At 65.9% G+C, this 54677-nt stretch carries 58 protein-coding genes (2 of these 58 only partly in view); 29 read left to right on the forward strand and 29 right to left on the reverse strand.

All coding sequences use genetic code 11. From position 1 onward, the window contains the following. Window positions 1-470 carry the 3' portion of a DNA polymerase III subunit alpha gene (gene dnaE, locus DK847_RS10575; RefSeq protein ID WP_111198447.1) on the forward strand. 2965 nt of this gene lie to the left of the window's left edge, so 470 of the gene's 3435 nt are visible here — the last part of the coding sequence; the start codon falls outside the window, past its left edge; its stop codon occupies window positions 468-470. A 63-nt stretch (window positions 471-533) separates the two neighbouring features. Here the strand turns inward: dnaE and DK847_RS10580 are convergent, their stop codons facing one another. Next, on the reverse strand, window positions 534-1541 hold the full coding sequence (locus DK847_RS10580) for a hypothetical protein (RefSeq protein WP_193548192.1): 1008 nt from the start codon (window positions 1539-1541) through the stop codon (window positions 534-536). A 168-nt stretch (window positions 1542-1709) separates the two neighbouring features. Between DK847_RS10580 and DK847_RS10585 the strand changes: the two genes are divergently transcribed. The 3 genes from DK847_RS10585 to DK847_RS10595 are packed head-to-tail and all read left to right on the forward strand — an operon-like array spanning window position 1710 to window position 4563. Beyond that, window positions 1710-2549, forward strand: a complete 840-nt coding sequence (locus tag DK847_RS10585; RefSeq protein ID WP_111198451.1) for a segregation and condensation protein A — start codon at window positions 1710-1712, stop codon at window positions 2547-2549. Between the two features lie 33 nt (window positions 2550-2582). Continuing rightward, window positions 2583-3491, forward strand: a complete 909-nt coding sequence (gene scpB, locus DK847_RS10590) for an SMC-Scp complex subunit ScpB (protein ID WP_425358689.1) — start codon at window positions 2583-2585, stop codon at window positions 3489-3491. Between the two features lie 31 nt (window positions 3492-3522). Beyond that, the gene (locus tag DK847_RS10595; protein WP_111198453.1) at window positions 3523-4563 is read left to right on the forward strand and encodes a YihY/virulence factor BrkB family protein; all 1041 of its coding nucleotides are present in this window, start codon (window positions 3523-3525) and stop codon (window positions 4561-4563) included. Here DK847_RS10595 and DK847_RS10600 read toward each other — a convergent pair whose 3' ends face one another. From DK847_RS10600 to DK847_RS10630, 6 genes are all read right to left on the reverse strand, one after another. Beyond that, window positions 4564-4749: a helix-turn-helix domain-containing protein gene (locus DK847_RS10600; RefSeq protein ID WP_111198455.1), complete on the reverse strand. Its 186-nt coding sequence runs from the start codon at window positions 4747-4749 to the stop codon at window positions 4564-4566. It lies immediately after the preceding gene. A gap of 70 nt (window positions 4750-4819) precedes the next feature. Then, window positions 4820-5107 (reverse strand): hypothetical protein, encoded by a 288-nt coding sequence (locus tag DK847_RS10605; protein WP_111198457.1) that lies wholly within the window; start codon window positions 5105-5107, stop codon window positions 4820-4822. A gap of 11 nt (window positions 5108-5118) precedes the next feature. Continuing rightward, window positions 5119-6600, reverse strand: a complete 1482-nt coding sequence (locus tag DK847_RS10610) for an aldehyde dehydrogenase (RefSeq protein ID WP_111198459.1) — start codon at window positions 6598-6600, stop codon at window positions 5119-5121. A gap of 105 nt (window positions 6601-6705) precedes the next feature. Next, on the reverse strand, window positions 6706-6873 hold the full coding sequence (gene rpmG, locus DK847_RS10615; RefSeq protein ID WP_111198460.1) for a 50S ribosomal protein L33: 168 nt from the start codon (window positions 6871-6873) through the stop codon (window positions 6706-6708). A gap of 54 nt (window positions 6874-6927) precedes the next feature. Then, window positions 6928-7626 carry an NUDIX hydrolase gene (locus DK847_RS20605; RefSeq protein WP_161957228.1) on the reverse strand — a complete coding sequence of 233 codons (699 nt, stop codon included), beginning with the start codon at window positions 7624-7626 and terminating at the stop codon, window positions 6928-6930. Continuing rightward, a complete protein-coding gene (locus DK847_RS10630; protein ID WP_342634755.1) occupies window positions 7623-7991 on the reverse strand; it encodes a DUF983 domain-containing protein in 369 nt (122 codons plus the stop codon). The genes DK847_RS20605 and DK847_RS10630 overlap by 4 nt, the downstream gene beginning before the upstream one ends. 300 nt (window positions 7992-8291) lie before the next feature. Here DK847_RS10630 and DK847_RS10635 point away from each other — a divergent pair, with 300 nt between their 5' ends. Genes DK847_RS10635 through DK847_RS10645 form a run of 3 tightly spaced genes read left to right on the forward strand, consistent with a single transcriptional unit; the run spans window position 8292 to window position 11392 of the window. Then, the gene (locus DK847_RS10635) at window positions 8292-8831 is read left to right on the forward strand and encodes a TRAP transporter small permease subunit (RefSeq protein WP_111198467.1); all 540 of its coding nucleotides are present in this window, start codon (window positions 8292-8294) and stop codon (window positions 8829-8831) included. Between the two features lie 15 nt (window positions 8832-8846). Then, a complete protein-coding gene (locus tag DK847_RS10640; protein ID WP_111198468.1) occupies window positions 8847-10259 on the forward strand; it encodes a TRAP transporter large permease in 1413 nt (470 codons plus the stop codon). Window positions 10260-10300: 41 nt separating this feature from the next. Beyond that, window positions 10301-11392, forward strand: a complete 1092-nt coding sequence (locus DK847_RS10645) for a TRAP transporter substrate-binding protein (protein ID WP_111198670.1) — start codon at window positions 10301-10303, stop codon at window positions 11390-11392. 84 nt (window positions 11393-11476) lie between these two features. Here DK847_RS10645 and rnr read toward each other — a convergent pair whose 3' ends face one another. Continuing rightward, window positions 11477-13750, reverse strand: a complete 2274-nt coding sequence (gene rnr, locus DK847_RS10650; protein WP_111198470.1) for a ribonuclease R — start codon at window positions 13748-13750, stop codon at window positions 11477-11479. Window positions 13751-13865: 115 nt separating this feature from the next. Here rnr and DK847_RS10655 point away from each other — a divergent pair, with 115 nt between their 5' ends. From DK847_RS10655 to DK847_RS10665, 3 genes are all read left to right on the forward strand, one after another. Beyond that, window positions 13866-14510: a DUF47 domain-containing protein gene (locus DK847_RS10655; RefSeq protein WP_111198472.1), complete on the forward strand. Its 645-nt coding sequence runs from the start codon at window positions 13866-13868 to the stop codon at window positions 14508-14510. Window positions 14511-14515: 5 nt separating this feature from the next. Next, on the forward strand, window positions 14516-15508 hold the full coding sequence (locus DK847_RS10660) for an inorganic phosphate transporter (protein WP_111198473.1): 993 nt from the start codon (window positions 14516-14518) through the stop codon (window positions 15506-15508). Window positions 15509-15603: 95 nt separating this feature from the next. After that, window positions 15604-16017, forward strand: a complete 414-nt coding sequence (locus DK847_RS10665; protein WP_245414585.1) for an NUDIX hydrolase — start codon at window positions 15604-15606, stop codon at window positions 16015-16017. 132 nt (window positions 16018-16149) lie between these two features. Here the strand turns inward: DK847_RS10665 and topA are convergent, their stop codons facing one another. Next, window positions 16150-18831 (reverse strand): type I DNA topoisomerase, encoded by a 2682-nt coding sequence (gene topA / locus DK847_RS10670; RefSeq protein ID WP_111198476.1) that lies wholly within the window; start codon window positions 18829-18831, stop codon window positions 16150-16152. 165 nt (window positions 18832-18996) lie between these two features. On the opposite strand from topA, the gene DK847_RS10675 reads away from it, so the two are divergent. Next, window positions 18997-19308 carry a hypothetical protein gene (locus DK847_RS10675; protein ID WP_111198478.1) on the forward strand — a complete coding sequence of 104 codons (312 nt, stop codon included), beginning with the start codon at window positions 18997-18999 and terminating at the stop codon, window positions 19306-19308. A gap of 3 nt (window positions 19309-19311) precedes the next feature. On the opposite strand, the gene DK847_RS10680 is transcribed toward DK847_RS10675, so the two are convergent. Beyond that, window positions 19312-20703 carry a cation diffusion facilitator family transporter gene (locus DK847_RS10680; RefSeq protein WP_111198480.1) on the reverse strand — a complete coding sequence of 464 codons (1392 nt, stop codon included), beginning with the start codon at window positions 20701-20703 and terminating at the stop codon, window positions 19312-19314. A gap of 117 nt (window positions 20704-20820) precedes the next feature. Here DK847_RS10680 and DK847_RS10685 point away from each other — a divergent pair, with 117 nt between their 5' ends. After that, entirely contained in the window at window positions 20821-22020 is a 1200-nt protein-coding gene (locus tag DK847_RS10685) for an MFS transporter (RefSeq protein WP_161957229.1), read from the forward strand. Here the strand turns inward: DK847_RS10685 and DK847_RS10690 are convergent. Beyond that, window positions 21953-22909 carry a DMT family transporter gene (locus DK847_RS10690; RefSeq protein ID WP_111198484.1) on the reverse strand — a complete coding sequence of 319 codons (957 nt, stop codon included), beginning with the start codon at window positions 22907-22909 and terminating at the stop codon, window positions 21953-21955. The two genes, DK847_RS10685 and DK847_RS10690, sit on opposite strands and share 68 nt — an antisense overlap. 60 nt (window positions 22910-22969) lie before the next feature. Between DK847_RS10690 and DK847_RS10695 the strand changes: the two genes are divergently transcribed. Both DK847_RS10695 and DK847_RS10700 read left to right on the forward strand, forming a co-directional pair. Then, a complete protein-coding gene (locus DK847_RS10695; protein WP_111198486.1) occupies window positions 22970-23374 on the forward strand; it encodes a rhodanese-like domain-containing protein in 405 nt (134 codons plus the stop codon). Between the two features lie 5 nt (window positions 23375-23379). Continuing rightward, window positions 23380-24027: a glutathione S-transferase family protein gene (locus DK847_RS10700; protein ID WP_111198671.1), complete on the forward strand. Its 648-nt coding sequence runs from the start codon at window positions 23380-23382 to the stop codon at window positions 24025-24027. On the opposite strand, the gene DK847_RS10705 is transcribed toward DK847_RS10700, so the two are convergent. From DK847_RS10705 to DK847_RS10735, 7 genes are all read right to left on the reverse strand, one after another. After that, entirely contained in the window at window positions 24028-24810 is a 783-nt protein-coding gene (locus DK847_RS10705; RefSeq protein WP_111198488.1) for a sulfite exporter TauE/SafE family protein, read from the reverse strand. It abuts the gene before it with no gap. Between the two features lie 47 nt (window positions 24811-24857). Next, window positions 24858-25601, reverse strand: coding sequence for a L,D-transpeptidase (locus DK847_RS10710; RefSeq protein WP_245414586.1), 744 nt, complete (start codon window positions 25599-25601; stop codon window positions 24858-24860). 82 nt (window positions 25602-25683) lie between these two features. Then, window positions 25684-26394, reverse strand: coding sequence for a phosphoadenylyl-sulfate reductase (locus DK847_RS10715; RefSeq protein WP_111198490.1), 711 nt, complete (start codon window positions 26392-26394; stop codon window positions 25684-25686). A gap of 8 nt (window positions 26395-26402) precedes the next feature. Next, window positions 26403-26933 carry a DUF934 domain-containing protein gene (locus DK847_RS10720; RefSeq protein WP_111198491.1) on the reverse strand — a complete coding sequence of 177 codons (531 nt, stop codon included), beginning with the start codon at window positions 26931-26933 and terminating at the stop codon, window positions 26403-26405. Continuing rightward, window positions 26920-28575, reverse strand: a complete 1656-nt coding sequence (locus DK847_RS10725) for a nitrite/sulfite reductase (protein WP_111198493.1) — start codon at window positions 28573-28575, stop codon at window positions 26920-26922. Before DK847_RS10725 ends, DK847_RS10720 begins: the two co-directional genes overlap by 14 nt. Before the next feature lie 5 nt (window positions 28576-28580). Continuing rightward, entirely contained in the window at window positions 28581-28922 is a 342-nt protein-coding gene (locus DK847_RS10730; protein ID WP_111198495.1) for a DUF2849 domain-containing protein, read from the reverse strand. After that, window positions 28919-29938 (reverse strand): NAD(P)-dependent oxidoreductase, encoded by a 1020-nt coding sequence (locus DK847_RS10735; RefSeq protein WP_111198497.1) that lies wholly within the window; start codon window positions 29936-29938, stop codon window positions 28919-28921. The genes DK847_RS10730 and DK847_RS10735 overlap by 4 nt, the downstream gene beginning before the upstream one ends. 184 nt (window positions 29939-30122) lie before the next feature. Between DK847_RS10735 and DK847_RS10740 the strand changes: the two genes are divergently transcribed. Both DK847_RS10740 and DK847_RS10745 read left to right on the forward strand, forming a co-directional pair. Further along, on the forward strand, window positions 30123-30746 hold the full coding sequence (locus DK847_RS10740; RefSeq protein WP_111198498.1) for a helix-turn-helix domain-containing protein: 624 nt from the start codon (window positions 30123-30125) through the stop codon (window positions 30744-30746). 19 nt (window positions 30747-30765) lie between these two features. Further along, a complete protein-coding gene (locus tag DK847_RS10745) occupies window positions 30766-31461 on the forward strand; it encodes a gamma-glutamylcyclotransferase (protein WP_161957230.1) in 696 nt (231 codons plus the stop codon). Here the strand turns inward: DK847_RS10745 and dprA are convergent. The 6 genes from dprA to ruvX form a co-directional block, all read right to left on the reverse strand. Continuing rightward, window positions 31450-32550, reverse strand: coding sequence for a DNA-processing protein DprA (gene dprA, locus DK847_RS10750; RefSeq protein ID WP_111198502.1), 1101 nt, complete (start codon window positions 32548-32550; stop codon window positions 31450-31452). The two genes, DK847_RS10745 and dprA, sit on opposite strands and share 12 nt — an antisense overlap. Before the next feature lie 11 nt (window positions 32551-32561). Next, window positions 32562-33167: a glycerol-3-phosphate 1-O-acyltransferase PlsY gene (gene plsY / locus DK847_RS10755; RefSeq protein ID WP_111198504.1), complete on the reverse strand. Its 606-nt coding sequence runs from the start codon at window positions 33165-33167 to the stop codon at window positions 32562-32564. A gap of 23 nt (window positions 33168-33190) precedes the next feature. Next, the gene (gene pyrC, locus DK847_RS10760; protein WP_111198505.1) at window positions 33191-34498 is read right to left on the reverse strand and encodes a dihydroorotase; all 1308 of its coding nucleotides are present in this window, start codon (window positions 34496-34498) and stop codon (window positions 33191-33193) included. After that, the gene (locus DK847_RS10765) at window positions 34495-35454 is read right to left on the reverse strand and encodes an aspartate carbamoyltransferase catalytic subunit (RefSeq protein ID WP_111198507.1); all 960 of its coding nucleotides are present in this window, start codon (window positions 35452-35454) and stop codon (window positions 34495-34497) included. The genes pyrC and DK847_RS10765 overlap by 4 nt, the downstream gene beginning before the upstream one ends. A 68-nt stretch (window positions 35455-35522) precedes the next feature. Then, a complete protein-coding gene (locus DK847_RS10770) occupies window positions 35523-36458 on the reverse strand; it encodes an AEC family transporter (protein WP_111198509.1) in 936 nt (311 codons plus the stop codon). Next, window positions 36455-36919 (reverse strand): Holliday junction resolvase RuvX, encoded by a 465-nt coding sequence (gene ruvX / locus DK847_RS10775; protein ID WP_111198510.1) that lies wholly within the window; start codon window positions 36917-36919, stop codon window positions 36455-36457. Before ruvX ends, DK847_RS10770 begins: the two co-directional genes overlap by 4 nt. A 275-nt stretch (window positions 36920-37194) precedes the next feature. Between ruvX and DK847_RS10780 the strand changes: the two genes are divergently transcribed. The 4 genes from DK847_RS10780 to gatA all read left to right on the forward strand — a co-directional run bounded on the left by DK847_RS10780 (window position 37195) and on the right by gatA (window position 40492). After that, the gene (locus DK847_RS10780) at window positions 37195-37902 is read left to right on the forward strand and encodes a metal-dependent hydrolase (RefSeq protein ID WP_111198512.1); all 708 of its coding nucleotides are present in this window, start codon (window positions 37195-37197) and stop codon (window positions 37900-37902) included. Next, the gene (locus DK847_RS10785; RefSeq protein ID WP_111198513.1) at window positions 37902-38597 is read left to right on the forward strand and encodes a GNAT family N-acetyltransferase; all 696 of its coding nucleotides are present in this window, start codon (window positions 37902-37904) and stop codon (window positions 38595-38597) included. Before DK847_RS10780 ends, DK847_RS10785 begins: the two co-directional genes overlap by 1 nt. Before the next feature lie 44 nt (window positions 38598-38641). Further along, entirely contained in the window at window positions 38642-38929 is a 288-nt protein-coding gene (gene gatC / locus DK847_RS10790) for an Asp-tRNA(Asn)/Glu-tRNA(Gln) amidotransferase subunit GatC (protein WP_111198514.1), read from the forward strand. A gap of 96 nt (window positions 38930-39025) precedes the next feature. After that, a complete protein-coding gene (gene gatA, locus DK847_RS10795; protein WP_111198515.1) occupies window positions 39026-40492 on the forward strand; it encodes an Asp-tRNA(Asn)/Glu-tRNA(Gln) amidotransferase subunit GatA in 1467 nt (488 codons plus the stop codon). Between the two features lie 132 nt (window positions 40493-40624). Here the strand turns inward: gatA and DK847_RS10800 are convergent, their stop codons facing one another. Then, window positions 40625-41284, reverse strand: coding sequence for a peroxiredoxin (locus DK847_RS10800; RefSeq protein WP_111198516.1), 660 nt, complete (start codon window positions 41282-41284; stop codon window positions 40625-40627). Between the two features lie 153 nt (window positions 41285-41437). Here DK847_RS10800 and DK847_RS10805 point away from each other — a divergent pair, with 153 nt between their 5' ends. Together DK847_RS10805 and DK847_RS10810 are read left to right on the forward strand one after the other, a co-directional pair. Further along, window positions 41438-41842 (forward strand): hypothetical protein, encoded by a 405-nt coding sequence (locus tag DK847_RS10805; RefSeq protein WP_111198517.1) that lies wholly within the window; start codon window positions 41438-41440, stop codon window positions 41840-41842. 103 nt (window positions 41843-41945) lie between these two features. Next, a complete protein-coding gene (locus tag DK847_RS10810; protein ID WP_161957231.1) occupies window positions 41946-44300 on the forward strand; it encodes a hypothetical protein in 2355 nt (784 codons plus the stop codon). Window positions 44301-44304: 4 nt separating this feature from the next. On the opposite strand, the gene DK847_RS10815 is transcribed toward DK847_RS10810, so the two are convergent. Both DK847_RS10815 and DK847_RS10820 read right to left on the reverse strand, forming a co-directional pair. After that, the gene (locus DK847_RS10815; protein WP_111198519.1) at window positions 44305-44928 is read right to left on the reverse strand and encodes a methyltransferase family protein; all 624 of its coding nucleotides are present in this window, start codon (window positions 44926-44928) and stop codon (window positions 44305-44307) included. 8 nt (window positions 44929-44936) lie between these two features. Continuing rightward, complete coding sequence (locus tag DK847_RS10820; protein WP_111198520.1) at window positions 44937-47396, reverse strand: GcvT family protein; 2460 nt, start codon at window positions 47394-47396, stop codon at window positions 44937-44939. Between the two features lie 209 nt (window positions 47397-47605). Between DK847_RS10820 and DK847_RS10825 the strand changes: the two genes are divergently transcribed. The 4 genes from DK847_RS10825 to DK847_RS10840 all read left to right on the forward strand — a co-directional run bounded on the left by DK847_RS10825 (window position 47606) and on the right by DK847_RS10840 (window position 50707). Then, entirely contained in the window at window positions 47606-47911 is a 306-nt protein-coding gene (locus tag DK847_RS10825) for an antibiotic biosynthesis monooxygenase family protein (protein ID WP_111198521.1), read from the forward strand. A gap of 82 nt (window positions 47912-47993) precedes the next feature. Continuing rightward, window positions 47994-48395, forward strand: a complete 402-nt coding sequence (locus DK847_RS10830; RefSeq protein WP_111198522.1) for a rhodanese-like domain-containing protein — start codon at window positions 47994-47996, stop codon at window positions 48393-48395. Between the two features lie 13 nt (window positions 48396-48408). Next, entirely contained in the window at window positions 48409-49602 is a 1194-nt protein-coding gene (gene metZ / locus DK847_RS10835) for an O-succinylhomoserine sulfhydrylase (protein WP_111198523.1), read from the forward strand. An 85-nt stretch (window positions 49603-49687) separates the two neighbouring features. Further along, window positions 49688-50707 carry an alpha/beta hydrolase gene (locus tag DK847_RS10840; RefSeq protein ID WP_111198524.1) on the forward strand — a complete coding sequence of 340 codons (1020 nt, stop codon included), beginning with the start codon at window positions 49688-49690 and terminating at the stop codon, window positions 50705-50707. Here the strand turns inward: DK847_RS10840 and DK847_RS10845 are convergent. After that, on the reverse strand, window positions 50700-51881 hold the full coding sequence (locus DK847_RS10845) for an MFS transporter (RefSeq protein WP_161957232.1): 1182 nt from the start codon (window positions 51879-51881) through the stop codon (window positions 50700-50702). The genes DK847_RS10840 and DK847_RS10845 overlap by 8 nt on opposite strands. Window positions 51882-51891: 10 nt before the next feature. Beyond that, window positions 51892-52308, reverse strand: a complete 417-nt coding sequence (locus DK847_RS20610) for an Rrf2 family transcriptional regulator (RefSeq protein WP_161957233.1) — start codon at window positions 52306-52308, stop codon at window positions 51892-51894. 383 nt (window positions 52309-52691) lie between these two features. Here DK847_RS20610 and DK847_RS10855 point away from each other — a divergent pair, with 383 nt between their 5' ends. The 3 genes from DK847_RS10855 to DK847_RS10865 all read left to right on the forward strand — a co-directional run. Then, window positions 52692-52994: an FtsB family cell division protein gene (locus tag DK847_RS10855; protein ID WP_111198527.1), complete on the forward strand. Its 303-nt coding sequence runs from the start codon at window positions 52692-52694 to the stop codon at window positions 52992-52994. 104 nt (window positions 52995-53098) lie between these two features. Further along, on the forward strand, window positions 53099-54145 hold the full coding sequence (gene pdhA / locus DK847_RS10860; RefSeq protein WP_111198528.1) for a pyruvate dehydrogenase (acetyl-transferring) E1 component subunit alpha: 1047 nt from the start codon (window positions 53099-53101) through the stop codon (window positions 54143-54145). 13 nt (window positions 54146-54158) lie between these two features. Beyond that, window positions 54159-54677 carry the start of a pyruvate dehydrogenase complex E1 component subunit beta gene (locus tag DK847_RS10865; RefSeq protein ID WP_111198529.1) on the forward strand. It continues 831 nt past the right edge of the window, so 519 of the gene's 1350 nt are visible here — the first part of the coding sequence; the start codon lies at window positions 54159-54161; its stop codon lies off the right edge, out of view.

Here is a 54677-nt window from a genome sequence, read left to right on the forward strand (position 1 = left end):
CGAAGCTGGCAGGAACCATCACGCACCGGCAGGAGCGCCGCTCCAAGTCCGGCAACAAGTTCGCCTTCGTCGGCTTCTCCGATCCGACCGGCCAGTTCGAGACCATCTGCTTCTCCGACACGCTCGCCGCCTGCCGCGACCTGTTGGAACCCGGCAACGCCGTCATCGCCCGCGTCGAGGCCGACGTCGAGGGCGAGGAGGTGAAGCTCCGCCTCCAGGGGGTCGAGATGCTCGACAAGGCCGCCGCGCAAATGGTCACCGGCCTCGAGATCTTCGTGCGCGATGCCAAGCCCCTCGAGTCCATCGCCGCCCGCCTGACCAACGGCGGCCGGGCGCCCGTCCGCCTCGTCATGCTCATGGAGCAGGGCCGGGAGGTCCATGTCTCGCTCGGCAACAAGTTCACGGTCACTCCCCAGATCAAGGGCGCCATCAAGGCCATCGCCGGGGTGGTGGACGTGCAGGATTTCTGAGGGGCCTGGCTCCCCCTCACGCCGTCATCCCGGCGAAGCCCGGGGTCCAGCGTCTTCAGCAGCCTAGGCCGCGGGAGCAGAATTTGCTGCCCGCGAAGCAACTGTGCGCTGACTCCTTGCCAAATCGTCCATATTCCTGAGCCAGAGGCAAATAGCGAAGAAACCCAAGATGACGTAGAAGGGAACAAGCGCCAGCCTGACTGCGTCCCAACCCGAACAGGAACAGTGCCAAAGGTCCCAAACGCTCTGCAAAAAAACTGGAACCGCCAATACGCCAATCAGCACGCAGGCTTTTCTGTACCAGGCGGGTTCGGGATGTCTTCGACCCCGCAGGAATCGATCCTTCGGAAGTTCGCCCCTGACAATCAACAGCCAGGCGATCCATACCAGGAAAGAATTGTCATCCGGCGGCTTTACGGTGACACCCGTTCCGCTCATGAAAAGGAAAAGCGCGGTCAGGAGATATCCAACACGGATCGACCCGTCACCGTGGGTGAATGACCACATGGCCGCCCTGAATAAACCGTTCGGCAATCCCATCATCGCCATTCTATGCCGCGCCCGAGCAACGACCTTGACGATTTCCCAAAGAACCGACGCCACGAGGGCCAGAACCATAACGGCCAGTAGGTTTGTCCAAACGAAGCTGAACTGATCGAAATGGCTGATCAGCAGCCAGAGCACCGGCACAACGAGCGAGAGGCCGGCAATACAGAGCGCCATCCGCAGCACCCATCGCCGGACCGCATCCTGCTCGTCATTGACCGCTCGCCAGACCTCCTGGCCTTTCCTGTCAAACCGGCCAGCATCCATCGCCTTTCCGCCTTGCAACAACAATGGTAAGACAAATAGGCGTGAAACACAATCATAAGTCGTGGCATGAAGCCGCCGCTTCCATAAGCCGTCATCCCGGCCGCTTGAGATGCGACAGGTGCCCCGGCACGGCCATGGCGGAGCACACGCGGCGATAGACGCGTTCGGTGCAGCCCCGATGGTCACCTTGTCGAGCAGGTGCCACAGTGTGGCGAGGAGCTCCGCCACATCCGCGCCTCCGAGGACGTCGTTCGACATCCTGCCGCCCAAAGTGACATCGTGGACGTGCAGGACCATTAACCCGCCGCCCCGGGCCGCCCGTTTCCGGTATCCCACTGGTGAATCTGGGGATAAGTTGTGTCCCGGGGGCGAATCACCCACCATCCCTTGGTATCAGGGTGGTGACGAGACGAGGATGATTCCGGCGTGACCAGTCAGGACGAGACCCAGCAGGACCCCGTGGCCGCCCCCGAGGGCTGGCCGGACGGGGCCGCGCCCCTTCGCAGCGAGCCGGTGGCGGAGGCCTCGGACGGCACGCTGATCGTCGACGTAGGCGGTTTCGAAGGCCCGCTCGACCTCTTGCTCGAGCTGGCGCGGCAGCACAAGGTCGACCTCAAGCACATCTCCATCCTGAAGCTGGCCGAACAATACCTCGACTTCATCGAGAAGGCGCGCCGCCTGCAGCTGGAGATCGCGGCGGATTACCTGGTGATGGCGGCGTGGCTGGCCTACCTCAAGTCGCGCCTGCTGATCCCCGCTCCTCCCGGCTCGGAGGAGCAGGAGCCCGCCGACCTTGCAGCCCGGCTCGCCTTCCGACTGCAGCGGCTTCAGGCCATGCGCACGGCCTCGGAGAACCTGATGAAGCGCAGCGTGCTGGGCCGCGACGTGTTCGCGCGCGGCGCGCCGGAGCCCATCGTGGTCGACACCAAGCGGCAATATGCCGACAACCTCATCGACCTGCTCAAGGCCTATGCCGACCGGCGCAAGCGCAAGATGGCGCACCAGATCTATGTGCCCAAGCGCCACCCCACCTGGTCGATCAAGGAGGCCCGCAACGCGCTCGAACGCATGGTGGGCGTGATGGACGACTGGGGCACCTTCGACATCTGGCTGGCGCAATACATGGCCGAGCCCGGCATGCGCCGCTCGGTGACGGCCTCGAGTTTCACCGCAAGCCTGGAGCTTGCGCGCGAAGGCCTGCTGGAACTGAGGCAGGAGGGGCCCTTCCGCCCCATCTATCTCAGGCGGCGGGCGAGTGCGGCCTGAGGGCCGCGTCAGTGAAGTGACGGAGTAGATGACATGACCATGCAAAGCCAGGCCGCAGCGATCGAAGCCGCCGTCGAGGACGACGAGGCGATCGCCCATGACGAGCCGGTCGACGCCAGCGCCGCGCCGGATGAGCCGGGCGAGGAGGAGGTCGTGGCCATCGTCACCGAAGAGGTGACGGAGATCGAAGTGGTCATCGAAGACGCCGTGGAGGAGGAGCCCGTGGGCGAGGCGGGTGACCAGCCCTCGGCCACCGTGATGCGCCACCCGCGGGCCGACCGCAACCAGCACCTGCGCATCGTCGAGGCCATCCTGTTCGCCACTGCCGAGCCGGTCGATGTGGCCCACCTCAAGGGCTACCTGCCGGAGGGCACCGACGTGGCGGGCCTGCTCGCCGATCTTCAGGCGAATTACGCCAATCGCGGCGTGAACCTCGTCGAGGTGGCCGGCAAGTGGCTGTTCCGCACCTCGGATGATCTCTCCTACCTGCTGCGCCGCGAGAAGGTGGAGGAGCGCAAGCTCTCCAAGGCCGCGATGGAGACGCTCGCCATCATCGCCTATCACCAGCCCGTCACGCGTGCCGAGATCGAGGACATCCGCGGCGTCGCCATCTCCAAGGGCACGCTCGACCAGCTGCTCGAGATCGGCTGGGTGAGGATGCGTGGCCGCCGCAAGACGCCGGGCCGGCCGGTGACCTATGGCACCACCGATCATTTCCTCAGCCACTTCGGCCTCAACGAGGTCTCTGACCTTCCGGGCCTGCAGGAGCTGAAGGGGGCAGGGCTTCTCGACGCCAACCTGCCGCCCGGCTTCGACATCCCGATGCCGCGCAGCAGCGACGACCTGCTGCCCGACGAGGAGCCGCTGGACGGAACCGAGACGGACCAGCTGCCACTCGAGATGCACCTGCCGGAAGTGCCGGAGGAACCGGGGACGGAGTAAGCGCCCCCGGCCTTCGGGAACCCGCCCCGGCATGGCGCGTTCGGCTGGCATGAGCCTGGCCCCGCGCGCGTGTTCCACCACACTCGCTTCGATCGCCTCGGCCCTTCTCGTGGGGGCCGGCGCAAGGGCGCTGCGGCGCGCGCTGGGCCCCCGAACCGGCCGGCCGCTGCCGCGCAGGGCGTCAACCCGGGAACAGGCCCGCCCGAAACAGGCGGCGGGCTGGTGGGAGATGCTCAAGCGTACCTATGCGGAGGTGAACAAGGACCGGGTGCAGGCGGTGGCGGGGGGCGTCACCTTCTACGGCCTCCTGTCGCTGTTCCCGGCAATCACGGTGCTGGTTTCGCTCTATGGGCTCATCGCCGATCCCCAGTCCATTTCGCTGCACCTCGCGGCGCTGGGTACCATCGTGCCCGAGGGCGGGCTCACCATCATCGGCGAGCATGTGACGCGCCTCACCGGGGCCGACCAGTCGAAGCTGGGCATTGCCGCCATGATCGGGCTGCTCGTGGCGCTGTGGAGCGCCAACGCCGCCATGAAGGCGATGATGGAAGCGCTCAACATTGCCCATGACACGGAGGAAAGGCGGGGCTTCGTGGTCCTGAACCTCGTGTCGCTGGGCTTCACGCTGGGTGCCATCATCTGCCTCATCGTCATGATCACGGCCATTGCCGTGGTGCCGGCGATCCTGGCGCTGTTCAACCTCGGCCCGCTGGGTGACGTGCTGTTGTGGGCCGGGCGCTGGCCGGCGATGCTGGTGCTGGCGGGGCTTGCGCTGGCCGTGCTCTACCAGTGGGGGCCGAGCCGCCCGGACGTGGCGTGGCGCTGGGTCACCCCCGGCAGCGCCCTGGCCTCGATCGCGCTGCTGGTCTTTTCGATGCTGTTCTCGTGGTATGCCGCGAACATCGCCAACTACAACGGCACCTATGGCTCGCTTGGCGCGGTGATCGGCTTCCTGATCTGGATGTGGCTGTCGACAACCATCATCCTGGTGGGCGCCGAACTCAATGCCGTGGTCGAGGCGGCCGGCCGACTGCAGGGCACGCGGAGCGGGGACGGAGGGACGAGACGATGATCAGTGGGCGGCGGATGCCCGGCGCGCTTCGGCCCGCGCAATGGCGGCCTCGGCGCGGGAAATGATCTCCGGATTGCCGGTGGCCACCGCATTCCACAGGAAGGCCCGCACCACCGCGGGGTGGTTCAGGTGCTCGGCGACGTCGAATTGCCGCCCGGCCGTCACGTTCGAATCATCAGCCTTCATGCCGCCAGTATGGCGCGGCGGCGGAATCTGAACAGGGCCTCCGCGTCACATATGCACAGCGGCCTATGCCTCAGTTCGGCAGTTCGGCAACCTCTGCAGTGCGCTTGCGCTTGTCATAGAGGCAGGCGAAGCGGGCGGGAGCGTTCTTCATGTGAGGCTGCGGCCAGAGCCCGTCGATGATCACCAGCACCTTGTCCTCGAAGTCTACGGGCCTGCCCGCCCTGGCCTTCTTGAGATCGCTGGTCTTCAGGCAGGCCGCCGCGGCGCGCTTGTGAAGCTCCGCCCAGGCGTCCGGGGAGGAGGCCTGGGCCGAACCGGCAAGCAGGCCGAGGGCAAGGAGGGGGGCGAGCGCCTTCATGTCTTCCCCCGTCACAACTGGATGAAGGTGTTCTTCACCTGGCAATACTTGTCCATGGCGTGGAGCGACTTGTCGCGCCCGATGCCGGACTGCTTGTAGCCGCCGAAGGGGTTGGTGATGTCGGAGCCCCAGACATTGTTGACCACCACCGTGCCCGCCTTCAGCCGCCGCGCCAGGCGGTGGGCGCGGCTCACGTCGCGGGTCCAGAGATTAGCCTGCAGGCCATAGATCGAGTCGTTCGCGATCCGCACCGCCTCATCCTCGTCCTTGAAGGTGACGGCGACGACCACCGGGCCGAAGATCTCCTCCTGGGCAATCTTCATGTCGTTCTTCACGTCGGTGAAGACCGTGGGCTCGATATAGGCGCCGCCAGTGTCCCTCCGCGCCTGCGCGCCGCCCGCCGCGATGGTGGCGCCTTCCTTGCGGCCGGCTTCGATATAGCCCAGCACACGGTTCATCTGGTCGGTGTCGACGACCGCACCCATCGACGTATCGGGGTCGAGCGGGTCGGCGGGTGTCCAGGGCTTTGCGTGTTTGGCAACGAGGGCCACGAACTCGTCCCTGATCCTGTCCTCGACGAGGATGCGGGTCGGCGCATTGCAGCTCTGGCCGGAATTGTAGAACACGCCGTCGGCCGAGGTCTTGGCGATGTGCTCGAGGTTGCCTGCATCGGCGAAGACGATGTTGGGCGACTTGCCGCCGGTCTCGAGCGAGACATGCTTCATGTTGGATTCACCCGCATAGCGCAGGAAGTATTTTCCCACGACGGTCGAGCCGGTGAAGGCCACCATGTCGACGTCCATGTGCCGGCCCAGCGCCTGGCCCGCCGTCTCGCCGAAGCCGGGGAGGACCTGCAGAACGCCATCGGGAATGCCCGCTTCGGCCGCGAGCTCGGCAATGCGGATGGCGGTCAGGGGCGACTGCTCGGCGGGTTTCAGGATGATCGAGTTGCCGGTGGCCAGTGCGGGCCCCAGCTTCCACGAAGCCATCATCAGGGGATAGTTCCACGGCACCACCGCGGCCACGACGCCGATCGGTTCCCGCGTGATGAGCGAGACGGAGTCGGGCCGGTAGGGTGCGACCTCGTCATAGACCTTGTCGGCCGCCTCGGCATACCACTGGATCGCCTGGATCGACCCTGGTATGTCGCCGCCGGCGGAGGACGAGATGGGCTTGCCCATGTCGAGCGTTTCGAGCAGCGCCAGCTCGTCCTTGTGCTTGACCATCAGTTCGGCGAACTTGAGCATCACCTTCTTGCGCTTGCCCGGGTGGCAGGCGGACCAGGAACCCTTCTCGAACACGGCGCGCGCCGCGGCCACCGCCCGGTTCACGTCCTCGGCATCGCATTCGGCCACCTTGGTCAACACCCGGCCATCGATGGGGGAGATGCAGTCGAAGGTCTTGCCCGACGCCGCGGCCACGTACTTGCCGTTGATGAAGGCCTGGTTACGGAAGCTGAGGCTGGGGATCATGGCGCGGTAGTCGACAGGCATGGGTCTCTCCGGGGTTGAGCGGAATTCACGCTACAGTAGGCCGCAAAATGCGAAAGGCACCGCCCGGGGGCGATGCCTTTTCGACTGAAACCGGTGGGGCCAAGATTACTTGATCTTGGTTTCCTTGAACTCGACGTGCTTCCTCGCGACGGGGTCGTACTTCTTGAACGACAGCTTGTCGGTCTTGGTGCGCGAGTTCTTCTTGGTCACGTAGAAGTAGCCAGTGTCGGCAGACGACGCCAGCTTGATCTTGATCACATTGCCTTTGGCCATAATGGTCTCCAAAACGGGGATTTGGTGGGGATAGACCCGAATTGGCCGGCAAAGTCAAGGCGCGGGGGAAATCTCGTCCTCGACCCAGGTCTTGCCCCGGTAATACTGGAAGGAGGCGGCACAATCCTGGGGTGGGAGGCGGCCCTGGTCGAGGAAGGGTTTCAGCCGTTTCAGGGCGTCGATGGTGATGAGCGGCAGGTCCAGCGACGCGATCTCGTCGAGCGTCAGCCAGGACAGGGTGAGGAGTTCGCCCCCGCCATCATGGTGCGGCTGGTCGATGTTGGAGAGGTTCTCGGCATCGGCCACGAAAAACCGGGAATCATAGCGCCGTGTGCGGCCGGGGGGCGTGATCGCCCGCATGAACAGGGTGAGGCCGGAGAGGTCCGGGGCATCCTCCAGCCGCGCGCGGCCGAAGAGCAGGCCCGCTTCCTCCCAGGTCTCGCGCACCGCGGCATAGGCGAGGCCGCGGGCCCGGGTCTCGGTCGGCTTGCCGCGCATGCGGTGGAGAAGCTTGGCCAGCGTCGCGGGGTGCAGGTCACGGCCGGGCTTCACCCGGCAGTCGGCGGCATCGAGGCGGCCACCGGGGAAGACGTATTTGTTGGGCATGAAGGCATGGCCCTGGGCGCGCTGGCCCATCAGGATGCGGGGCGCGCCCGTGCCACGCCGCACCAGCATGAGGGTGGCCGAGTCCTTCGGTTTCAGCACCTTGGCATGGACCTTGGAGCCGGCAAATTCAGGGTGGTCGTAGCTCATGGACCGGCCGGCTGGCCCTCGTCCCGGTGGGCCGGGTCGAAGCCATGCATGCGCAGCGCCCATTGCAACCCGACGATGGCGCCCTTGACGGCCGGCATCAGCGCGAAGGTCATGGACAGGGTGACGGCGGTCCACAGCATGAAGTGGACCGAGACGTCCGGATGCCAGATCTTCTCCACCACGAGCACGAGCGGCACCACGATGTGGCCGACGATCATCATGGTGAAATAGGGCGGCGCGTCATCCGCACGCTGGTGGTGCAGTTCCTCGCCGCAGGAGGCGCAGGTGTCGGCGACCTTGAGGTACTTGCCGAAGATCCGCCCCTCGCCGCAGGCCGGGCAGGAACAGGTGAAGCCACGCCACATGGCCTGCTTCCAGGACCGGGGTTCCGGGAGGGCGAGGGCGGGGGAGTCGAGGGTGAGGGTCATGGCAGCGAGGATGGGGGCTCAAACTTGCAAATTGAAGGCGGTTTTGCCCCGCGCGACGGTCTGCCGCAAGTGCCAAGCCGCCCGGCCCTGGCGGGGCCGCCGATTCCCCGGTGTGCCGGACCAGCCTTTTGTTGCGCCTGAAAGCAGCCGGGGAGATGAAATTCCGGTTGTCATTTGATACCGATCATCTGTTATCGTTGCGTCATGGACGGATAGGGCCTGGAGCGCGTTCGGCGAATGCTTGCATTGTTGTCCTTTTCCCGCGGCATCGATCGGCTCAGCCAGGCGGCGGCCGTCGTGGCCTCCGTGCTGTGCTTCGTCAGCTGCTTCATCAGTGCGGCCAACGCCCTGTCGCGTTACCTGTTCGATGCTTCCTCAAATGCCTGGCTGGAAATCCAGTGGCAGATGTTCGCCGGAACCTTCCTGCTGGGGGCCGCCTGGGTGCTGAAGCTCAACGAGCATGTCCGCGTCGATCTCGTCTATGGCAGCCTGTCGCCGCGTTCCAAGGCCAAGGTCGACATTTTCGGCTTCCTGTTCTTCTTCTTCCCCTTCTGCCTGGTGATGCTGGACATGACCATTCCGTGGTTCCTGCGCAGCTACTGGTCGGGGGAGGGCTCCGCCAATGCCGGCGGGCTGCCGGTGTGGCCGGTGAAGGGCCTGCTGCCGGTGGGCTTTGCGCTGCTCCTGCTGCAGGGGATTTCCGAACTGGTGAAGCGCGTCGCCGTGCTGCGCGGCACCGGCGAGGTGGCGCTGAGCTACGAGCGGCCGCTGCAATGACGAAGGGGCCCGCAGGTGCTTGATTACGGCCTCCTTGCGCCTGCCATGTTCGCAGGCCTCATCCTGTTCCTGCTCATCGGCTTTCCGGTGGCCTTTTCGCTGGCGTCGCTCGGGCTGTTCTTCGGGTTCCTCGCGATCGAGGCCAATTACTTCGGCGTCGCGTTCATGCAGGCGCTGCCGGCGCGCGTCTTCGGCATCATGTCGAACGAGCTCCTGCTGGCCATTCCCTTCTTCACGCTGATGGGCGTGGTGCTGGAGCGCTCGGGGCTGGCGGAAGACCTGATGGAAGGCTTTGGCCAGCTCTTCGGCTCGATGCCGGGCGGGCTTGCCCAGGCCGTCATCTTCGTCGGCGCCATCCTTGGCGCCATCACCGGCACGGTGGCGGCCAGCGTCATCGCCATCGGCATGATCTCGATCCCGATCATGATGAAATATGGCTATGACATGAAGATCGGCACCGGGGTGATCGCCGCCTCCGGCACCATCACCCAGGTCATCCCGCCATCCCTCGTGCTGATCGTGCTCGCCTTCCAGCTCGGGGTGCCGGTGGGCGACATGTATCTGGGTGCCATCGGTCCCTCGATCCTGCAGGTGCTGCTGTTCTCGGCCTTCATCCTGCTCGTCTCGATCTTCCAGCCGCAGCGCGTGCCCGCCCTGCCGCCGGAAGCCCGCAGCCTGAGGGGGCGGGCCCTGTGGTCCAAGCTCGCCTGGGGCATGGTGCCGTCGCTGGTGCTGATCTTCCTCGTGCTGGGCACCATCTTCCTCGGCATCGCCTCGCCCACGGAGGCGGGCGCCATGGGCTCCATGGGGGCGATCCTGCTGGCGCTGGCGCATCGCCGCTTCAACTGGCGCATGCTGCGGGAATCGGCCGACGGCACCATGCGCATCACCACCATGGTGATCTTCATCCTCATCGGCGCCACGGTGTTCAGCCTGGTGTTCCAGGGAGTGAATGGCGGCAAGTGGATCGAGCACCTGCTGAGCCACATTCCGGGCGGGCGCCTGGGCTTCCTGATCTTCATCAACGTCTTCATCTTCTTCATCGCCTTCTTCCTCGATTTCTTCGAGATCGTGTTCATCATCGTGCCGCTGCTGATCCCCACGGCCCATGCGCTCGACATCGACCTGATCTGGCTTGGCGTGCTGCTCTGCGTGAACATGCAGACGGCCTTCATGCACCCGCCCTTCGGCTTCGCGCTGTTCTATCTCCGCGGCATCGCGCCGCCGGAGATCAAGAGCCGCGACATCTATCTGGGCTCCATCCCCTGGATCATCCTGCAGCTGATCCTGGTGGCGCTGATCATCTCGTTTCCGGAGATCGTCGATTACTGGATCACCAAGGCGGCGAAGCTCGATGACGCGGGCGTGCAGCAGCAGCTGAACGACATCGAGATGCCGACCATCGCCCCGCTCGACCTCAACCCGTGATTTTTTGTGAAGCCAGCAATGAAACAGGGAGGACCATGACGATGATGAAGAGACGCTATCTGCTGAAGGCCGCCGCCGCCGGCTCGCTGGCAACCGCCATTGCCACGCCGGCAATCGCCCAGTCATCACCGAAGATCAGCTGGCGGCTGACCTCGGGCTTTCCCAAGACACTCGACACGATCTACGGTGCGGCGGAGGAATTCACCAGGATCGTGTCGGACGCGACGGACGGCAATTTCCAGATCCAGGCCTTCGCCGCGGGCGAGATCGTGCCCATGCCGGAGGCGGCCGACACGGTGGCGGCGGGAACCGTCGAGATGGCCCATACGGCGAGCTACTATTACTGGGGCAAGAACGCTGCCTATGCGCTGGGCACCGCCATTCCCTTCGGCCTCAACGCCCGCGGCATGAACGCCTGGTACTACCATGGCGGCGGCATCGACCTGATGAACGAGTTCTATCACACCCAGGGCCTGCACGTGTTCCCCGGTGGCAATACCGGCGTTCAGATGGGCGGCTGGTGGCGCAAGGAGATCAAGTCGCTGGAAGATCTCCAGGGCGTCAAGATGCGCATCGGCGGCATGGGCGGCAAGGTGATGGAAGCACTCGGCGTCGTTCCCCAGCAGATTCCCGGCGGCGAGATCTACCCGGCGCTCGAACGCGGCGCCATCGACGCGGCCGAGTGGGTGGGGCCCTATGACGACGAGAAGCTGGGGCTGAACAAGGTGGCGTCCTATTACTACTATCCCGGCTTCTGGGAAGGCGGACCCACCCTCAACTTCATGATCAACCTGGCCAAGTGGAACGAGCTGCCGAAGTCCTACCAGGCGATCATCGCCACCGCGGCAGCCACGGCCAACCAGTCGATGCTGGCGAAATATGATGCCAAGAATCCCGGTGCCCTGAAGTCGCTCATCGCCGGCGGCGCGCAGCTGCGCCCCTTCCCGGAAGACATGATGAGCAAGGCCTTCGAAGTCTCGAATGCGCTCTATGCGAAGCTGTCGGCCGAGAACCCGGACTTCAAGAAGATCTATGACAACCAGGTCGCCTTCCGCAACCAGGCCAACATGTGGAACCAGGTGGCGGAGCTGAGCTTCGACGTCTTCATGATCCGCAACCGCCCGAAGGGGTGAGACGACGGCAAGGTGCATGTCGCCCCGCTCCCAGTCCGGGCGGGGCGGCGCATCACCTGCGGAAGAAAGTGGGATTGTGGAAGGCTACCGCCGCCCCCTGGCGGGCTTCTTGCCGCGGAAGGGCTTATTTCCGGCGCTGCGCAGGGCCTTGCGGTTGGCGGGTTTGCCTTCCTTGCCTTCCGAAACCACCTCGAAGCGCATGCCGCCCGATACGGGCGTGGCCTCGACGAGCTTCACCTCCAGCCGGTCGCCCAGCTGGTAGGTGTCGCCGGAGCGTTCGCCGATGAGCGCATGGCGGGCCTTGTCGAAGACGAAATACTCGCGGCCCAGCGTGGTGACGGGCACGAATCCATCAGCACCATTGTCGTCGAGCTTCACGAAGAGCCCGGCGCTGACCACGCCGCCGATGCGGCCGCGGAAGGTGGCGCCGGTGTGGGCGGCCAGATGGGCAGCAATGAGGCGGTCGATGGTCTCGCGCTCGGCGGCCATGGCGCGGCGCTCGGCGTCCGAGATCATCTCGGCGGTCTCGGGCAGCTTCGCGATATCGTCGGGCGAGAGCCCGTCGGGGCCGAAGCCCAGCGCGGTGATCAGCGCGCGATGGACGATCAGGTCGGCATAGCGGCGGATGGGCGAGGTGAAATGCGCGTAGCGGCGCAGCGCCAGGCCGAAATGGCCCTTGTTCTCGGGGCTGTAGACCGCCTGGGCCTGGGTCCTGAGCACCACCTCGTTGACCACGTGCTGATAATCCTTCCCCTCAACTTCCTTCAGCAACCTGTTGAAATGCTTGGGTCGCATGACCTGGCCAAGCGGCAGGCTCATGTTCACGGTGCGGAGGAATTCAGCCAGCGCGCGGACCTTTTCCTCGGATGGCTGGTCGTGCACGCGGAAGAGCAGCGGCGTGCGGCGGTTCTCGAGTTCCTCGGCGGCCGCGACATTGGCCTGGATCATGAACTCCTCGATCAGCTTGTGGGCGTCGAGGCGTTCGGGCGTCACCACACGTTCGATGAGGCCATGGGCATCGAGCACTAGGCGGCGCTCGGGGAGGTCCAGTTCGAGGGGTTCGCGGGCGTTGCGGCCCTTGAGGAGGATGCCATAGGCGGCCCAGAGCGGCTTCAGCACCCGCTCCAGCAGCGGTTCGGTCTTGTCGTTCGGGCGGCCGTCGATGGCGGCCTGCGCGTCCTCATAGGCGAGCTTGGCGGCGGAGCGCATGACCACGCGCTCGAAGCGGTGCTTCGTCTTGCGGCCCGACTTGTCGAAGCTCATGAAGCAGGCCAACGCCGGGCGCTCCTCCTTCTCGCGGAGCGAACAGAGGTCGGTTGAGATGCGTTCGGGCAGCATCGGCACCACGCGGTCGGGGAAATAGACCGAGTTGCCGCGGATCCGCGCCTCGCGGTCGAGCGCCGTGCCGGGCCGGACATAGGCCGCGACGTCGGCAATGGCGACGATGACATTGGCGCCGCCGGTTTCTTCGTCGATCTCCGCCCAGACGGCGTCGTCATGGTCGCGCGCATCCCGGGGGTCGATGGTGAGGAGGGGCACGGAGCGCAGGTCGCTGCGGTTCTCGTGCGAGAAGGGCTTGAGGCTCTCGGCCTCCTTCAGCACGCGCTCGGGGAACTCGTTGGGAATGCCGTGATGGTTGATGGCGATCAGCGAGATGTTGCGCTGGTCGTTCATGTTGCCCAGCCGCTCGCGCACGCGGGCCATGGGCAGGCCGTGGCCGCGCTCCTTGACGATCTCGGCCTCGACCAGCTCGCCGTTCACCGCCCCGTTCTCGTCGCCCTTCCGCACCTGCAATTCGTGGCGGGCCTTCTTGTCGACGGGGATGATGCGGGCGCCGAGGCCCGGGATGACGCGGTAGACGCCCAGCACCTTGGTGGAGCGGTCCGACAGCGTCTTGATGACTCGCGCGCGGTACTTGTAGCGGCCGTCCTTGGAGGCCTGGATCTTGGCCAGCACCCGGTCGCCCTTTCGGGGCGCCTTCTCCGCTCCCTCGATCACCACATGCGGAGGCTTTCCGGCCTGGCGCTCGTCCCATTCCACCGGCTCGCCATAGGCCTCGCCGTCGCGGTCGGTGCCGATCACCTCGAGCACGGTGACGGGCGGAAGCGAGGACCGGTCGATCAGCTTCCGCGAGCGCTTGGAGAGGAGTCCCTTGTCCTCCATGTCGCGGAGCAGGGCCTTGAGGCCGATCTTGTCGCTGCCCTTGATGTCGAAATGGCGGGAAATCTCGCGCTTGCCGACGATCGCGGGCGAAGACTGGATGAAGTCCAGCACATCGGCCTCGGTGGGGAGCTGCGGCTTTACGGCCGGTTTGGCGGCCGGGCGGGGCTTCGACTTGGGGGCGGGGCGTTTTGCCATGGATCAAGGTCTAGCCGGGATTCCGGCCTGAAATCCAGCGGATTGCCGCTTGGTTCCGGTTTACAGGGCCGGGGCCGGGGAGTAACCCGAAGTCGATTGTGAAGGATTTGTGACAATGCTCGACTGGTTCAAGAAACTGATGCCGAAGGAAGAGAAGTTCTTCGACCTGTTCGAGGCCCATGCCGCCAAGGCGCAGGAGGCCGCCCGCTCGCTCCGCGCCATCGTCGAGGGTGGGCCGGACATGGCAAGCCATTGCCGGGCCTTGTCACGCGAGGAGGAGGAGGCGGACCAGATCTCCTACGAGGTGATGCAGGCGATCCGCCGCAGCTTCATCACGCCTTTCGACCGCTCCGACATCAAGGCGCTGTCCGCCGCGCTGGACGACGCCATCGACCAGATGAACAAGACCGGAAAGACGGTCATGCTCTATGATGTCGACCATTTCGAGCCCAACATGAAGGCGATGGCCGACAAGGTGATCGCCATGGCGGATCTCCTGGCCGAGGGCCTGCCGCTGATGCGCAATGTCGGCGCCAATTCCGCCAGGCTCCATGCGCTGACGGGGAAACTCACGGCCCTCGAAGGCGAGTCGGACGACCTCAACGACAAGGGCCTGAGCGCGCTGTTCAAGGGCCGCGCCAGGCAGGACCCGCTGGCCTTCGTCATCGGCTCCGAGCTCTACGACCACCTCGAGAAGGTGTGCGACCGCTTCGAGGACGTCGCGCATGTGATGAGCGACATCGTCATCGAGCACGTCTGAGCATCATGGGACTGACCATCACCCTCGTCCTGCTGATCGTCGTGGCGCTCGCCTTCGACTTCATGAACGGGTTGCACGACGCAGCAAATTCGATTGCCACCATCGTCTCCACCCGCGTGCTGAAACCGCAATATGCGGTGGTCTGGGCGGCCGCCTTCAACTTCGGAGCCTTCTTCATCTTCGGCGTCCATGTGGCTGATACCATTGGAAAAGGCCTGGTTGATCCGAACATCGTCGATGACGCGATGATCTTCGGCGCCCTCGGCGGCGCCATTGCCTGGAACGCCATTACCTGGTGGGGCGGCATTCCGTCATCCTCCTCGCATGCGCTGATCGGCGGCATGGTGGGGGCGGGGGTGGCCAAGGCGGGTTTCTCGTCGATCATCTGGGGCGGGTTGAGCAAGACAATCTATGCCATCGTGCTGTCGCCCTTCGTCGGCTTCTCGCTGGCGCTGCTGCTGGTGCTGCTCGTGAGCTGGGCCTTCGTGCGCTCGTCACCTGCCTTCGCCGACAAGTTTTCCCGGAAGTCGCAGCTCGTCTCCGCCGCGCTCTATTCGCTGGGCCATGGCTCCAACGATGCGCAGAAGACGGCCGGACTGATCGCCGTGCTGCTGTATTCGCATGGGGTTTACTCGGAATTCACCGTGCCGACCTGGGTGATCCTGTCGTGCTACACGGTCATGGGCATCGGCACGCTGCTGGGTGGCTGGCGCATCGTTCACACCATGGGTTCGAAGATCACGAGGCTGACCCCCATGCAGGGCTCCTGCGCCGAGACGGCGGGGGCGATCACGCTCTTCGGGGCGACCTACATGGGCATCCCCGTATCGACGACCCACACCATCACGGCGGCCATCGTCGGCGTGGGGGCGGCCAAGCGCGTGTCCGCCGTGCGCTGGAACGTGGCGACGGGTATCGTCTATGCCTGGGTCATCACCATGCCGGCGGCCGCCGTCATCGCAGGCCTGTGCTACTGGCTGGGCAAGGCTGTTTTCTGAGTGGGAACCACTTATTTACCGAAATATTGTCAACCTATCGCTCCCGTTATCAAGTCTGATCGTGGAGCTCGAATCGATTGCTCTGGACAGGTGCCGTGAAGAAGCCGGGAACGAAGAAGCAGTATGCCGCCCTGCCGTGGCGCCACACCGGCGGCGGACGCGAGGTGTTGCTGATTTCCTCCCGCGATACCGGCCGCTGGGTCATTCCCAAGGGCTGGCCGATCAAGGGTCTCACGCCCGCCGAAACCGCGGCGCGCGAAGCCTATGAGGAGGCCGGCCTCGGCGGCCAGGTGAGCAAGAAGCCGATCGGCGAATTCGAGTACGGCAAGCGCCTCAACAACGGCAAGGTGCAGCCCACCAAGGTCGAGGTCTTTGCCCTCGAGCAGATGATCCAGCACCCCGACTGGCCGGAACAGGGCCAGCGGAAACTGCAGTGGTTCTCGGTTCCGGAGGCCGCCGAGGCCGTTGAGGAGCCGGAGCTGAAGGTGATCATCCGGAAGCTGAAGTAGGCTCGCGTCCGCCCCCCCAACTCCAAAGCTCATCATCGCCGGGCTTGTCCCGGCGACCCTCTTTCGGGCGGCCCAAAAAGGATGCCCGGGACGAGCCCGGGCATGATGGGGGGGGGATGGCTGGAGTGGACGCTAAGCCGCTTCCTTCGGCGTCTTCGCTGCCTTCCTGGCGGCAGCCTTCTTCGCCGGTTTCTTGGCGGGTGCCTTTTTCGCCGCCTTCTCGGCCGGAGCCTTCTTTGCAGCCGCCTTCTTGGCCGGGGCCTTCTTGGCGGCGGCCTTCTTTGGCGGCTTCTTCGACGGGCTCTTGCCTTCGCGTTCGGCGATCAGCGCCACGGCCTCTTCCACGGTCAGCTGCTCCGGGTCCTTGTCGCGCGGCAGGGTGGCGTTGACCGAGCCGAACTTCACATAGGGTCCGTAGCGGCCCTTCATCACCTGGATGTTGCCGCCGCCTGACGGGTGCGGCCCCAGGTCCTTCAGCGCGCCTGCCTTGGGGCGCTGGAAGCCGCGGGCCTTCTTCTCGGCGAGGATGTCCACCGCGCGGTTGATGCCGATGGTGAAGACATCCTCCGGGCTCTCGAGATTGGCATAGGTGCCGTCATGCAGCACGAAGGGCCCGAAACGGCCGAAATTGGCGACGATGGGCTTGCCGGTTTCCGGATGGAGGCCGACTTCACGCGGCAGCGAGAGAAGCTTCAGCGCCTCTTCCAGCGTGATGTCCTCGGGCTTCTTGCCGCGCGGGATCGAGGCGCGCTGCGGCTTCTCGCCCTCGACGGCCTCGCCAAGTTGCAGGTAGGGACCGAAGCGCCCGACGCGGCGCGTGACCTTCTCGCCGGTTTCGGGATCGACACCCAGCAGCACGCCTTCGGCAGGCACGGCGTCGGCACCTTCGGCACCGGGCGTCATCGGGCGCGTGTACTTGCACTCGGGATAGTTCGAACAGCCGATGAAGGAACCGAACTTGCCGAGCTTCAGCGACAGCTGGCCGCCGCCGCAGGACGGACACGCCCGGGCATCGCCACCGTCTTCCTTCGGCGGGAAGATGTGCGGGGCAAGGATGTCGTTGAGCGAGTCCAGCACGTTGGTGACGCGCAGTTCCTTGACGTCGTCGAGGGCCGCGGTGAACTGCTGCCAGAAATCGCGCAGCACCTGCTTCCAGTCGATCTCGCCGGCGGACACCTTGTCGAGCTTTTCCTCGAGGTCGGCGGTGAAGTCGTATTCGACGTAACGGCGGAAGAAGCTCTCGAGGAAGGCGGTGACGACGCGGCCCTTGTCCTCCGGGATCAGGCGTTTCTTGTCGAGGCGCACATAGCCGCGCGTGCGCAGCGTTTCCATGATGGAGACGTAAGTGGAGGGCCGGCCGATGCCGAGCTCTTCCATCTTCTTGATGAGCGAGGCTTCGGAATAGCGCGGCGGCGGCTCGGTGAAATGCTGCACGCCCTCGATTTTCTTCACACCGATCGAGTCACCGCGGGCCATGGCGGGCAGGCGCTTCGAATCCTCGTCCTCGCCATCGTCGAGGCCTTCCTGGTAGACGCGCAGGAAGCCGTCGAACTTGACGACCGATCCGGTGGCCCGGAAGGCATAATGCTTGCCGTCCTTGCCGTCGGTGCCGATGTCGGCGGTGGTGCGCTCGAGGTCGGCACTTTCCATCTGCGACGAGATGGTGCGCTTCCAGATCAGGTCATAGAGCGCGAACTGGTCTTCATCCAGCGCCCGGCGCACGTCGTTGGGGTGGCGCGACATCTCGGTGGGGCGGATGGCCTCGTGGGCCTCCTGCGCGTTCTTGGCCTTGGTCGTGTAGATGCGCGGGCTCGACGGCACATAGGGCTCGCCGAAATTCTTCAGGATGGCATTGCGCGTGGCGGCGATGGCCTCCGGCGCCATGTCGACGCCGTCGGTTCGCATATAGGTGATGAGGCCCACGGTCTCGCCGCCGAGTTCGACACCTTCATAGAGGCGCTGGGCGATCTGCATGGTGCGGGCCGAGGAGAAGCCGAGCTTGCGCGACGCTTCCTGCTGCAGGGTGGAAGTACGGAAGGGCGGGTAGGGGTGGCGCTTGGCGGGCTTCGATTCAATCGAGTCCACCTTGAAGGGCTGGCCCTTGACCGCCTGCTCGATGGCGCGCGCCGAGGCCTCATCCTTGATGTCGAGCTTGTCGAGTTTTCGGCCGCCGATGGAATTCAGCCAGGCCTGGAACTCCTGGCCCTTCGGCGTCACGAAGGTGCCGTCGATGGTCCAGTATTCCTGGGCCCGGAAGGCCTCGATCTCGAGCTCGCGGTCGCAGATGAGGCGGAGCGCCACCGACTGGACGCGGCCAGCCGAGCGCGAACCCGGCAGCTTGCGCCAGAGCACGGGTGAAAGGGAGAAGCCGACGAGATAGTCGAGAGCCCGGCGGGCCAGATAGGCATCGACCAGGGGCACGTCCACCTCGCGCGGGTGCTGCATCGCCTCCAGCACCGAGGACTTGGTGATGGCGTTGAACACGACGCGCTGCACGGCCTTGCCCTTGAGCGCACCCTTCTTCCGCAGCACCTCCATGACATGCCAGGAAATTGCCTCCCCCTCGCGGTCGGGGTCGGTGGCGAGGATCAGGCGGTCGTCGGTCTTGAGGGCGGCGGCGATGTCGGCGAGGCGCTTGGCCGACTTGCCGTCGACCTCCCAGTCCATCTCGAAATCGGCGTCGGGGCGTACCGAGCCATCCTTCGCGGGCAGGTCACGGACATGGCCATAAGAGGCGAGGACCTTGAAATCCTTGCCCAAATACTTGTTGATGGTCTTGGCCTTGGCCGGTGATTCAACGACGACGACGGTCATGCAGGGTCCCGTTCAGGTTTCAGGCCTCATATAGGCATCGCCCGCCGGGTTCAAGCCGAGGCAATTTTCCACCCCTTGCATCACGAATTCAAGTTTAGGTTGCTTTTAAATCGAAAAAGCACGTTTAGAGTGCGATTCTGGAAAGTGACGCAACTGGAGGACGGCATGGAACATCGGCGCGCTGAGGCCCCCAAACCTGTTCCGGTTCTGGTTGAGGCCGTGCCGAAGCCCGTGCCCAGCCTTGCCCAACGCCAGCGGGAGACGGCGGAGTACCTTGCCGACATGATCCTCGAACTGCGCAACCTTGCAAGGTCGGTGCAGCTTCACACCGTGATGGTGCCACTGGAGTTCGCCTATTACGAGGCCTTCGGTGCCGCCCACAAGGTAGAGGTTCCGCCCGGCGAGGCGGAGCGCATCCGTGAACTCTCCAGGACCGCGGAGGCCTTCGACGGCGACCCCGGCAATACCGGGCTCTAGGGGCTAGAGCGCGTGCTGCTCGGCATCCAGCGGTTCGGCATGGGCGATCACCCGGCGGATATCGGGAAACCGGTCCTTGAGCCCGGCTTCCACCCTGTCGATGTCGTCATGGATATTCTCCACCGTCTCCGTGGGTGAGCAGCGGCAGTGATAGTGCAGGAACAGGCCTTCCTCGTTGCGGCGCAGACGGACCTGGTGGATGTCGGTGAGGCGGGGGTGTGCGGCGGCGAGCGTCAGCAGGGCGGCTGACACCTCGGCCGTGAGGCCCTTTGGCGCGTCGTGCCCCTGCAGCAGGCGCTCCGGCTGGGGCTCGATGTGACTCTCGACCTCGGCATCGCTGCCCAGTTCGGTCCGGATGGCGTCCTCGAGTTCGGTTGCCCGCTCATGTGCCTCGCCCAGCGGCATGGAGCCATCGACCTCGAGGTCGAAGCTGATGGCCAGCCGGCCGCCGATCTGCTGGGCGTTGAGGTGGTGGATCGCGAGGTTGCGGCGGCTGGCGATGAGCATCACCTTCTGGAACACCGTCTCGCTGTCGAGCGGCACCGGGTTCGCCGTCACCGTGATGTCGGCATTGGGGAACCGCTCCTGTACCGCCGCGGTGATGGCGTCCTTGGTCCGGACGATGTCGTCGATGGGCATGGTGCGGGCCACCTCGACGACGATCGAGGTGAACATGGTGGCGCCCGCGGGCCGCAGCCGGATCGACTTCAGCGCCAGCACGCCATGCACGTCGTTGACCAGGCCGCGGACGATCTCGGTTGCCCCGGCCGGGGCAGTGTCCATCAGCGTGTTCACGGTGCGGGCACCCAGTTCCCATGCGGCATGGGCGATGAAGGCGGAGACGATCAGCGCGGCAATCGAGTCCGCTGCCGGGATGCCGGCCCACACCGCGCCGAGGCCCACCAGCACGACGATGGAACTCCACATGTCGGAGGAAAAATGCAGTGCATCGGCCTCCAGCGCTTCGCTCGAGGTCTTGTCCGCCACCTTCTTCAGGGCGCGCGCCCGGTTGAAGTCGATGATGATGGATCCCGCGATGATGGCCACCGCCCACCACGTCACCTCCACCTCGTGGATGTCCTCGCCCAGCAGGCGGCGGATGGCCTCCCAGCAGATCCAGCCCGTGGTGAGAAACAGGAGCCCGGTCTCCACCAGCGCCGCCACGCTCTCGATCTTGGCGTGGCCGTAGTGGTGCTCGTCATCCGCCGGCCGGTCGCTGACCCGGATGGCGAAATAGGTCACGATGGTGGCCCCGAAGTCGATCAGGCTGTGGATCGCCTCCGACAGGATGCCGAGCGAGCCGGTGAACAGCGCGGCAAGGAACTTCGCACCGGCGAGGAGGGCGCTCGCCCCCATGGAGATCAGCGCGACCGACTGCTTTTCGGAACTGGACATGGCCCTGTCTAACGCCCACCCGTCGCGGTCTCAAGCCATACCTTCCCGGCATGCAGGCCAGCAGCATGGGCAATTGCGGATCACCGTGGAAAAATGCTGGTCTGGCAGCCAGCAACCATGCCGACCGACGTCACGACATCCGATTTCCCGCTGCCGCGCCGGGCCGGGGCCTATACCTTCGCCTCGCTCTTCGCGGTCGAAAGCTTCGTGCGCTCGCTCAACTCCACGGTGATCTCGCTCCAGGCCTATGACATTCTGGGGGCCGCACAGAAGGTCAGCGTGCTGTCGACGGTGGTGTCGCTCAGCGTCCTGTCCGCCACGCTCCTGTTGCCCTTCCTGCTCGGCCGCATGCGGCGGCGCTGGGCCTATACGCTGGGCGTCACCATGATGATGGCGGCCAGCCTGGCGCTCGCCTCCCATGTGCTGGCGGGCCAGGCCCTGGGCATGCTGCTGCGCAACCTGGGTGCGGCGGTGCTGAACATCACGCTGCAGCTCTACATCATGGAGAACATCAAGCGCACCGACCTGGCGCGCTCGGAGCCGATCCGCCTCAGCCTGTCGACCGCGTCCTGGACCATCGGCCCGGCACTGGGCGTCTCGCTCTACGTGAGCTACGGGCCATGGGGGCCGCAGCTTCTGGCCGTCGCGGCGGCGGCTGCATTGCTCGTGCTGTTCTGGTGGCTCCGCCTGTCGGACAATGCCGGTGCGCTGCCGGCGGGCAACCTCGAAGGCTTCAATCCGCTGGTCAATGTCCGGCGCTTCCTCGCCCAGCCACGGCTCAGGCTCGCCTGGCTCATCGCCTTCGGGCGCTCCTGCTTCTGGACCACCTTCTTCATCTATGGCCCGCTGCTGCTGGTCGAGGCCGGGCTCGACAAGCGGGTGGGTGGCTACATGATTTCAGGGAGCCAGGTGCTGCTGTTCACCGCCTGGTTCGCCGGTCGTTTCGCCAGGAGCCATGGCGTCCGGGCGGTGCTGGTCGTCGCGTTCACGGTCTGCGCCGTGGCGTCACTGGCGGCCGGGCTTGCCGGCACGGCGTCTCCCTATGTCGCCATCATCTGCCTGCTGGCGGGCTCCGTCTCGGCCTCTGCCATCGACGGGGTGGGCGGCATTCCCTTCCTGCGGTCGGTGCGCCACCACGAGCGGCAGAAGATGGCCGCCGTCTACCGCACCTATATCGACTGTTCGGAACTGATCCCGGCCTTCGTCTTTGCCATTGCGCTGCTCTGGCTGCCGATCGGGGCGGTCTTCATCATCCTGTCCGGCGGGCTGGCGGCCGTCGGCTGGTTCGCCTGGCGCTATCTGCCGAGGTCGCTGTAGCGGGCCTCCTGCGCGACACGAGGAAGCCCGCGACCACGCAGGCCAGCGCCGCGAGGATGTGCCAGGTGATGGGTTCCCCCAGCACGGCCCAGGCCAGCAGCACGCCCGACACCGGCATGAAATAGCTCGCCATGCTCATGAAGCTCTGGCCCACCGTCACCGTGATGTTGGCGCGCAGCAGGTAGGCAAGCCCGGTGCAGACGAGACCCAGATAGAGGGCGGCCAGCATGGCCGTGCCGGAAAGCCGCGGCAGCGGGTCATGCGCCAGGGTCACGAGGGGAAGGAGGGCGATCACCGCCACCCCCATGTTCACCGCCGTCATCATCGGCACGCTGGTACGGCGCACGAAGCGGATGAGCGTTCCCGCCGCGACGTAGCACAGCATGCCGGTCCACACGGCAGCATAGGCGAGGGCGTCGAAGCCGATCCCCTGCGACAGTTCCGGCGCCACCACCAGCGCCAGGCCGGCGAAGCCGAGCACCATGCCGATGATCTTGCCGCCGGTGAAACGGTCGTCGGGCGTCGTGAAGTGGGCCGCCACCATGGTGGCCAGCGGGCCCACGCCCATGATGAGCGACGTCACCCCCGCTGGAATGTGGAGTTCCGCCCATGAGATGAGAAAGAACGGCCCCACCGTGTTGAGCAGGCTCATCGCCACGATCACCGCCCAGTCATGCAGGGTGGGCGGCAGCGGGTCCTGGCGCCACCATGCGAAGAGCGCGATGGGCAGGAAGGCAATGGCGACGCGGATCATCACCAGCCACAGCGGCCCGGTCTCGTGCACCGAGAGCTTGATGGCCAGGAAGGCCGAGCCCCAGATTGCACCAAGAAGAACAATCTTCAGCAGGTCGATGAGTGTAGGGTGCCGCAGGGCGTGTGTTGAAGGCATTTCACTTGACGGGTGCCGCGCAGGCTTGCGACAAAAAACGACGGAGAGGGGACGCCGGACATGCCACAGAACATCGTCGTGGGCCACAGGCAACTGATGGCGGAGGCGGAGGCCGAGGTCGAGAGCATCGACGCCGCCGACGCCGTTGCCGTGCTGGGCCAGCCCAATGTCGCCATCATCGACATCCGCGACCCGCGCGAGATCGAGCGCGAGGGACGCATTCCGGGCTCCTTCCACGCACCGCGCGGCATGCTGGAATTCTGGGTCGACCCGGAGAGCCCCTATCACAAGCCGATCTTCGCGGAAAAGAAGAAGTTCATCATCCACTGCGCCTCCGGCTGGCGTTCGCTGCTGGCCACCCAGGTGCTGCAGCGCATGGGGCTGAAGCCGGTCGTCAACCTCAAGGGCGGCTTCGCGGCGTGGAAGGAAGCCGGCGGCCCGGTCGAGAAGGTGGAAAAGAAGTGAGCAACATCCATCTCGTCATCGGCAACAAGAACTACTCGTCCTGGTCGCTCAGGCCGTGGATGGCGCTCTCCATGGCGGGGATCCCGTTCCGGGAAACGGTCATCCCGCTCGACACGCCGGACACGGCGGCGCTCATCGCCAGGCATTCCGGCGCGGGCCGCGTGCCGGTGCTCTACCACGGCCGGCAGGTGGTGTGGGAGAGCCTCGCCATCATGGAATATCTGGCGGAGCTGTTCCCCGAAAAGAACCTGTGGCCCAAGACGATCTCGGCCCGCGCCATGGCGCGCGCGGTGTCGAACGAGATGCACGCCGGTTTCAGCGCGCTCCGCAACGCCTGCCCGATGAACATCCGCCGCGCACCGAAGCCGGTTCCGCTGAATGACGCGGCAAAGCGCGACATCGCGCGCATCGAGCAGCTGTGGCGCGAGTGCCGGGCGAAGTTCGGCAAGGGCGGAAAGTTCCTGTTCGGCAGGTTCTCGATTGCCGACGCCATGTATACCCCGGTGGTCTCACGCTTCGAGACCTTCGCCATTCCGGTGGCCGAGGACACGCGCGCCTACATGGACACCATCCTCAACACGGCAGCCTTCCGCGCCTGGCGCGAGGCGGCGCTGAAGGAAAGCTGGATCGTCCCGTCCGACGAGGTGGACTGACTAGGCGAAGACCTTCGAGATCTCCCAGCCGGCGATGCCGCAGATCAGCAGGCCAACGGCAATCATCAGCGGCTTGCGGGGCGCAACCTTGATGAGCCAGCCGGCGAGGAAGGCGGCCGGAATGCCGCCGAGGATGAGGCCGGCAATCGCCGTGACATGGTCCGCGATGCCTTTCGAGTCCGCCCACATGCCCAGCGCGATGGTGGCCGCGAAGGCCGTGACGACGGCACAGGTCACGACGAATTCAGCCGCGTTCACCGTTCCCACCACGTAACGCGGCGGGGCGCCCGCGCCGATCAGGCTGGAGGTGACGACCGGCCCCCAGCCACCCCCGCCGATCGCGTCGAGGAAGCCGCCGACGGAGCCGAGCGGCGCGATCAGCTTTCCGGAGACGGTCTTGCTGGCAGGGAGCATCACGCCGCGCCAGATGATGACAAGTCCCATGACGCCGAGATAGCCGAACACATAGGGCCGGATGACGCCGGCCGGCGCATTGACCAGTACCAGCGCACCGAGGACGCCCCCGATGGCGCCGGTGATGCACAGGATGACGAGGATGCGCTTGTCGACATTGCCATGCAGGATGTGGGAGGTGCCGGAGGCGGCAGTGGTGAAGAGCTTGGCGGCATGCACGCTGGCGGAGGTGTGCGCCGGAGGAACGCCCGTGGCGAGCAGCACGGTGGACGAGATCACGCCATAGCCCATGCCGAGAGCGCCATCGATGAGCTGGGCAAGAAAGCCCACGGCGGCAAAGATCAGGAAGTCATAAGTCCAGAAGTCCATGACCCGGCTTATAGGCGGATTGCCGGGTGGGTTGAAAGGGCGGCCTCTCAGCCGCTGGCCTGCACCACCACCGGCGCGTCCGCCAGCACCAGGACCGGCGTTCCCACCTCCACCCGGTCATAGAGTTCCGCCACATGCTCGTTGAGCATGCGGATGCAGCCGGACGACGCCGACTTGCCGATCGAGTCCGGCTGGTTCGTGCCGTGGATGCGGTAGAGCGTGTCCTGGCCGTCCTGATAGAGGTAGAGGGCGCGGGCGCCGAGCGGATTGTCAGGGCCGCCGGGCTGGCCATTGGCCCATTTGCGCGCCTTGGCATCGCGCTGCACCATGTCGCGCGGCGGCACCCAGCGCGGCCAGCGGCGCTTCATGCCGATCACCGCGCGGCCCGACCAGGCAAAGCCCTCGCGGCCAACGCCGACGCCATAGCGCCGCGCCGTGCCGTCATCGCCCACGTGATAGAGGAAGTGCTGCAGCGGATCGACGATGATGCTGTGGGCCGGGGCAATGTCCGGCACGCCGACCGTCTGCGGCTGGAACGCATCGGGCAGGGCAACGGCGGCGGGCGTGATGGGATAGTCGATCTCGGATTCGGGTGGCGGAAGCAGGTCGGCGTCGCGGGCAGCGGGGCCAAGGTCCATCTCGTAGAGCGATGGCGGCACCTTGCGCAGGTTGTCCATGTTGGCGGACGGCCGGATGATGCGCGGCAGCTTCTGGTGCGCCACGGCGGAGGTGGACATCAGGCCGAAGGCAAGCCCCGACCAGGCGAAGTCACGGCGGCTGATGGCGCGCACGGAGGTCCTCCCGGCATGTTGAACTCGGGGAGGGAAACGACTGGGCCCGCGCCCGGTTCCGGCAGCGTGACCTTGGGCGAGGCTAGTGCGCGGAGCGCGAGGGCGCGGCGATGGTCTGGCCGTTGTGGGTCCAGTGAATGCCGCACTCGGTCTTGGCAGAACCGGCCCAGCGGCCGGCGCGGGGATCCGCAGCATCGCCACCGGCCTGGGTGCAGGGTTCGCAGCCGATGGAGAAATAGCCGATCTCGGTCAGGGGATGCGCCGGCAGGTCGTGGGCCTTCATGTAGCCTGCAATGTCGAGGGCGGAGAATCCGGCCAGCGGCTCCACCTTCAGCCGGCCGTCGGCGATCGACAGGAAGTCGAGTGTCGCGCGCGCCGCACCGTGGTAGCGCTTGCGGCCGGAGATGGTGACGTCGAAGCCCTCCAGGGCCTTCTGCAGCGGCAGGGTCTTGCGGATGTGGCAGCAGGCATCGGCATTGGTCTTGTGCAGCGTGCCGTCGGCATCCTGCGCGGCAAGATCACCTTCGTCCGGCGTGATGATGCGCACGCCCGTGAGGCCCAGCCGGTCGATCAGCTTGGCGCGGTAGGAGAGCGTCTCCCAGAAATGCTTGCCGGTATCGAGGAAGATGACCGGTGTCGCCTTGTCGACCTGCGCCACCATGTGCAGCAGCACCGCCGACTCCGCCCCGAAGGAGGAGACGACGGCCGCCTTGCCCGCGAAGTCCCGCAGGATGGGCCCGAGCAGCTGCTCGCCCTCGAGGCCCGCATAGCTTTCGAAGATGGAGCGGTCCATGGCGGTGCTCAGCCGGCGTGCGGCTGTTCGAGCCAGGGTTCGGCGTCGGTGTGGCGCTCGGTCCAGATCTCGGCTTCGGCACCACGGCGGAAGAGGCCGCGCTGATAGGCGAGCGACATCTGGCGTGATGCCTTCGCCCAAGTTTCGAGCGGGAAGCGATCGCCGATCTCGAAGGCATCGAAGCCCACCTGCAGCATGAACTGCAGCTGGTCGGGGAGGACGTTGCCGGTGGCGCGGAGTTCGCCGCGATAGCCCATCTCGCGGAGCGCCCGCGCGATCGAATAGGCGCGTCCGTCATTGAAGGCGGGGAAGGGCAGCACGATCAGCGACAGGCCGGGCAGGAAGGTGCCGAGCGCCTCCGGCTTGTCGGTGTTCGACAACCTGAGGCCAAGCCGGCTCTTGCGCGCCGACAGCTCGCCCCATTCCTTCAGCAGCCGCGCGAAGGGCACGATGACGTCGCCAGTCGGCGGCAACTCGCCGTCGGCCTCGACGCTGATCCAGGTGTCAGGCACCAGCACATTGTTCTTAAGCAGTGGCATAGAGGGCCTCCTTGAAGGGCTTGGCGCCGAGACGGCGATAGGTGGCGAGGAACTCCTCGCCCGGTTCGCGGTGCTTCAGATAGGTGTCGAGGATGGTCTCGATGGCATCCGCCACCTCGTGGCCGGCGAAGCCTGGCCCGAGGATCGTGCCGATCGAGGCGTTCTCGGCGGAGGAACCGCCGAGCGTGATCTGGTAGAATTCCTCGCCCTTCTTGTCGAGGCCGAGGATGCCGATATGGCCCACGTGATGGTGGCCGCAGGCATTGATGCAGCCCGAGATGTTGATCTTGAGCTTGCCGATCTCGTCCTGCTTCCTCGAGTCCGCGAACTTGCGCGAGATCGACTGCGCGACGGGGATCGAACGCGCGGTGGCGAGTGCGCAATAGTCGAGGCCGGGGCAGGCGATGATGTCGCCCGCCAGCCCATAATTCGCAGCGGCCAGGTCGGCCTTCACCAGGGCCTGCCACACGGTGAAGAGATCGTCCTTCTTCACATGCGGCAGCACGATGTTCTGTGCATGGGAGACGCGCAGCTCGTCATTGCCGAAGCGCTCGGCCAGGTCCGCCATCACGCGCATCTGGTCGGCGGTCGCATCGCCCGGAATGCCGCCCTCGGGCTTGAGCGAGATGTTGACGATGGCATAGCCGTCAACCCGATGGGGGCCCAGATTGTTCTTCGCCCAGCGCGCGAAATCCGGGTTCGCAAGCTTCGCTTCCTCGAAGGACGCCGACCAGCGCGGCAGCTTCTCGAAGGCAGGGGGTGCGAAATAGGCGGCGATGCGGGCGAGCTCGCGCTCTTCCACTTCCGTCGTCGGGTGCGGCCTGCGGGCATATTCGGCCTCGACCTCCGACTTGAACTTCTCGGCACCGATCTCGTGGACGAGGATCTTGATGCGCGCCTTGTACTTGTTGTCGCGGCGACCATAGAGATTGTAGACGCGCATGATGGCTTCGAGATAGCCGACCAGCTCGTGCTGGGGCAGGAAGTCGCGCACGGTGACGCCCACCATCGGCGTGCGGCCGAGGCCACCGCCCACGATCACTTCCCAGCCGATCTCGCCCGCATCGTTCCTGTGCAGCCGAAGCCCGATGTCATGCACCTTCACCGCCGCGCGGTCATGCGGCGCTCCCGTCACCGCGATCTTGAACTTGCGCGGCAGGAAGGAGAACTCGGGATGGAGCGACGACCACTGCCGCAGCAGCTCGCCCACCGGGCGCGGGTCGGCGATCTCGTCGGCGGCGGCACCCGCCCAATGGTCGGTCGTGACGTTGCGGATGCAGTTTCCGGAGGTCTGGATCGCGTGCATCTCGACTTCGGCCAGCGCATCGAGAATGTCCGGTGCGTCCTCCAGCTTGATCCAGTTATACTGGATGTTCTGGCGCGTGGTGAAGTGGCCATAGCCCTTGTCCCACTTCTCGGCGATCAGCGCCAGCTGGCGCATCTGCCGGCCCGACAGCGTGCCATAGGGAATGGCGACGCGCAGCATGTAGGCATGGAGCTGCAAGTAGAGCCCGTTCATCAGGCGGAGCGGGCGGAACTCGTCCTCCGTCAGCGCGCCCGACAGGCGGCGTTCCGTCTGGTTGCGGAACTGGTTGGTGCGTTCACGCACGAACTGGTGGTCGAACTCGTCGTAGCGGTACATTGAAATCACTCTCCCTCGGGGGCGGCGAAACCCGCACCCTTGCCCTCGGCCTGCTTGCCGAGGTCCAGTCTCACGGTGGGCCCCAGGGCCCGCATGCGCTCGCGGATGTGTGCGGCGCGCACCCGGCCTTCGAGGCGCTCGGCGTCGACGAGGTAGGACCCCGTCACGATGGTCTTCCTCTCGTCCTCGCGGGCACGCGCCTCAAGTGCTGCGGCGGCCTGCGGCTCCTGCGCCAGAACGGCGTCGTCGATCACTTCGCTCCACTCACCCCCGCGGGTGAGGAACACGGCGATGCCGTCGCGCAGGCGGTTGGCGGTAACGAGTTGGCCCTTTTCTGGCGTGCTCATGATGCGGCTCTCAGGATCTCTTCACGAATGTCCTCGCGGACGGGGAATGCGATCACCTCGGCGGGCCTGGGGGCCGGCACCGAGGGAATGGTTTCGAAGGCGATGCCCTCGGCGGCGACCGATACGGTCTCCTCGATCGACACGTCGCCCGACAGGCGCACCACCAGCTTGCCGGCCTTGGCTTCTGCCAGCAGCACGTCGGTGGCCCCGTCATAGAGCTCGCCCTTCACCGGCACGCGCACCGCGTCGCGGCGGGCGAGTTCGAGGATGGCTTTCGGAACCGTGCGGTCATGCACGATCACGTCGGCCTCCTGCAGCTTGCGCTGCGCCTTGATGGTGAGGAGTTCCGGGTCCTCCGAGCCAAGGCTCACGAAGCTGACGCGGCCCTGCGCCGTCTGCGTGTCCGCGGCGAAGAGGTTCTCGACGCCCGCGAGGTAGTTGCAGGATTCACCCGCGATGAAGGCTTCGCGCACGTCGCCGAAGAAGAAGCGGTACCAGAAGCCGCGGCGGCGGTTGCCGGGCGGGATGGTTTCGGCCACGCGCTGGCGCAGGGCGGCGGCGGCGCGGGCGAGGTCGCCCAGTGCCTGCGGCAGCATGGCATCGATGCGGGCGCGCAGGCCCTGGCCGAGGATGGGGGCCGTGCCCTCCGTGCCGATGGCCACCACAACGGGGTCGCGGTCGACGATCGAGGGCACGATGAAGGTGGAAATGTCAGGATTGTCGACGGCATTGACCGGAATGCCCAGCGCCTTGGCATCCTCCGCCACCCGCTCGTTCAAGGCAGCGTCAGCCGAATAGACCAGCGCCGCACCCTCGAGCAGGCCCGCGTGATAGCCCCTGGCGATCCAGTTCACCCGCGACTCGGCGGCGAGCTCGTCATGGAGGGCCGGTGCGATGATGTTGATGACCGCACCCGTCTTCAGCAGCAGCCGCACCTTGCGCAGCGCCTCCTCGGTGCCGCCCACCACGGTGACCGGCCTGTCCTGAAGGTCGACGAAGATCGGAAAATAACGCATCTCATCCGCTCCCGCTGCTGCTCGTTCGCTGTTCCAAACGTTCGGTCTTCCGTACGTTCCTTGACTAAAGTCACGATTTCATTTGAAGTTCGGGACGAAAACGCGGTATCAAGGGGCCGGCGGAACACCCATTCATGTGGTTGTTCGTTTTAACGAACAGCAGTTCTAAGTTCAGGACGACGAAATGTCAACGCGCCGCGGCCGGAAAAACGCCCCTTCACAGGACTTTGACCCGACCCCCTCCCTCGGCAAGACCATCCAGCGCCTGCGCAAGGCCTACAACATGTCGCTGGGCGACCTGTCGGAACAGTCGGGCGTTGCCAAGTCGATCATCTCGCAGATCGAGCGGAACGAAACGAATCCAACCCTTTCAACCGTTTACAGGCTGTCGCGGGCGTTGGACACGACCATCGACGAGGTGCTGCGCACCGAGGGTGGCCAGCTCTTCCTCGAGCACCAGTCGAAATCCGGCGTGCCGATCCTCGAGAGCCAGGACGGGTTGTGCCGGCTGGCCATCGCCGGCCCCCTGAACCTCGTCGAGCAGGTGCAGTGGTATGATTTCCGCGCCAAGGCCGGCGGCGTGCTCGAATCCGACCCGCACCCCCAGGGCACGGTCGAGCACCTCTACATGCTGGCCGGCGAGATCGAGGTGACGACCGGCGAGGAAACCCGCCGCGTGAAGCTGGGCGAAACGCTGCGCTTCCGGGGCGACCTGCCGCACAAGATCGTCAATGTGGGCACGGGCGAGGCCCACGCCACCATGGTGCTGGTGCTGCGCCAGCTGGGCGCGGCCGACAACAGCGGCTGAGGAGGGGCAGGCGAGGGCGATGCGCAGGAAGCTCGTTCTCACGCCGGACCTCGTGGCCCTTGTCGAGCGCAAGGTGCCGCAGGACCACCTGCCGCCCGACCCTGACCGCGTGCCGATGACGGAAGCGGACTATGCCGAGGGCGTGTCCCGCATCATCGCGCAGCACGGTCCGGGGGACATCTGGGTCTTCGCCTATGGCTCGCTGCTGTGGAACCCGGGCTTCGATTTCTCCGAACGCCGCACCGCCACGCTCCGGGGCTGGCACCGCGCCTTCTGCATGAAGCTCTCCCGCTTCCGCGGCTCGCCCGAACAGCCGGGGCTGATGCTGGGGCTGGACCATGGCGGCTCCTGCAAGGGCGAGGTCTATCGCATCAGCGAAGCCTCGACCGTCGCCGAACTCGACAAGCTGCTGCGCCGCGAGGTGCCCTACCGCCGTCTCGCCAGCGCCTGGCGCTTCGTCGATGTCGACATCGCGGGCACGAAGCAGAAGGCGCTCACCTTCTATGCCGGCATGCGGCGCGACCGCTTCTACGTCGACCTCCCCATCCATGCCCAGGCCCACATGCTGGCGCGCGCCGCGGGCTTCGGCGGCTCGGGGGCGGCCTATCTCCACTACACCGTCATGAAGCTCGAGGAGCTCGGCATCCATGACAGCTACCTCTGGGAACTGCAGCATCTCGTGGCGGCGGAAATCCGCGCCCTGTCAGGCGCGTGACACGCTGCCGTCCTGGTGCCGCGTGATGCGCCCGGCGAGCGCCAGTTCGAGGAGCAGGGCGGAGAGTGTCGCCGCATCGAGCCCGCTCTCGCGCGCCAGGTCGTCGGTGTCGATCGGGTTGGGCGAAAGCAGCTCCAGCACATGGCGCATGTCGGCGTCGTCGGGTTCGCGCAGCGGCAGCGGCGGAGGGTCCGGCTCGAAGAAGCTCATCTGGCGCGGTCCTTCGCTGCCCAGCGCCTCCAGCACGTCGCGCGCCGACATGAGCAGCGTGGCGCCATCGCGGATCAGCCGGTTGGTGCCTTCGCAGCGCGGGTCCAGCGGCGAGCCGGGAACGGCGAAGACCTCTCGCCCCTGTTCCGACGCGAAGCGCGCGGTGATGAGCGAGCCGGACCGCAGCGCCGCCTCCAACACGATCACGGCCCGCGAGAGGCCCGAGATGATGCGGTTCCGCCGCGGAAAGAAATCCGCCTTGGGCTCGGTGCCGGGCACCTGCTCGGAGACGATCAGGCCCCGCGCGCAAATCGCCGCATGCAGCGCCTCGTTCTCGGGCGGGTAGATCACGTCGAGCCCGCCCGCGACGACGGCGATGGTGCCGGTGGCGAGGGCGGCATCATGCGTCGCGGTATCGATGCCGCGGGCGAGGCCCGAGACGATGACATGGCCCTCCGCGTCGATCTCGCGCGCCAGCTGGCGGGAGAACTTGCGCGCCAGCGCCGAGGCGTTGCGCGCGCCCACGATGGCCACGCAGGTTCTCGACAGGAGATCCGCATCGCCCTTGATGCAGAGGACGGGGGGTGCCGAGTCGGTGGCCCGCAGCAACGGCGGATAGGCGGGTTCGACGCTGCACAGGAAGCGCGCGCCGATCTGCTCCGCATGGGCGAAGGCGCGCTCGGCCGTCTCGCGGCTGAAGATGCGGGGCGGGCGCCTGAGGCCGCCCTTGCGGGTCAGCTCGGGCAGCGCCCTGAGCGCGGCACCGGCTGTGTGGAATCGTTTGATGAGGCTCTTGAAGGTGGTGGGCCCGACATTCTCGCTTCTGGAGAGGATCAGCCAGTTCAGGCGCTCCTCGTCACTGAGCGGGCCCTTGCCCATTCACGCTCCCGTCATGCGGTCTTCGACCTTCCGATGCGGGGTTCCTCGCCCCTCAGCAGGCGCGCGATGTTGGCGCGGTGGGTGACGAAGATCGCCGCACCCATGATCACGGCGGGCAGGATGAGGTCGCCGCGTCCCAGCGCCCAGGCTGCGAAGGGCGACAGGAGGCTCGCCGTGAGTGCCGACAGCGAGGAGATGCGGAACATCAGCGCCATGGCGATCCAGACCGCAAGGAAGGTCACCCCCAGCGGCCAGAACAACCCGAACAGCACGCCGATGCTGGTGGCCACGCCCTTGCCGCCCTTGAAGCCCAGCCACATCGGGAACAGGTGTCCGAAGAAGGCGGCAAGCCCGCCAAGCACGCCGGCCTCCGGCCCATAGAGCCAGCCCATCAGCGCCGCCGGCACGGTGCCCTTCAGGGCATCGAGCAGCAGGGTGAGGGCGGCAACCTTCTTGTTCCCCGTGCGCAGCACGTTGGTGGCGCCGATATTGCCCGAACCGATGGTCCGAATGTCGCCCAGTCCTGCGGCCTTGGTCAGCAGCAGCCCGAAGGGAATGGTGCCGCAGAGATAGCCGAACACCAGCGCGATCGCCATTTCGAGGCCGGAGCCCATCATTCCCCCAAGTCGAATGTCATCCCTCAAGCGTAGGCGAAGACGGTCTCGCCCGCAACGACGGTCTCCACCGCGCGGCCTTCCAGCGTGCGGCGCTCGAAGGGCGAATTCTTGGCGCGCGAGCGCAGCCCGTCCTTCTCGACGGTCCAGGAGAGATGCCTGTCGACCACCGCAAAGTCGGCGGGTGCGCCGGGTGCGAGGCGCCCGGTTTCGAGCCGCAGGATCTCGGCCGGCTTCGACGACATCGCCTCGACGAGGCGGGCGATCGGTACACCGTCATTGTGGTGCAGGCCCAGCGCCGCCGAGAGCATGGTCTCGAGCCCGATCGCCCCATAGGCGGCCTCGGCGAAGGGCAGGCGCTTGGTGTCGGCGCTGTGCGGGTCATGGCCGGAGACGATCACGTCGATGGTGCCGTCGGCCACTGCCTCCACCAGCGTGCGCCGGTCGTCCTCGGCGCGCAGGGGCGGCGAGAGCTTGAAGAAGCTGCGATAGGCACCGATGTCGTTTTCGTTGAGCACCAGATGGTGGATCGAGACGCCGCAGGTGACCGGCAGGCCGCGCGCCTTGGCGGCGCGCATCACCTCGACCGACAGGCGGCTCGAGACCTGCGAGGCATGATAGCGTGCGCCCGTCATCTCCACGAGGCGCAGGTCGCGTTCCAGCATGATGACTTCCGCCATGGCCGGGTTGCCGGACAGGCCGAGGCGGCTCGCCGCCTCGCCGGCATTCATCACGCCGCTCGACAGCGTGGGCTCCTCTACGTGCTGCACGACGAGTTGGTCGAAATCCTTGGCATAGGTCAGCGCCCGGCGGAACACATTGGCATTGGCCACCGCCCTGGTGCCCTCGGTGATCGCCACCGCGCCGGCTTCCTTGAGCAGGCCGATCTCGGTCATCAATTCGCCGCCGAGTCCCTTGGTGATCGCCGCCATGGGGGCAACGCGCACCGAGGCCGTGTCGCGCGCGCGCCTCAGGATGAAGTCGACGATCGCCGCATCATCGATCACCGGCTGGGTGTTGGGCATCACGATCATGGTCGTCACGCCGCCCGCCGCGGCCGCCTCGGACGCGCTGGCCAGGGTCTCGCGGTATTCCATGCCGGGCTCGCCGGTGAAGACGCGCATGTCGATGAGGCCGGGGATGAGGGTAAGGCCGCGGCAGTCCGTCACTGTCGCGGCGCCGACACTTTCCCTGGTCACCTTCGGGCCGACGTCGAGGATCCAGCCATCCTCGATCAGGATGCCGCCCCGGCCGCTCAGCCCCTGGGCCGGTGCCACGATCTCGGCATTCACATAGGCGCGGCGGCGGGTGTTCTGCTTGGCGGGGTTGATCATGCATAGCCTCCGCGGGGAAGGTTGCGGGAGAGCGCGTCCAGCACCGCCATGCGCACGGCGACCCCCATCTCCACCTGTTCGCGGATCACCGACTGCACGCCGTCGGCCACGTCCGAGTCGATCTCGATGCCGCGGTTCATCGGGCCGGGGTGCATCACCATGGCATCGGGCTTCGCCAGTTTCAGCGTGTCGGCATTGAGGCTGTAGAAGCGGTAGTATTCGCGGATCGAGGGCACGAAGGCCCCGGTCATGCGTTCAAGCTGCAGGCGCAGCATCATCACGACGTCGGCCCCCCGGAGGCCGGTCTCCATGCTGCGGTGGACCTCGACGCCGAAATTGGCGATGCCCGAGGGCAGCAGCGTCGAGGGCGCCACGACGCGCACCCGCGCGCCCAGCTTGTTGAGCAGGTGGATGTTGGAGCGCGCCACGCGCGAGTGCAGCACGTCGCCGCAGATCGCCACGGTGAGGCCCTCGAAGCCTTTCTTGTGGCGGCGGATGGTGAGGGCATCGAGCAGCGCCTGCGTAGGGTGCTCGTGCTGGCCGTCCCCGGCATTGATGACGGCGCAGGACACTTTCTGGGCCAGCAGTTCCGCCGCGCCCGAGGACTGGTGGCGCACCACCAGGAAGTCCGGCTGCATGGCGTTGATGGTCATCGCCGTGTCGAGCAGCGTCTCGCCCTTGGAGACCGACGAGGTGGCGACCGCCATGTTCATCACATCCGCACCCAGCCGCTTTCCGGCGATCTCGAAGGAGCTTTGCGTGCGGGTGGAGGCCTCGAAGAACAGGTTCACCTGCGTCCGGCCCTGCAGCACCGGCTGGCGCTTGTCGGTCTGGCGGCTCACCTCGACATAGCGTTCGGCGAGGTCGAGCAGGCTGATGGCTTCGAGGGGGGAGATATCGTCGATCGCCAGCAGGTGCTGGCGCTTGAGGAGCGGCGTGCGGGCTTCGCGTGTCATCAAAGCCGGGTGTGTAAGCGTGTTTTCGGGCCCCGGCAAGCGCCATCTCCGGGCTTTGCACAGGGGGGTTAACGGGCGACCCCGGCCAGCCAGAGGACGAGGGGGATCGTCACCACGGCGGCAATCACCTGCACGGTCAGCATGTTGGCCACCATGGGGGCGTCACCCCCCATCTTGCGGGCCAGCACATAGGCCCCGGACCCCGTCGGGACCGCGCCACACAGCAGGGCCACCGCGAAAGCCTCCCCTTGGACCCCCATCAGCCACAGGGTGAGCGCCATGAGGGCGGGCATGGCGAGGAGCTTGAGGACGACGGCCAGCGCCACCGGCGGCCATTCCCTGACCACCGAGCCCACCCGCAGCCCCGCGCCGACGGTGAGCAGGGCGAGGCCCAGCGCCCCCCGGCCGATCATGTCCAGCACCTGGAGCACCATGGCCGGAAGCTCCAGCCCCGACAGCTGCCAGGCAACGCCGCCCAGCGAGGAGAAGACAAAGGGGTTCCTGAGGATCGACAGCAGCAACTGCCCCGGCGAGACATAGGTCTCATGCGCAAAGCGCGCCATGACGATGACGCAGAGGATGTTGAGGAGCGGCGTCATCGCCGCGGCACTCACCGCGCCCAGCGACAGCGCCTGGGTCCCGAAGGTGAGCGGGATGATGGCGAAGGCGATGAAGGTGTGCCAGCGCGCGGCACCCTGGACGAGCGAAGTGAACTGCGGGCCACTGATGCCCAGCCCGGCCATCAGCGGCCGGTTGAACAGCACGAGGAGGCCGATCATCAGCGAGACCGAAATCGCCATGGCGCCCGCCATCTGCAGCACCGGCACATTCGCGAAATCGGCCGCCGCGATCTCCTTGAAGATGATCACGGGGAAGAGCACGAAATAGCAGACATGGTCGAGTCCCGCCCACTGCTCGGTCGAGATAACCTCCGTCTTCCTCAGGGCAAAGCCGACGAGGATGACGATGAACACCGGCAGCAGCGCAAGGAAGATCGTCGTCATCGCAGCGAGTCGAGTGCCGCCTGCAGGATCCACGCGGCGGCCAGCTTGTCGATCACCTCGTCGCGCTTTGCGCGCGAGGCATCGGCCTGGATCAGCATGCGCTCGACCGCGGCCGTGGACAGCCGCTCGTCCCAGAACACGATGGGGATGGGGGAGAGCCTGCCGAAATTCCGCGCGAAGGAGCGGGTGGACTGGCAGCGCGGCCCTTCCGTTCCATCCATGTTGACGGGAAGCCCCAGCACGATGAGGCCGATGTTCTCCGCTGCCGCAATGGCAATCAGCCGCTCGGCATCCTGCGTGAACTTCCTGCGCGCGATGGTCTCGACCGGCGTGGCGATCATCCGGGTGCGGTCGGAGGTGGCGACCCCGATGGTCTTGGTGCCGAGGTCGAGCCCCATCAGCCGCCGGTCGGCGGGGATCGCGGCGATGGCGTCGGCAAGCCTGATGTCGGTGGTGGCCATGGGAAAGGGTTTAGTCGATTGCGTCCTCGGTGCAAGCTCCCGCGTCCTCTCCTGCGGAGCGGGAGAGGAAGGAGCCCCGACGCAGTCGGGCTAGGTGAGGGGCAACTGGCTCTGACAGACTTGGGCCGGCGTCCCCTCATCTCCCCGTTGCGTTCCCCAACGTGACCCTTCTTCTCCAGCGGACGGCGCGGGAGAGGACGAGTGGGAAATCCCCCGGCCTTGCCAATCCCGTGGCGGCGGAGGATACATCCCCCCACCCACAGGAGTGCCTCGCGATGAAGATCACCTATTTCGGCCATTCGGCCTTCCGCATCGAGACGGGCGGCGCCGTCATCCTCGTCGATCCGTTCTTCACCGGAAACCCGGCAGCGAAGACCACCTGGCAGGAGGCCTCCGGCGGCCTCACCCACCTTCTCCTCACCCATGGCCATGGCGACCACACGGGCGACTCGCTCGAGATCCTCAAGGCCACCGGGGCAACGCTCGTGTCGAATTTCGAGATCTGCTCCTGGCTCAACGCCAAGGGGGTGGAGAACTACAGCCCCGGCAACCATGGCGGGCGGATTTCCTTCGCGGATTTCGACGTGATCTTCACCAACGCCTGGCATTCATCCTCGGACATGGTGGCCGGCCAGCCGGTCTACCTCGGCAACCCGTCGGGCTTCGTCATCGAGCCGCAGAAGGAACACGGCAACACGCTCTACATCGCGGGCGACACGGGCCTCTCCTATGACATGAAGCTGATCAACGAGCTCTATCGTCCGGAGATCGGCATCGTCCCCATCGGCGACCGCTTCACCATGGGCGGCGACCAGGCCGCCTATGCCTGTCGCAACTTCTTCGATTTCAAGGCGGTGATCCCCTGCCATTACGCCTCCTTCAAGGGCTACGTGGCGGACGATGCCTCGAAGTTCCTCACGGCCATGGGCCCCGACGCCGGCAAGGTGCGGGTGATGGCCTCGGGCGAAACGGTGAGCTTCTGATGACCGGGTCGATCGCGCGCCCGGTTGGCCCCGTCGTCGACCCGCTGCCGCCGGGTTCGAAGCCGGACATGCGGCCGCTGCACGGCCGCTGGGTGCTGCTCGAGCCCGTCTCGGCTGAGCGCCACGCCAGGGACCTCTTCGCCTCCTTCGCCGACAGCGACCCCGAGGGCACTGTCTGGACCTATCTCGGTTACGGACCCTGGGCCAGCTTCGAGCAGTTCGAGGCATGGGTGAGGGAGCGCGAGGCCTCGCGCGACCCGTGGTTCTATGCCTTCATCGAGCGCGCCACGGGCCGGGCCGTCGGCATGGGGTCCTTCATGCGGGCAGATGCCCCCAATGGGGTGATCGAGATCGGCCATATCTGGATGTCGCCCGGCCTGCAGCAGACGCGGGAAGCGACCGAGATCATCTTCCTGATGATCCGCCACTGCTTCGATGACCTCGGCGTGCGCCGCCTCGAATGGAAGTGCGACGCGCTCAACGCCCCCTCGCGCAAGGCGGCGGAACGCTTCGGCTTCCAGTTCGAGGGCATTTTCCGCCAGCATCTCATCGTCAAGGGCCGCAACCGGGACACGGCCTGGTTCGCCATGCTGGACAGGGACTGGCCGCGCATCCGGGCTGGCTTCGAACGCTGGCTCAGGCCTGAGAACTTCGATGAAACGGGCCGCCAGAAAGCCAAGTTGCAGGTGGCCTGAGCGGGTGCTATTCCGCCCCCCACGATATCCCAAGGGTTGATTTCATGTCGGTCGATCAGAACACCGTGAAGCGGGTGGCGCGGCTTGCGCGCCTCAAGGTCAAGGACGAGGACGTGCCGCGCCTCGCGGGCGAGCTCAATGCCATCCTCGGTTTCATCGAGCAACTCAACGAGGTCGACGTCGCCAATGTCGAGCCGCTCACCTCGGTCGTCACGATGAAGATGAAGATGCGCCAGGACGAGGTGACCGACGGCCACTACCCGCAGAAGATCGTCGCCAATGCCCCCGCACAGGAAGATGACTTCTTCATGGTGCCGAAGGTGGTCGAGTGAAACGCGACCATCCCCGGGCCTGACCCGGGGATCACGCCGAGTTCAAAAGGATGGCCGGGACAAGCCCGGCCATGATGAGACAGAGACCAGATCGCAATGACCAGCCTCACCGCCCTCACCATCGCCGCCGCCCGCGACGGCCTCAGGAAGAAGCAGTTCTCCGCCCTTGAACTGACCGACGCCTATCTCGCCGCCATGGAAAAGGCGCGCGTGCTCAATGCCTATATCGTCGAGACGCCGGAACAGGCCCGCGCCATGGCGAAGGCGTCTGACGCGAAGCTCGCCGCCGGGCAGAGGGGTGCGCTGGAAGGCATTCCGCTGGGCATCAAGGACCTCTTCGCAACGCAAGGTGTTCACACCCAGGCCTGCAGCCACGTGCTGCATGATTTCAAGCCGCAGTATGAATCGACCGTCACGACCAACCTGTGGCGCGACGGTGCGGTGATGCTGGGCAAGCTCAACATGGACGAGTTCGCCATGGGCTCCTCCAACGAGACGAGCTACTACGGCAACGTCATCAACCCGTGGAAGCGCAAGGATTCCAATGCGGCACTGGTGCCCGGCGGCTCGTCCGGCGGCTCAGCCGCGGCGGTCGCGGCCCACATCTGTGCCGCCGCCACGGCCACCGACACTGGCGGCTCGATCCGCCAGCCTGCCGCCTTCACCGGCACGGTGGGCATCAAGCCGACCTATGGGCGCTGCTCGCGCTGGGGCATCGTCGCCTTCGCCTCCTCGCTCGACCAGGCGGGCCCGATCGCGCGCGACGTACGCGACGCCGCGATCATGCTGAAGTCGATGGCCAGCGTCGACCCGAAGGACACGACCTCGGTGGACATGCCGGTGCCGGATTACGAGGCCGCCATCGGCCGCCCGATCAAGGGCCTGCGCGTCGGCATCCCCAAGGAATACCGTGTCGACGGCATGCCCGCCGAGATCGACGCGCTGTGGCAGAAGGGCGCCGAATGGCTGAAGGCCCAGGGTGCGGAGATCGTCGAGATCTCGCTTCCCCACACCAAATACGCGCTGCCCGCCTACTACATCGTGGCCCCCGCCGAGGCCTCCTCGAACCTGGCGCGCTATGACGGCGTGCGCTACGGCCTGCGCGTGCCGGGCGATGACATCGTCGACATGTACGAGAATTCCCGCGCCGCCGGCTTCGGCCGCGAGGTGCAGCGCCGCATCCTGATCGGCACCTATGTGCTGTCTGCAGGTTACTACGACGCCTATTACGTCCGCGCCCAGAAGGTCCGTACACTGATCAAGCAGGACTTCGACAGGGCCTGGGACAAGGTCGACGTGGTGCTCACCCCCGCAACCCCCAGCCCTGCCTTCGCGCCCGGCGAGATCACCGATCCCGTGCAGATGTACCTGAACGACATCTTCACCGTGACGGTGAACATGGCGGGCCTTCCCGGCATCTCGGTGCCCGCCGGGCTCTCGGCCGACGGCCTGCCATTGGGCCTGCAGCTCATCGGCAAGCCCTTCGGCGAGGAAACGCTGTTCCAGGCGGCCGCGGCCATCGAGCAGGCCGCGGGTGGATATACCGCGCCACAGTGGTGGTAGCGCACACGGCGTTCCCCTATTCGCCAACCCAAACTCATCATGCCCGGGCTCGTCCCGGGCATCCTCTTTAGCGGCCGCAAAAAAAGATGGCCGGGACAAGCCCGGCCATGATGAACGTCAGTGAAATCCCCCTCACTGCGGCTGCGGCACCACGCGCAGATAGGGCTTCAGCGTCTTCCAGCCGCCCGGGAACTTCTCTTTCGCGGCCTCGTCCGAGAGGGACGCCAGGATGATCACGTCCTCGCCCTGCTTCCAGTCAGCCGGTGTCGCCACCGACTTCTGCGCGGTGAGCTGGAGGGAGTCGACCACGCGCACGATTTCGTTGAAGTTGCGGCCCGTGCTCATCGGGTAGGCGACGATGAACTTGATCTTCTTGTCCGGCCCGATGATGAACACGTTGCGCACGGTCGCATTGTCCGCGGCGGTGCGGCCCTTGGCATTGCCCGAGGCATTGGGGTGGATCATGCCGTAGAGCTTGGCGACGGAAAGGTCCTCGTCGCCGATCATCGGATAGTTCACCGTGGCGCCGGTCACGTCCTTGATGTCTTCCTTCCAGCGCTTGTGGTCCTCGACGCTGTCGATCGAGATGCCGATCAGCTTCACGCCGCGCTTGTCGAAATCGTGCTTCATCTTGGCGACCGAGCCCAGCTCGGTCGTGCAGACGGGCGTGAAGTCCTTGGGGTGGGAGAAGAACACCACCCAGGAGCCGTCGATGTAGTCATGGAACTTCAGGCGGCCTTCCGTCGTGTTGGCCTCGAAGTCCGGGGCGAGATCGCCGATTTGCAGTGCCATGTGGGAGCCTCCATCATTGTCTATCGCTCGGGTAGAGTATAGGGCAGGTCGGGTTCTGAATAAAGAACATTGTGTACGGCGTTTCGTTCAACCCGGCTTTGCGGGAATCGCGGAACCTGGGCTAGCTATGGATCACACCGGAGAACCGCCGCCATGAAGTATATCATTGCCTTCCCAGCCCTCGCCATCGTCATCGCGGCCTACCTGCTGATGGCCTCGGGGGGCGACATGATGATCGACGGCGATGCCTATTCGATGACGCTTGCATCAGGGGCGGAGATGACGCTGCGGGGAGGGGACATCTTCGTGATCGCCGGCCTCGTCGCCCTGTTCCTCGAGATGCTGAAGGCGGCCCGGCCCGGGCGCGCGGCGGTCATCGACCACATCCTGTCGGTCGCCACCTTCGTGGTGGCGCTGGTCTGCTTCCTGCTGGTGGACACCGCCGGCACGGCCACCTTCTTCATCCTCACCCTGATGACGCTGGTCGATGTCATCGCCGGTTTCGTCGTCTCGCTGTTCTCGGCGCGGCGCGATTTTGCCATCGAGAGCGACCGGTAGCGCGTTCCGTTCATGTTGCTATTGCAATTTTAAGTATATCCGCTAAGGTTGCAGAACATGCCCAAAAAGGGGCGCATGAGCATGCAACTCTGGGGGATGTCGAATGCGCGGACTTTCCGTTTGGCTTGGCCTTCTGTGTTCGGCATTGCTGGCCTTGGCACCCATCCGCCCCGCCACTGCGCAGGAGGCGACAGGTCCCATTGCGGTGATGGGCCATGGCGCATTCCTCGACAAGGCCGGCAACCAGATCATACCCACCGCGAGTTTCGTCACCAGCGCGATCGCCTGGTACATCAATGATGCCTATGGCCGCGTGCCGCTGGAAAAGCGCACCGTCTTCGACCGCCAGCTCGCCGCCGCCCGCCGCGACCGCGCGCTTTCCGCCAACCAGCGCCTGATGCTCGACCTGCGTGCGGCCGACTGGCTCTATGCCAATGCCAAGCCCGCGCCTTCGGATGAGCGCAACCGCCGCGGCCTCAACGGCCTTGCCTATGTCCTGCGCTTCGACCTGCCGAAGACGGCAACCCCCGGCACCCCCGTTTATGGCAGGCCCATCGATCTCGGCGCGGATTTCGAAACCTATCTGCAGCGCTATGGCTTCGGCACCGCCGTCACGCTCGCGCCGCGCTCGCCCACCACCAATTCGGGTCTCGCCTACATTAATGAGTGCCGCAGCCACGGCGTGCCCATTCCGCCGCCCATCGGCGACCCGCGCTGGGTGAGCCAGGGCTTCATTCCAACCGACCAGCTCTTCCTGTTCAACAGCAGCGTCGAGGTGATGACCTATGTCAGCACCAGTCCGGAAGGCATGTGCATCGCGCTGCCGCGCTCCGACGACACCAACCCGGCAGATGGCGTGACCGTGGGACTCGATGGCGTGATCTGCCTCGGCAAACGCGCCTCGCCCATCACCGGCAAGTCGACGACCTGCTTCTGGGACAACCAGATGGGCGGACGGTCCTTCCCCTTCCAGAAGGGTACGCGCATTCCCATCGGCTTCAATGATCCGGCGCAGGTGAGCCCCAACCCCTCCGGCAATTTCATGAGCGGCGGGGCGCAGCTCACCAGCCCGCTTGCGGGCATGTGCACCGACTGCCACGCCGGGCAGAACCCCTTCATCGTCCATCCGCGCAACCCCGTGCCGCCGCGGGCTTTCGGCCAGCCGCAATTCCCCTCGGCCGAGACGGTGCTGGGCAAGCTCGGCAAGCCGCCCTTCAACATGCCGATGTTCGGCGACACCTGGTATGACCCGATCGTGCTGGCCTCCTGGCCGCAGAACACAAAGCGGCTGAACGATGCCTATCTGCCGAATGCCTGTGCCGGTTGCCATGCCGCGGGCGGCACGGGCGGCCAGCTGCCGCATCTCTCGACAGAACTTCCCGGCTATTGCAACCGCGTGCTGCGCCAGGCCATCCAGGTGGGTGTCCCGCATTCCATGCCGCAGGGCACGCCGGGCAGTGCCGCAGGCGACGCGGACGTGAAGGCCATTGCCGACATCACCCCGACAACCGCCAATCCCACCCCCTTCTGCGGCATTGGCCCGACGGCGGGCCCGTCGGACCGTGGCGACCCCCACATCGTCACCACCAATGGGATCGCCTATGATTTCCAGGCGGCGGGCGAATTCGTGGCGCTGCGCGACCAGGACGGAAGTTTCGAACTGCAGACGCGGCAGAGCCCGGTGCTGACCAATTTCATCCCGGGGCCTGACCGCTACCACGGCATCGCCAGCTGCGTGAGCCTCAACACCGCGGTCGCGCTGAAACTCGGCAGGCAGCGAGTCACCTACCAGCAGACAGGCGTCGCCGGAAAGGAACAACGCGTGCAATTGCGCATCGACGGCCGCGCCACCACGCTCGAGAGCGGGCGCCTGGACCTCGGCAATGGCAATGCCATCACTGCCAATGGCGGTGGCAGCCTCACCTTCGCGGCGGCCGATGGTACGCGCGTCATCGCCACGCCCCGTTACTGGGACTCGCAGGGCTATTGGTACATCGACGTCGAGGTTCTGGGCACCTCGGCGCGTGCCGGCATCATGGGCCACGTGGCCGGCGGCGAGTGGCTGCCGCGCGGCGGGGGCAGGGAGAATTTCGGCGCCATGCCCGCTACGCTGGCGGATCGCTTCGCGGTGCTCTACGGCAAGTTCGCCCGGACCTGGCGGGTGACCGACAAGACCAGCCTGTTCGACTATGCAGCCGGCCAGACCGCGAAGAGCTTCGTAGACCCCGACTGGCCTGCCACCAACAACAGGTGCCAGGTCAGTGCACTGGGCGGCGCGCCGCTGGTGAAGGAGCCGGCGTCGCTGGAAATCGCCAAGCAGGCCTGCGCCGGCGTTCCGGACAAGCAGGCACGCGAGCAGTGCATCTTCGACGTTCAGGTGCTGGGCGACGTGGGCGCGGTCAAGGCCTATCTCCGCACGCTGGAACTCCGCGCCGCCGTCCAGGCCACGATCCGCTGAGCGTTCAATAAAGGCCGGGGACCAGCCGATAGCGCGTGCGGGCGCAATAGGCCACGTAGTCCGGGTTCTGCCGCAGGATGCGCTCCTCCGCCACCATGCGGTAGAGGAACAGCAGCCAGTGGACGCCGAAGATCAGCGCGTTCCACAGCAGCGGGCCCGCCAGCAGCAGACCGGCCTCCACGATCATGTAGCCCAGATACATCGGGTGCCGCACGAAGCGGTAGATGCCGCCGGACTTGATGCCGCGGTCGGCCGGGATGACGCCGAAGCTCCGCCGCAGCGACAGCTTGGCGCTGATGTGCACCAGCAGGCCCAGCACCATCAGTGCCGTGCACAGCACGGAGGGAATGACGCTCTGCCCGGAGCTCGGAATGGCCAGCATGGGGATCACCGTGCCGGCGGTGGCCATGATGAAGTCGAGCGGCCGTTCCGTCACCAGCACCGCGCGGCGGCGGAACAGCAGGAAACCAAGGATGATGGTCTGGTCGAAGAGGTAGAGCGCATTGGCCGCACTGGGCCTGGTGAGCAGCGCCTGCGAGAACTTCAGGAACACCAGCGTGTAGAACAGCACGAAGACGAGCGTTTCGAGATGCCCGAGAATGACCCGCCTTCGCTCTGCCTGATCCATGGGTCGTGCTAGGCCTTGATGCGCTCGCCCTTCGGGTCATAGAAGGCCTGGAACTGGACCTTCGCCGGGTAGCGCTTCCAGGCCAGTTCCACCTCCCAGCTGCCGCTGTCGACCCAGTCCTTGGTCACGCCGTCCTTGTTGTGGACATAGCCAAGCCCCAGCGACAGGTTCACCCGGTGGCCCCAGGCGCCCGAGGTGGTGGAGCCGACGATCACGCCGTTCCGGTAGATCGGCTCCTCGTGATAGATCATCGGGGCCTTCTCGGAATTGTCCTCCAGCGCCAGGCAGACGAAGCGCTTGGGCAGCACGGGCAGGGCCTTCTGCGCCAGCAGCGCCTCGCGGCCGATGAAGCCGCCCGACTTGTCCCAGGCCACCGCGAAGCCGAGGCCCGCTTCCAGCGGCGTGTCCTCGTCCGCGATGTCATGGCCCCAGTGGCGATAGGCCTTCTCGGTGCGGCAGTTGTTCATGGTGTGCATGCCGGCGGGCGTGAGGCCGAAGTCCTTGCCGGCCTCCTGCAGCACTTCGAAGACATGCGCGGTGAATTCGGTGGGGATGTAGAGCTCCCAGCCGAGCTCGCCCACATAGGTGATGCGGCTCGCCCGCACGCGGGCATAGCCGATTTCGAGCTCCTTCGACGTGCCGAAGGGGAAGGCGGCATTGGAGAGGTCCGCCCCCGACACCTTCTCCAGCAGGGCGCGGGACTTCGGCCCCATCACCGCGATCATCGGAAGGCCGGACGTGATGTCGGTCGCCACGCAATGCGCATCCGCCGGCGTGTGGCGCTTGAGCCATGCCATGTCGCGCGTCTGCGGGGCCGCACCGGTGACCACGAGGAACCTGTTTTCCTCCAGCCGCGTGACGGTCAGGTCCGCCTCGATGCCGCCGCGCTCGTTCAGCCACTGGGTATAGACGATCTTTCCCGGCTCCACGTCGACGTTGGCGGCGGAGACGCGGTTCAGCACCTTCATGGCATCGCGGCCCTCGACCGAATACTTGGCGAAGCTCGACTGGTCGAAGAAGGCGCAGTTGGCCATCAGTTGCTTGGCTTCGTAATCCGCGCAGGGGAACCAGTTCTGGCGGCCGTAGGAGTACTCGTACTCGGGCTTCACGCCCCCGCGCGCATACCAGTTGGGCCGCTCCCAGCCATTCACCTCGCCGAAGACGGCGCCCAGTTCCTTCTCGTAATGATAGAGCGGCGAGCGCCTCACGCCGCGCGCCGTCTCCGCCTGCCGGTAGGGCCAGTGCATGGCGTAGAGAAGCCCGAGCGACTCCGACACGCGCTCGCGCACATAGTTCTTCACCGACTGGAAGGGGTGGATGCGGCGGATGTCCATGCCGGTCACATCCATCGGCGGGTGGCCGTTCTTGATCCACTTGGAGAGGACGAGGCCGGCACCGCCCGAGGACTGGATGCCGATCGAGTTGAAGCCAGCCGCCACATAGACGTTCTTCACCTCCGGCGCCTCGCCGAGATAGTACTTCACGTCCGGCGTGAAGCTCTCGGGGCCGTTGAAGAACAGCTGGATGCCCGCCGTCTCGAGCAGCGGAACGCGGTTGATGGCGTTGGCGAGGATGGGCTCGAAATGATCCATGTCCTCTGGCAGCGTCACGAAGGCGTGTTCCTCGTCGATGCCGCCGCCGCCCCAGGGCTTGGCCTTGGGCTCGAAGGCACCGACCATCAGCTTGCCGGCGTCTTCCTTGTAATAGGTGCATTCATCCGGCACGCGCACCACCGGCATGTTGCGGGGGAGTTCCGCAATGGGCTCCGACACGATGTAGAAATGCTCGCAGGCATGGAGCGGGATGTTGACGCCGATCGAGCGGCCGAGGTCGCGCGACCACATGCCGGACGCCACCACAACCGTGTCCGCCAGGATCGTGCCGTCGGTCGTCTCCACGCCATAGGCCGCGCCATCCCTGGTGAGGATGCGGGTGACCTTCACGTTCTCCAGCACCTTGGCGCCCCGCGAGCGTGCGCCCTGTGCCAGAGCCTGGGTCACGTCAATCGGGTTCACCTGTCCGTCCTTGGGCAGGAACACGCCGCCCTTGACGTTCTCCATGTTGTAATGCGGCAGCCGCTCGTGGATCTCGCCCGTCGAGATCACCTGCACGTCGAGGCCGAAGTTCTTGGCCATCGAGGCGCCGCGGATCAGCTCCTCGAGGCGGCCGTCGGTCAAGGCCACCGAGATCGAACCGTTCTGCTTGAAGCCGGTCGCCTGGCCCGTCTCCTTCTCCAGCCCCTCGAACAGCGTCGTCGTGTACTTGGCGAGTTCGGTGAGATTGCGGGTCGCGCGCAGCTGGCCCACGAGCCCCGCCGCATGCCAGGTGGTGCCCGACGTCAGCTGCTTGCGCTCCAGCAGCACCACGTCGGTGATCCCCTCCTTGGTGAGGTGATAGGCGATCGAACAACCGACGATGCCGCCGCCGATGATGACGACGTCGGCGCGGGCGGGCAGGGACTTGGACATGGCGAGGAAGACTCCGGATCAGGTGGTGAATTCTTCTAACAGCCACCGGGGTGCAACCGGAAGCGCCAAACCGCCTCACGGGCGTGGGCCAGTGCCTCACCAAGCGCGGGGCAGGCAGCGGCGGATTCCCGGTCTGCGTGCTGCATTCCACCCGCAGCGGGGTGTAGGATGGCCGCTTTCCACGAAGCCACGCGAAAGGGAGGATTGCCATGTCCGCTTACAATGTCGTGCGTTTCAGGGTGAAGCCGGGGATGCAGAAGGCCTTCGAGGATGCCCACCGGGTGGAACCCGGTTTCAAGGGTTTCCACGGCGGCGCGCTGGTCCGGACGGGGGAGGAGACCTACTGCTTCGTCGGCTGCTGGGAGAGTTTCGAGCGGATCGCCGCCGCCCGCCACCAGATGATCGGCATGCTGGACAGCTTCCGGCCCATGCTGCAGGACCTCGGCAACGGCCTCGGCGTCACCGACCCGGTGTCGGGCGATGCGGTGGTCGAGTTCGCCGCCAGCCCGGCCTGAAGGTCCGGTCCAGCGGCCAAATTCCTTTGCAGGGGGAATCCGTTTGGACTAAATCCGTTCGAAACAACGAACGGATCGTTCCATGCATCAGGGTGACATTTCCCCGGCCGAGGCCTACCAGCGGCTCCAGAACAACCCGGCCGCCGTGCTCATCGACGTGCGCACCCAGCCCGAATGGGTGTTCGTCGGCGTGCCCGCTGTGGAGCGCCTGATCCGCCTGTCCTGGCAGGTGTTTCCGTCGATGCAGGTCAACGGCAATTTCGTCGCCGAGGTGGAGCAGATGGGGCTTCCCAAGGACGCCGAGATCCTGTGCATCTGCCGCTCCGGCGCCCGCTCGGCCTCCGCCGCCTCGGCGCTGACACAGGCGGGCTATTCCAATGCCTGGAACGTGGCCGAGGGCTTCGAGGGCGACAAGGACGGGTCCGGCCATCGCGGCAAGCTGGGCGGCTGGAAGGCTGCAGGCCTGCCCTGGGTCCAGAGCTAGAAAGACGGAACCGATGAAGAAGCACAAGTCCGATCCGAAGAGCTGGGGCGATGCCACCAAGCTGGTGCGCGGCGGGTTGCATCGCACCGAGCATGGCGAAACCTCGGAGGCCCTCTTCCTCAATTCGGGCTTCGTCTATGATGAGCCGGAAACCGCCGAGCGCCGCTTCGCGGGCGAGGATGACGGCTATGTCTATGGCCGCTACGGCAACCCCACCGTCTCGATGTTCGAGGACCGCCTCGCGCTGCTCGAAGGGGCGGAAGCCTGCTATGCGCTCGCCTCGGGCATGTCGGCCGTCTTCGGCGCGCTGGCCTGCCAGCTGAAGGCCGGCGATCACCTCGTGGCGTCGAAGGCGCTGTTCGGCTCCTGCTACCAGATCGTCACGGCGATCCTGCCCCGCTTCGGCATCAGGACCACGCTGGTGGACGGCAAGGACCTCGCCGCCTGGAAGGAGGCGATCACCTCCGAAACCAAGTGCGTCTTCCTCGAGACGCCCTCCAACCCGACGCTGGAGACCATCGACCTCGAGGCCGTCTGTGCCATTGCCAAGGCGAAGGGTGCCAATGTCGTCGTCGACAACATCTTCGCCACGCCCATCCTGCAGCGCCCGCTCAACTACGGTGCGGACGTCATCGTCTATTCCGGCACGAAGCACATGGACGGGCAGGGCCGGGTTCTGGGCGGCGCCATCATGTCGACCAAGACGTTCAAGGAAGAGCTGCTGAAGCCCTTCCTGCGCCACACTGGCCCGTCGATCTCGCCCTTCAATGCCTGGGTGCTGCTGAAGGGCCTCGAGACGCTCAAGCTCCGGGTCGAGGCGCAGAGCCATTCGGCCCGCAAGGTGGCGGAAGCGCTCGAAGGCATGAAGGGTGTGGCCCGCGTGCTTTACCCGCATCTCGACTCGCATCCGCAAGTGGCCCTCTGCCGCAAGCAGATGAAGCTCGGCGGCACCATGGTCACCTTCGAGGTCGAGGGCGGCAAGCAGAAGGCCTTCGACCTGTTGCGGCATCTGGGCATCATCGACATTTCGAACAACCTGGGCGACGCCAAGTCGCTGATGACGCATCCGGCCTCGACGACCCACCGCAACATCGGTGCGGAGGCCCGCGCCATGATGGGCATCACCGACGGCATGGTGCGCCTGTCGGTCGGGCTCGAGGACACGGATGACCTGATCGGCGACCTGAGGCAGGCGCTGGCGGCCTAAGGCCTCAACCCCTCCCTGCGCGTCCGGCGGTCATTGACTCCCCAGGCCCGCCTAAATAGCCTTCAACTTATGTTGGAGCTTTGCCATGCCGCGCCGCACAGGGATGATCCTGGTCCTGTTCTCCGTCCTCTGGTCGGCCGCCGCCATGGCCGCTGACACCGTGCCCCTGCCGGACACCATCTCGCCACAGGCGAAAGCCGTGATCGCGTTCCTGCAGTCGGCGGGTCTCAAGCAGCTGAAGGCGCCGGCCCCCGATGATCTCGCCGGGTGGAAAGCGCTCCACGCGGCGCAGGAGAAGGCGCTGGAGGAGCCGAACAGGGCCGTGCTCGGCGCACTCGGGGCCACGGTCGCCGAGGCCAGCATCGGCGGTGTTCCCGTCCTCGACATAAGGCCCCGCGGCTGGAGCGACGATGGCCGCGTGATCGTCTACATCCACGGTGGCGGCTTCACCCTGTTCAGCGCGCGCTCCATGGCAGGTCTCGCGGCGCTGGTGGGCAATGCGGCCGGCATGCGGGTCATTTCCATCGACTATACCAACCCGCCCGCCGCCACATGGGACACGGTGCAGGCGCAGGTGGACGCGGTGCTGAAGGGGCTGGTTGCCAGCGGCACGCCGCTCACCCGCATCGCCGTCTTCGGCGACTCCGCCGGCGGCAACCTGGCCATCCGCACCGTGCTGAACCTGCGCGATGCCGGGGCCGGAATGCCGGCGGCCGTTCTGCTGTTCTCGCCATGGGCCGACCTCACCGACTCCGGCGACACGGCGATCACGCTGCCGGATGCGGACCCCACCCTGTCCTATGCAGGCTTCCTCGCCAATTCGGCGCGCGCCTATGCCGGTGGGCTGGATCTGAAGGACCCCCGAGTCTCGCCGCTCCATGCCGATTTCGGCAAGGGCTTTCCGCCCACGCTCATCCAGGACGGCACCCGCACCATCCTGCTCTCGGCGAGTGTCCGCACCTACCGCGCACTCAAGGCGGCGAAGCTGGACGCGACGATCGACCTCTATGAAGGCATGTGGCACGTCTTCCAGGGTGCGCCGGCACCCGAAGCGGAAGAGGCGCTCGACAGCGCCGGCACCTTCCTTAAGCAAAGACTTAAATAACGGCCCGGCGCCTTGCCAGCCGGTCTGAAACGAGCAGGTGGACGAGCGCCACCGCGCCGCTGATCCCTGCGGCAATGCCGAGGACCGGCAGCCCCTTCCAGTCCAGCAGCCCCGCGCCGATTGCCGAGCCGATGGCGATGCCGGCATAGATCATCGCCGCATTGAGCGCGAGGGCGAGGGCAGGGGCTGACGGCGCAATGGCCACGAGGCGCGACTGTTGCGGCGGCATGAAGCACCAGGCGAAACAGCTCCAGACCATCACGATGAGGCCGAGGAGCCATGGGTTCCACGGCATCACCGCGAACAGCGGCAGCAGCACCATGTGGGCAAGGCACACCAGCACCAGCGTCCGCAGCGGGCCGAAGCGGTCGCTCAGGTGGCCGCCAATGAAATTGCCGGCCACGGCGCCGAGGCCGAACAGCATGAAGTAGAGCGGCAGCAGGCCTGCCTCGGCTCCCGTCGAGGCCTCGATGATCGGGCCGAAGAAGGTGAAGACGATATAGACCGAGCACATCAGCGTGGCGGTGAAGGTGACGGCCACCATGAGGCGGAGATTGCCCAGCGCGCCGAGGATCGAGGACACGCTGCCGGCGGGCACATGGATGTTGCGCGGAATGGTGCGGACCAGCACCAGCGCACAGAGCGCCGCCAGCACGGCCGTGAGGAAGAATGGCGCATGCCAGCCGAAGCGGTAGGCCAGCCACGCGCCGAGCGGCACGCCCACGACCTGCGCCAGGGTCATGCCGGCAAAGACCTTGGCAAGGGCGCGGCCGCGCTCCTCCGGCGGCGCGACGGCCACCGCCACGCCTGCCGACAACGGCGTGTAGAGTGCAGCCCCGAGCGCCACGATGAGCCGTGACAGCGCCAGCATCGTGAGCGAGGTGGACAGGGCGGAGAGCAGTGTGCCGAGGCAGAACAGCCCCAGCGATCCCGCCAGCACCGTGCGCCGCGGCAGGCTGCCGGTGAGCGCTGCACCGACAGGCGACAGCAGCGCATAGGCGATGGCATAGCTGGTGATCACGATGCCGGCGTCGGCTTTCGTCACATGCAGCGCCTCGGCGATGGGCGAAACGATGCCGATCACCACGAAGACGCCCATGCCGACGACGAAATTTCCCAGCGCCAGCAGCGACAGCAGCGGCGAGGCCTTCGCCTCTTGCGCGGCACGGCTCACGCCAGGGGTGTCAGACGATGGCAAAGGCGACGTCGCGGATCGACGTCTTGGCAAGGCTCGAATGCAGCGCGCATTCCGCCGCCCGCAACGGGCCGGACAGCACCTGGCCAAGCTGTGCCGCGACCGGGCACTGCGAATGCGGATCGGTCTTGTGCATGCGGAAGACGTTCTCATCCTCCACCGCGAAATAGACATCCGCCAGCGTGATCTCGCCCGGGTCCTTGCTGAGTTCGAAGCCACCCGAACGTCCGGCCACGGACTTCACCAGCTGCGCCTTCTCGAGTTCGGTCATCAGCCGGCGGATGACCACCGGATTGGTGTGCACGCTCTCCGCAACCAGCGCCGAGCATACGGGCCCCTTGCCCCTGAAGCGTGCGAGCACGCTCATGGCATGGACGGCGACGACGAAACGGCTGCTGCTCAACATAACGGTAACTCCGAGAGTTACATCGGCACGGTGGCCCCAAAGGTCAAGCGAATAAATCGGGGCAGGGTTGGGGATTGTTAACCGAGTCCCGTCTCCGGAGCGAGGTGTTTCGACACCCGCCTGCCCATTGCGCAGGCAGTGCGGGGCAGGATGAGACAAGAATTCCAGCGTCCTTTCGACAATCAGCGGCGCCCGAAACTGCGGAAGGTGGCGCCATCTGCAGTTGAAATGCCGCTGCAGGGAACAGCGAAGGGAAAGACCCATGCGAACCCCGGCTACCGCCTGCGCACCATCGACTTCATCGCAGCAAATCGACGCAAGGTGACCCTTTGTTAACCGAGTCCGCCGAATGGTGATCCCACACTCATGGGGACTTGGTGCCAATGCGCCGTTTCGACTTCGTCGTCACCTGCGTCTGCTGCGCGATGCTGGGTTATTTCGGCTGGCATGCCTACAAGGGCCCGCGCGGCTTTCCCTACCGCGATGGCCTGGAGGTGAAGGTCGCCACCCTCAAGGACAAGTACGAGGGGCTGCAGGCCCAGCGCGAAAAGCTGGAGAGCAAGGTGTCGCTGCTGCGCCCCGAGAGCATCGACCCCGACCTTCTTGACGAACTGGCCCGCGGCAACCTCGAGCTGGCCAAGCCGACCGACGTGGTGGCTTTCACGTCACGGCAAATCTCCGAGTGAAATCCGGGCTGTAAACCGAAATCCGGTTAATCCGCTAAACCGCCTGCATTCTCAACGATTTAATGCTATGAAACCTCACGTGGTCATGGCTGGAGGAAGCATTCATGGCGGTCAAGTCGGCCTATATTTCGAAGAAGGCGGCCAAGGGCGAGAAGGGTGACAAGCCCAATCTCACCAACAGCGGCTTCACGACGGAAGAGGAACTCTACGCCTATCGCGAGATGCTGCTGATCCGCCGCTTCGAGGAGAAGGCCGGCCAGCTCTACGGCATGGGCTTCATCGGCGGCTTCTGCCACCTCTATATCGGCCAGGAGGCCGTCGTCGTGGGCATGGAAATGGCCCAGAAGGAGGGGGATGCCGTCATCACCTCCTATCGCGACCATGGCCACATGCTGGCCGCCGGCATGGACCCCAAGGGCGTCATGGCAGAGCTCACCGGCCGCAAGGGCGGGCTCTCCAAGGGCAAGGGCGGCTCCATGCACATGTTCTCGAAGGAGAAGCAGTTCTATGGCGGCCACGGCATCGTGGGCGCCCAGGTGCCGCTCGGCGCCGGCCTTGCCTTCGCCAACAAGTATCGCGGCAACGACAATGTCTCGGTCGCCTATTTCGGCGACGGTGCCGCCAACCAGGGCCAGGTCTACGAGACCTTCAACATGGCCTCGATCTGGAAGCTGCCCGTCATCTTCGTGATCGAGAACAACCGCTACGCCATGGGCACCGCCGCCACCCGCTCGACCGCGCAGGCCGAGCATCTGGGCGCGCGTGGTGCGGCCTTCGGCATCCCCTATGAGCAGGTCGACGGCATGGACGTGCGCGCCGTGCGCGATGCCGCCGAGCGCGCCATCGAGCATTGCCGCGCGGGCGAGGGCCCCTACATCCTTGAGATGATGACATACCGCTATCGCGGCCACTCGATGTCGGACCCGGCCAAGTACCGCTCCAAGGAAGAAGTGCAGAAGATGCGCGAGGAGCATGACCCGATCGAGCAGGTGAAGGCGCGCATCCTGACGGCCAAGCTCGCCACCGAGGACGACCTGAAGAAGATCGACGCGGAGATCCGCGCCATCGTGACCGAGGCCGCGGAATTCGCCCAGAACGATCCGGAGCCGGACGCCTCCGAGCTCTACACCGACATCTACGTGAACGCCTGAGCCGGGGACGCCAATGCCATCCATCCTCATGCCCGCCCTGTCCCCCACCATGGAAGAGGGCAAGCTCGCCAAGTGGCTCAAGAACGTCGGCGACATGGTGAAGCCCGGCGATGTCATCGCCGAGATCGAGACCGACAAGGCCACCATGGAAGTGGAAGCGGTCGATGAAGGTCCGCTCACCGCCATCCTCATTCCCGCCGGCACCGAGAACGTGAAGGTGAACACGCCGATCGCCGTCATCGGCGAGGCGGATGCCGCACCTGCGCCGAAGGCGGAGGCGAAGCCCGCCGAAGCCCCGAAGGCTGATGCTCCCGCCGTTGCCGCGCCTGCCGTGCATGCCGCCCCGCAGGCGGCCGACCCCGAGATTCCCGCCGGCACCGAAATGGTCACCATGACGGTGCGCGAGGCCTTGCGCGAGGCCATGTCGGAAGAGATGCGGCGTGACCCGGAGGTCTTCCTCATGGGCGAGGAGGTGGGCCAGTACCAGGGCGCCTACAAGATCTCGCAGGGCATGCTCGACGAGTTCGGCGAG

Source organism: Aestuariivirga litoralis (assembly GCF_003234965.1).
GTDB lineage: Bacteria > Pseudomonadota > Alphaproteobacteria > Rhizobiales > Aestuariivirgaceae > Aestuariivirga > Aestuariivirga litoralis.

Bases quoted from the DNA above. Each gene is read 5' to 3' on its own strand.
- DK847_RS10580 (WP_193548192.1), bottom strand. From the start codon at position 1,541: ATGTCGAACGACGTCCTCGGAGGCGCGGATGTGGCGGAGCTCCTCGCC.
- scpB (WP_425358689.1), top strand. From the start codon at position 2,583: ATGACCATGCAAAGCCAGGCCGCAGCGATCGAAGCCGCCGTCGAGGAC.
- DK847_RS10595 (WP_111198453.1), top strand. From the start codon at position 3,523: ATGGCGCGTTCGGCTGGCATGAGCCTGGCCCCGCGCGCGTGTTCCACC.
- DK847_RS10600 (WP_111198455.1), bottom strand. From the start codon at position 4,749: ATGAAGGCTGATGATTCGAACGTGACGGCCGGGCGGCAATTCGACGTC.
- DK847_RS10605 (WP_111198457.1), bottom strand. From the start codon at position 5,107: ATGAAGGCGCTCGCCCCCCTCCTTGCCCTCGGCCTGCTTGCCGGTTCG.
- DK847_RS10610 (WP_111198459.1), bottom strand. From the start codon at position 6,600: ATGCCTGTCGACTACCGCGCCATGATCCCCAGCCTCAGCTTCCGTAAC.
- rpmG (WP_111198460.1), bottom strand. From the start codon at position 6,873: ATGGCCAAAGGCAATGTGATCAAGATCAAGCTGGCGTCGTCTGCCGAC.
- DK847_RS20605 (WP_161957228.1), bottom strand. From the start codon at position 7,626: ATGAGCTACGACCACCCTGAATTTGCCGGCTCCAAGGTCCATGCCAAG.
- DK847_RS10630 (WP_342634755.1), bottom strand. From the start codon at position 7,991: ATGTGGCGTGGCTTCACCTGTTCCTGCCCGGCCTGCGGCGAGGGGCGG.
- DK847_RS10635 (WP_111198467.1), top strand. From the start codon at position 8,292: ATGCTTGCATTGTTGTCCTTTTCCCGCGGCATCGATCGGCTCAGCCAG.
- DK847_RS10645 (WP_111198670.1), top strand. From the start codon at position 10,301: ATGATGAAGAGACGCTATCTGCTGAAGGCCGCCGCCGCCGGCTCGCTG.
- rnr (WP_111198470.1), bottom strand. From the start codon at position 13,750: ATGGCAAAACGCCCCGCCCCCAAGTCGAAGCCCCGCCCGGCCGCCAAA.
- DK847_RS10655 (WP_111198472.1), top strand. From the start codon at position 13,866: ATGCTCGACTGGTTCAAGAAACTGATGCCGAAGGAAGAGAAGTTCTTC.
- DK847_RS10660 (WP_111198473.1), top strand. From the start codon at position 14,516: ATGGGACTGACCATCACCCTCGTCCTGCTGATCGTCGTGGCGCTCGCC.
- topA (WP_111198476.1), bottom strand. From the start codon at position 18,831: ATGACCGTCGTCGTCGTTGAATCACCGGCCAAGGCCAAGACCATCAAC.
- DK847_RS10675 (WP_111198478.1), top strand. From the start codon at position 18,997: ATGGAACATCGGCGCGCTGAGGCCCCCAAACCTGTTCCGGTTCTGGTT.
- DK847_RS10680 (WP_111198480.1), bottom strand. From the start codon at position 20,703: ATGTCCAGTTCCGAAAAGCAGTCGGTCGCGCTGATCTCCATGGGGGCG.
- DK847_RS10685 (WP_161957229.1), top strand. From the start codon at position 20,821: ATGCCGACCGACGTCACGACATCCGATTTCCCGCTGCCGCGCCGGGCC.
- DK847_RS10690 (WP_111198484.1), bottom strand. From the start codon at position 22,909: ATGCCTTCAACACACGCCCTGCGGCACCCTACACTCATCGACCTGCTG.
- DK847_RS10695 (WP_111198486.1), top strand. From the start codon at position 22,970: ATGCCACAGAACATCGTCGTGGGCCACAGGCAACTGATGGCGGAGGCG.
- DK847_RS10705 (WP_111198488.1), bottom strand. From the start codon at position 24,810: ATGGACTTCTGGACTTATGACTTCCTGATCTTTGCCGCCGTGGGCTTT.
- DK847_RS10715 (WP_111198490.1), bottom strand. From the start codon at position 26,394: ATGGACCGCTCCATCTTCGAAAGCTATGCGGGCCTCGAGGGCGAGCAG.
- DK847_RS10720 (WP_111198491.1), bottom strand. From the start codon at position 26,933: ATGCCACTGCTTAAGAACAATGTGCTGGTGCCTGACACCTGGATCAGC.
- DK847_RS10725 (WP_111198493.1), bottom strand. From the start codon at position 28,575: ATGTACCGCTACGACGAGTTCGACCACCAGTTCGTGCGTGAACGCACC.
- DK847_RS10730 (WP_111198495.1), bottom strand. From the start codon at position 28,922: ATGAGCACGCCAGAAAAGGGCCAACTCGTTACCGCCAACCGCCTGCGC.
- DK847_RS10735 (WP_111198497.1), bottom strand. From the start codon at position 29,938: ATGCGTTATTTTCCGATCTTCGTCGACCTTCAGGACAGGCCGGTCACC.
- DK847_RS10740 (WP_111198498.1), top strand. From the start codon at position 30,123: ATGTCAACGCGCCGCGGCCGGAAAAACGCCCCTTCACAGGACTTTGAC.
- DK847_RS10745 (WP_161957230.1), top strand. From the start codon at position 30,766: ATGCGCAGGAAGCTCGTTCTCACGCCGGACCTCGTGGCCCTTGTCGAG.
- dprA (WP_111198502.1), bottom strand. From the start codon at position 32,550: ATGGGCAAGGGCCCGCTCAGTGACGAGGAGCGCCTGAACTGGCTGATC.
- plsY (WP_111198504.1), bottom strand. From the start codon at position 33,167: ATGATGGGCTCCGGCCTCGAAATGGCGATCGCGCTGGTGTTCGGCTAT.
- pyrC (WP_111198505.1), bottom strand. From the start codon at position 34,498: ATGATCAACCCCGCCAAGCAGAACACCCGCCGCCGCGCCTATGTGAAT.
- DK847_RS10765 (WP_111198507.1), bottom strand. From the start codon at position 35,454: ATGACACGCGAAGCCCGCACGCCGCTCCTCAAGCGCCAGCACCTGCTG.
- DK847_RS10770 (WP_111198509.1), bottom strand. From the start codon at position 36,458: ATGACGACGATCTTCCTTGCGCTGCTGCCGGTGTTCATCGTCATCCTC.
- ruvX (WP_111198510.1), bottom strand. From the start codon at position 36,919: ATGGCCACCACCGACATCAGGCTTGCCGACGCCATCGCCGCGATCCCC.
- DK847_RS10780 (WP_111198512.1), top strand. From the start codon at position 37,195: ATGAAGATCACCTATTTCGGCCATTCGGCCTTCCGCATCGAGACGGGC.
- DK847_RS10785 (WP_111198513.1), top strand. From the start codon at position 37,902: ATGACCGGGTCGATCGCGCGCCCGGTTGGCCCCGTCGTCGACCCGCTG.
- gatC (WP_111198514.1), top strand. From the start codon at position 38,642: ATGTCGGTCGATCAGAACACCGTGAAGCGGGTGGCGCGGCTTGCGCGC.
- gatA (WP_111198515.1), top strand. From the start codon at position 39,026: ATGACCAGCCTCACCGCCCTCACCATCGCCGCCGCCCGCGACGGCCTC.
- DK847_RS10800 (WP_111198516.1), bottom strand. From the start codon at position 41,284: ATGGCACTGCAAATCGGCGATCTCGCCCCGGACTTCGAGGCCAACACG.
- DK847_RS10805 (WP_111198517.1), top strand. From the start codon at position 41,438: ATGAAGTATATCATTGCCTTCCCAGCCCTCGCCATCGTCATCGCGGCC.
- DK847_RS10810 (WP_161957231.1), top strand. From the start codon at position 41,946: ATGCGCGGACTTTCCGTTTGGCTTGGCCTTCTGTGTTCGGCATTGCTG.
- DK847_RS10815 (WP_111198519.1), bottom strand. From the start codon at position 44,928: ATGGATCAGGCAGAGCGAAGGCGGGTCATTCTCGGGCATCTCGAAACG.
- DK847_RS10820 (WP_111198520.1), bottom strand. From the start codon at position 47,396: ATGTCCAAGTCCCTGCCCGCCCGCGCCGACGTCGTCATCATCGGCGGC.
- DK847_RS10825 (WP_111198521.1), top strand. From the start codon at position 47,606: ATGTCCGCTTACAATGTCGTGCGTTTCAGGGTGAAGCCGGGGATGCAG.
- DK847_RS10830 (WP_111198522.1), top strand. From the start codon at position 47,994: ATGCATCAGGGTGACATTTCCCCGGCCGAGGCCTACCAGCGGCTCCAG.
- metZ (WP_111198523.1), top strand. From the start codon at position 48,409: ATGAAGAAGCACAAGTCCGATCCGAAGAGCTGGGGCGATGCCACCAAG.
- DK847_RS10840 (WP_111198524.1), top strand. From the start codon at position 49,688: ATGCCGCGCCGCACAGGGATGATCCTGGTCCTGTTCTCCGTCCTCTGG.
- DK847_RS20610 (WP_161957233.1), bottom strand. From the start codon at position 52,308: ATGTTGAGCAGCAGCCGTTTCGTCGTCGCCGTCCATGCCATGAGCGTG.
- DK847_RS10855 (WP_111198527.1), top strand. From the start codon at position 52,692: ATGCGCCGTTTCGACTTCGTCGTCACCTGCGTCTGCTGCGCGATGCTG.
- pdhA (WP_111198528.1), top strand. From the start codon at position 53,099: ATGGCGGTCAAGTCGGCCTATATTTCGAAGAAGGCGGCCAAGGGCGAG.